Origin of the sequence: Niveibacterium sp. (genome assembly GCF_041909475.1) — a bacterium.
In the GTDB taxonomy this organism is placed as follows: Bacteria; Pseudomonadota; Gammaproteobacteria; order Burkholderiales; family Rhodocyclaceae; genus Niveibacterium.
Window position 1 is genome coordinate 223,657 of record NZ_JAYRDJ010000001.1, and the last position, 56,222, is coordinate 279,878.

Here is a 56,222-nt window from a genome sequence, read left to right on the forward strand (position 1 = left end):
TTCGGCGGCCACTCCCACTTCCCGGCGCGGGGCGCAGCGGGCAGGCGGGCCCGCGGCGCCCCTCAACCTTGTCCCGCCTTTCCGTCCTTGTGAGCTGCGTTGTTACGTGCAGCGCGTGGGCGGAAACCCTGCGCGTCGGCCCGGCCGAACGTATCCACACGATCGCTGAGGCCGCCCGCATGGCGCGCGACGGCGACGTCGTCGAGATTGCCTCGGGCGACTACAAAGCCGATGTCGCGGTCTGGACACAGCAAGATCTGACGATTCGCGGTGTTGGTGCAATGCCCAAACTGATTGCCATGGGCGCCGCGGCCGAGAGCAAGGCGATCTTCGTCGTGCGCGGGGATCGCATTCGGATCGAGAACCTTGAGTTCCGTGGCGCCAAGGTGCGTGATCACAACGGCGCCGGCATCCGCCATGAAGCGGGCAAGCTCACCGTGGTCGGCTGCCGCTTCCTTGAGAACGAAAACGGCATCCTGACCGCGAATGACGAGCGCCTGTCGCTTGAGATCGAGCGCAGCGAATTCGGTTACAACGGCTCGGGCGAGGGCCAGAGTCACAATCTGTATGTCGGCGCGATTGCCAGCCTGCAGGTCACCGGCAGCTACTTCCACCATGCCAACGTTGGCCATCTACTGAAGTCGCGCGCGCGCGACACCCGCATCCTTTATAACCGCCTGACGGACGAAATTGGCGGTCGCGCGAGCTATGAACTGGAATTCCCTTCCGGCGGCACCGCGCTTGTGGTGGGTAACCAGATCGAACAATCCAGCACCACCGAGAACAGCAAGATCATCAGCTTTGGCGCCGAAGGCCTGAAGTGGCCGAAGAATGCGCTCTACCTTGCGCACAACACGATCGTGAACGATCGCCCACAAGGTGCGCGGATGCTTGATGCGCTTGCCGGCGTAGCAGTTGTGGCGGTGAACAACATCTTGGTGGGGCAGGGCGCATCGCTCGATCTGCCAGCCGGGGCGGGGCAGGGCAACGTGGTAGGGGACTGGCCGGATTTCGTGCGCCCGCAGCGTGACGACTACCACCTGCGCAAGGATTCAAAACTCTTCGGCGCGGCCGCGAAGGCTGGCGTGGCAGCTGGCGGCGTCGATCTCACGCCGAGCGCCGAGTATGTTCATCCGCTACACACTCGCCCGGTCGCGCCGGCACGTTGGTCGCCCGGTGCATTTCAGACGCCCGGGACTTGAGCGGTACGCTGACGCGGTTCGCGGAGCTTAGTTCGATACCTTGCCTGCGCTTCCGCTGGCCGCAACGGCGGCGGCCCAGCGTTCCGCCTCTTTGAGCGCATCCCCGGTCGACCCTTTTGCGAGGTGCAGGTTGGAGCGTTGGAACGCCTCGTTCACCGTATCCAGCCCCGGCGAGTGGGGCTCCACCTCGATACGGGGCTTACGAGCCTGCCGCGGCGCACGCGTTTTCGGTGCTTCTGCGACTTCTTCCTCCGGAACGGGTTGGTCCGATTCAGCTTACGCGCTCGCGTGCTGCTGGCTCCATGCCAATTTGTTCTCGGATAGCCACGCTTGGTCCATGCGGGTAATCAGTTCTCCGTAGCGCTCGCGAAGCAAGCGGGTTGCAGCGCTGTGTTCGAAGCGCGTTTCTTCCTCAAAGCGGGGCTTCTCCCCAAGCGCCTCAAGCCTTTCCCGCAACGTCGGTTCCATCGCGCCATCGTCGCTCTTGGCCATCAAGGCACGGGCCAGTGAGCGCCGCACCTCCTGCGGCGTTGCCGCCTGAACGGCTAAACGTATGCCAGCATGGGGCAAATAGGTCGGCACCGCTTCAAAGTCAGCGCGTCGGCGATAGCCTGGCCAGAAAAACTCAGACAGCAGATGATCCTGTGTCGCGGCAAGCGATAGCGCCCTTGCAATCGACTCGGCGCCTGATTTCTCGGCCAGCATGCGATCAATCCGGAACACGGCTTGGCGCAAGGGCGGGATCATCGAAGCAAACTTGAGCCGCGCAGCTGCGTGGAAGTTGAAGTTAATCGGGCGGCTGGGGCGAGGCCGCCCCAGGTTACAGACGTCTGCGTAGACGGGGCTGGGGATCAGGCGGCTCGCGGCTGGCGCCGCTCGAACCGCATTTCCCGCAGGGTTTCCACGCGGCCGTCTTCGTGCTGGGTCTCCAGCCGAACGTTGAAGCCCCATAGCCGCGCGACATGGCGCAGCACTTCGTCCATGCCGTCACCGATTGGGCGGCGGTGGTAGGCATGGTGGCGCAGCGTCAACGAACGGTCGCCACGCAGATCGACATTCCAAACCTGGATGCTGGGTTCGCGGCTACCGATGTTGTACTGGTCCGACAACTTCTCGCGGATCGCGCGATAGCCGGCTTCGTCGTGGATCGCCGTGACATGTAGCTTCTGGTTGCGATCGTCGTCGAGCACCGCGAACAGCTTGAAGTCGCGAATCAGCTTCGGCGACAGGAACTGCGCGATGAAGCTCTCGTCCTTGAAGCTGCGCATCGCGAAGTCGAACACCTCGTGCCAGTTGCCGCCGGCGATATCGGGGAACCAGCGGTAGTCTTCTTCGGTGGGGTGCTCGCAGATGCGTCGGATGTCGCTCCACATCGCGAACCCCAGCGCATAAGGGTTGATGCCCGAATACCATTTGGAGTTGTACGGCGGTTGCATCACCACGTTGGTATGCGAGTGCAGGAACTCCATCATGAACGAGTCGCCCAGCAGGCCCTCGTCGTACAGCGTGTTGAGGAGCGTGTAGTGCCAGAAGGTGGCCCACCCCTCGTTCATCACCTGTGTTTGCCGCTGCGGGAAGAAGTACTGCGCGATCTTGCGCACGATGCGGACGACCTCACGCTGCCAGGGTTCGAGCAAAGGCGCATGCTTCTCGAAGAAGTACAGCACGTTCTCTTCCGGCTCGGGAGGAAAGCGCACCGCCTGCACTTCGCTCGGTTTCACGTCATGCGCGGGCAATGTGCGCCACAGATCGTTCACCTGGCTTTGCAGGTATTCCTCACGTTCATGCTGGCGCAGCTGTTCTTTTTCCAGCGAGAGCTTCGGCGGGCGCTTGTAGCGGTCGACGCCGATGTTCATTAGTGCGTGGCAGGAATCTAGCAACAACTCGACCTCTTCCTCACCGTAGCGCTCTTCGCACTGGGTGATGTAGCTGCGTGCAAACACCAGGTAATCGATGATCGCGTCGGCGTTTGTCCAAGTGCGGAACAGGTAGTTGCCCTTGAAGAAGGAGTTGTGGCCATAGGCAGCGTGGGCGATCACCAGTGCCTGCATCGTCATGGTGTTCTCTTCCATGAGATAGGCGATGCAGGGGTTGGAGTTGATGACGATTTCGTAGGCCAGCCCCATCTGGCCGCGCCGGTAGCCCTTCTCGGTGGACAGGAAATGCTTGCCGAAGCTCCAGTGGTGGTAGTTCACCGGCATACCGACCGAGGCGTAGGCGTCCATCATCTGCTCGGAGGTGATGACCTCGATCTGGTTGGGATAGGTATCCAGGCCATGCATTTCGGCGACGCGGGCGATCTCGCGGTGGTAGGTTTCGATCAGCTCGAAAGTCCATTCCGCGGGCGCGGGTAGCGGCTTGTTGCGGCGTTTTTTCATACGCTGCTCTTCTTGAAGAGTTCGCGGAAAACCGGGTAGATGTTCGCGAGCGCTTCGATTCGCTGCATCGCGAAGTTCGGGTGGCTGCCTTGCAGCTTTTCGTACTCTCGCCAAAGATTCTGTGGTTCGCCCGGTGTGATCTCGATGTAAGCGAAGTGCTGCACAAAGGGCAGGATGTTGTCCGCCAGCAATTCGCGGCAGCGCGGCGAGTCGTTCTCCCAGTTGTCGCCGTCGGAGGCCTGCGCGCCGTAGATGTTCCAAAGGTTGGTGGCGTAGCGCTCCTGGATGATGTCCTTCATCAGTTCCAACGCGCTGGACACCACCGTACCGCCGGATTCGCGCGAGTGGAAAAAGTCCTCTTCGTCGACTTCCTTCGCCACCGTGTGATGGCGGATGAACACCACTTCGATCTTCTCGTAGTTCCGCGTCAGGAACAGGTACAGCAGCATGAAGAAGCGCTTGGCCGTTGCCTTCTTCTCTTCATCCATCGAGCCCGAAACGTCCATCACGCAGAACATCACCGCGCGCGTGGAAGGCTTGGGCACGCGGATGCGATTGTTGTAGCGAAGGTCGACCTTGTCGATGAACGGGATGCCCTCGATCTTCGCGCGCAGCGTAGCGATTTCCTCCAGCAGTGCTTCCACCTCTGGGTCAGTGTCGGGAAGGGTCTTGCGTAGCGTGTCGAGCCTGTCGAGCGCTTCGCGCAACTGCGCGGAGTAGGGCGAGCCGAGTGCCAGCCTGCGGCCCAACGCGCCGCGTAGCGAGCGCACGATATTGATATTGGCTGGCGTGCCACTGGATGTGAAACCCGCGCGCTGCAGCTTGTATTCGGGAATCGCCGCGAGCTGCGTCTTCACCAGGTTCGGCAGCGCGAGGTCATCGAAGAACACATCGAGGAACTCTTCGCGCGAGAGCTGGAAGACGAAGTCGTCTTCACCTTCTCCTTCGTTGCTCGCCTTGCCCTTGCCGGAACCGCCGCTGCCGCCAATCGGGCGATCCACCTCGTCTCCGGCGTCGAACTGGTCGTTGCCCGAGAACACCGTTTCCCATTCGCCGCCACGCCCCAAACCGAATTGCGGCTCGGAAATGTCCTTGGTCGGAATCGACACGCTTTCGCCGTTATCGACGTCGCGGATCGAGCGGCCGTCGATCGCGTCGGCTACCGCTTTGCGAATCTGTTGCTTGAAGCGCCGAAAGAAGCGCTGGCGATTGACCGCGCTTTTGTTCTTGCTGTCGAACCGCCTGTCGATGATGCGGACCATCGTGGGCATCCCCGCGCCAGCGCGAGGCTGGCGCAACCGTTCAGAAAGACGCGGCGCTCAGGACGACTTGCGCACGCGCAAGTACCAGTCGCACAGCAGCCGTACCTGGTTCTCGGTGTAACCCTTGGTGATCATGCGATTGACGAAGTCCTGGTGCTTCTTCTGCTCCTCCTGGCTGCCCTTGGGCGTAAAGGAAATGACCGGCAGCAGGTCTTCCGTGTTCGAGAACATCTTCTTCTCGATCACCGCGCGCAGCTTCTCGTACGACGTCCAGCTCGGGTTCTTGCCGTTGTTCTTGGCGCGGGCCCGTAGCACGAAGTTCACGACCTCGTTGCGGAAGTCTTTCGGGTTGCTGATCCCGGCCGGCTTCTCGATCTTCTCCAGTTCGTCGTTGAGCGCGGAGCGGTCGAAGATCTCGCCGGTGTTCGGGTCGCGGTATTCCTGATCCTGGATCCAGAAGTCGGCGTAGATCACGTAGCGATCAAAGATGTTCTGCCCGTACTCCGAATAGCTCTCAAGGTAAGCGGTCTGGATCTCCTTGCCGATGAATTCAGCGTAGCGGGGCGCCAGAAACTCCTTGATGAAGGCGTTGTAGCGCTGCTCGACCTCAGGCGGGAATTGCTCCTGCTCGATCTGCTGTTCGAGCACGTACATCAGGTGCACCGGGTTGGCCGCGACTTCGCGATGGTCGAAGTTGAATACCCGCGACAGCACCTTGAACGCGAACCGGGTCGATAACCCGGCCATGCCCTCATCCACCCCGGCGTAGTCGCGGTATTCCTGATATGACTTGGCCTTCGGGTCGGTGTCCTTGAGGTTTTCACCGTCATAGACACGCATCTTTGAATAGATGCTGGAGTTCTCCGGCTCTTTCAGCCGCGACAGCGCAACGAACTGGGCGAGCATCTTCAGCGTGTCCGGCGCGCAAGGGGCTGCGGACAGCGAGCTGTTCTGCAGCAGCTTCTCGTAAATGCGGATCTCTTCCGATACCCGCAGGCAGTAGGGCACCTTTACGGTGTAGATGCGGTCCAGGAAGGCCTCGTTGTTGCGGTTATTCCGGAACTGGATCCATTCGGATTCGTTCGAGTGCGCGAGGATGATGCCGTCAAACGGAATCGCCCCGAATCCCTCCGTCCCCTTGTAATTGCCTTCTTGTGTGGCTGTCAGCAAGGGGTGCAGCACCTTGATCGGCGCCTTGAACATCTCGACGAATTCGAGCAGGCCGCGGTTTGCAAGGCACAGGCCACCCGAGTACGAGTAGGCGTCCGGGTCGCTTTGCGAATAGCGGTCGAGCATGCGGATATCGACCTTGCCGACGAGCGACGAGATGTCCTGGTTGTTCTCGTCGCCCGGTTCGGTCTTTGCCACCGCCGTCTGATGCAGTGCCGACGGACGCAGTTTGACGACGCGGAATTTAGTGATGTCGCCGTTGAACTCATGCAGGCGCTTGACCGCCCACGGCGACATGATCGTGTTGAGGTAGCGCGCAGGGATGCCGTAATCGTCCTGCAGGATCCGCCCGTCCTCCTTCAGATCGAACAGCCCGAGCGGCGATTCATGCACCGGCGAACCCTTGATCGCGTAGAACGGCATCTGTTCGATCAGGCTCTTCAGGCGCTCGGCCAGCGAGGACTTTCCGCCGCCGACCGGCCCCAGCAGATAGAGGATCTGCTTCTTTTCTTCCAGGCCCTGCGCCGCGTGGCGGAAGTACGAGACGATGTTCTCGATCGCCTCCTCCATGCCGTAGAACTCGCGGAAGGCGGGATAGATCTTGATGACCTTGTTCGAGAAGATCCGCGACATGCGTGGGTCAAGGCGCGTGTCGAGCATCTCGGGCTCGCCAATCGCCATCAGCATGCGTTCGGCTGCGGTGGCGTAAGCGAGCGGATCTGATCGGCAAAGTTCGAGGTACTCCTGGATTGAGAGCTCCTCTTCCTTCGTGGCGTCGAATCGGGCCTGGTAGCTTGCGAAGATACTCATGACCGAACCTCCTCCTCATGCCGTCCGATGGGCTCGGACTGGCGCCGCACATGACTTGCAATAACGGTTGTACTGCCGGAAAAGTTGAGATGCCCGATGCACACTCCAGTGCGAGGACAGGCGTTCATTGAGTCTGGTTCCCCACACGATAATCCGCCAGGCAGATTTTTGACGCCGCTGTTGTGGCGATCACGACGCGGCGCACGCCAGTTTTTGTCGGAAAGCGTCTCGAATGCCCACGTTTACTATCCAAAACAACGTTTTGAGCGCGCTTTTGGGCTTCGCAGGGAACCTTCCGGTCGTGCCGGTATGCTGTGGTAGCATTAAAGGTTTCGAGAACCACCGAAAATTACCGGTGGGCTCCCTGTCGTCCTGTGTCTCGCCTTGCCGGCGACGCCACGGAGAGGTGGCGGGGCGCCCTTCTGTCGTCATCCAAGGAATCAACTGAATGCAGACCAACGAAGTGACGCTTGGCGCACTCGAGCGCCGCATCGACATGTCCGTGACTGTCGCTGACGTCGAACGCGAAGTCGAAGCGCGCCTGAAGAAGCTCTCCCGCACCGTCAAGATGCCGGGTTTCCGTCCCGGCAAGGTGCCGTTCAAGATCGTCTCGCAGACGTATGGTCCGCAGGCGCGCTCCGAGGCGATCGGCGCCGCGGTGGAAAAGGCCTTTGGCGAAAAGGTGCGCGAGCAGAACCTGCGTGTCGCAGGCTATCCGCGCATCGAAGCGAAGCCGGGCAATGCGGCCGAAGTGCTTGAGTTCTCGGCGACCTTCGAGGTGTATCCGGAAATCGCGCTGGCCGACATCAGCGGCAAGTCGATCGAGCGCCCGGTACTGACCGTTGGCGAAGCAGAAGTCGATCGCACGATCGAAATCCTGCGCAAGCAGCGCACCACGTTTGAAGCCGCTGAGCGCGCTGCCGAAGACGGTGATCGCGTGACCGTTGATTTCGTCGGCAAGAAGGATGGCGAGCCGTTCCAGGGCGGTACCGCCGAAGATTTCCCGTTCGTGATCGGCGCCGGGAACATGCTGGCCGATTTCGAGTCGCAGGTTAAGGGCCTCAAGGCTGGCGACAACAAAACCTTCGACCTGACCTTCCCGGCCGACTACCAGGCGCAGGATCTGGCTGGCAAGACGGTGCAGTTCGAAGTCACGGTCAAGAAGGTTGAAGCGCCGAAGTTGCCGGAAGTTGACGGCGAATTCGCCAAAACGCTGGGCGTTGCCGATGGCGACGTGGCCAAGATGCGCGAAGAAGTGAAGGCCAATCTCGAGCGTGAAGTACGCCGTCGCATCCAGGCCCGCGTCAAGGAGCAGGCGATGAACCTGCTGCTGGAAGCGAATCCGGTCGATGTGCCGAAGGCGTTGGTTGAAACCGAGAGCGCGCAGTTGGCTGACAACGCACGTCAGGATTTCGCTCAGCGCGGCATGGATGTCTCCAAAATGCCGATTGAGCCGGCCTGGTTTGCTGACCAAGCAGTGCGCCGCGTGAAGCTGGGCCTTGTGCTCGCGGAAGTGGTGAAGAAGAATGAACTCCACGCCAAGCCGGAACAGATCCGTGCGATGGTCGACGACTACGCGTCGAGCTTCGAGGATCCGGCCGAAGTCGTGAAGTGGTACTACTCGCAACCGCAGCGCCTGGCGCAAGCGGAAGCAATCGTGATTGAAGACAACGTGGTCGAGTGGGTGCTCAAGACGGCGCAGGCGACGGATACTCCAGTCGCTTTCGACGAACTGATGGGCAACAACACCGGCCGCTAAGCGGAAGGGCTATATGAACCGTAACCGAACCAGCGCTTCGTGGCAGTCGGACTGGGAACCTCAGGGTCTTGGTCTGGTGCCGATGGTGGTAGAGCAGAGCGGTCGTGGCGAGCGCGCCTACGACATCTACTCGCGCCTGCTCAAGGAGCGCATCGTTTTCCTCGTCGGGCCGGTCAATGACGCGACCGCCAATCTGGTGGTCGCCCAGTTGCTGTTCCTTGAGGCAGACAATCCGGACAAGGATATCTACTTCTACATCAACTCCCCCGGGGGTTCGGTTACTGCCGGCATGGCGATCTTCGACACCATGCAGTTCATCAAACCCGACGTCAGCACGCTGTGCGTCGGGCAGGCGGCCAGCATGGGCGCGTTCCTGCTGGCCGCTGGCGCGAAGGGCAAGCGGATCTCGCTGCCCAACTCGCGCATCATGATTCACCAGCCTTTGGGTGGTTTCCAGGGGCAGGCGTCCGATATCGAGATCCATGCGCGCGAGATCCTGTCGCTGCGCGCAAAACTCAACGACATTCTTGCCCGCAACACCGGGCAGACGGTCGAACAGATCGAACGGGATACCGATCGCGACAACTTCATGTCGGCCGAAGACGCTGTGGCGTATGGTCTGGTCGACAAGGTGCTGTCCAGCCGGGTCCAGGTCGGCGAGTAACTGAAGACGTAATTTAGCGAGACGCGAGCATGGCTGAAAAAAAGACCGGCGGTGAAAAGCTGCTGTATTGCTCGTTCTGCGGCAAGAGCCAGCACGAGGTCCGCAAACTGATTGCGGGCCCGTCGGTGTTCATCTGCGACGAGTGTATCGAGCTGTGCAACGACATCATTCGTGATGAAGTCGGCGGCGATGCCACGGCCAAGGCCGATCGTGCGGATTTGCCGACCCCGAAGGAAATTGGCGCGATCCTCGATCAGTACGTGATCGGGCAAGATCCGGCCAAGCGGATTCTCTCGGTTGCCGTTTACAACCACTACAAGCGTTTGCGCCACCAGTCGCGCAGCGATGACGTGGAAATTTCGAAGAGCAACATCCTGCTGATCGGGCCCACAGGCTCCGGCAAGACCTTGCTCGCGCAAACGCTGGCTCGACTGCTGAACGTACCGTTCGTGATGGCCGATGCAACCACGCTGACTGAAGCGGGCTACGTTGGCGAAGACGTCGAGAACATCATCCAGAAGCTGCTGCAGAAGTGCGACTACGACGTCGAGAAGGCGCAGCAGGGCATCGTCTATATCGACGAGATCGACAAGATCTCCCGCAAGGCAGACAACCCTTCGATCACGCGCGATGTATCGGGCGAAGGCGTGCAGCAGGCGTTGCTGAAGCTGATCGAAGGCACGGTCGCGGCCGTGCCCCCGCAGGGCGGTCGTAAGCATCCGAACCAGGATTTCGTTCAGGTGGATACCACGAACATCCTGTTCATTTGCGGTGGTGCATTCGACGGGCTGGAGAAGGTCATCCGCAATCGTTCGGAGACAGTCGGCATTGGCTTCGGTGCTTCGGTCAAGAGTCGTGACTCGCGTAATGTCGGCGAGGCGCTGCGCGCGGTTGAGCCCGAAGACTTGATCAAGTACGGCCTGATCCCCGAATTCATCGGCCGCTTGCCGGTCGTTGCGACCCTGCAGGAACTCGACGAAACAGCACTGATTCAGATTCTGGTCGAGCCGAAGAATGCGCTCGTCAAGCAGTACCAGAAGCTGTTCTCGATGGAGGGCGTGGAGTTGGAAGTGCGCCCGACCGCGCTGCAGGCAATTGCCCGCAAGGCACTCAAACGCAAAACCGGTGCGCGCGGGCTTCGCTCGATCATCGAAGCGACGCTGCTCGACATCATGTATGAGCTGCCTGGTATGGAAAACGTGTCCAAGGTCGTCGTCGACGACAGCACGATCGAAGGTACCGGCCAGCCGATTCTCATCTACGCTGACCAGCCGAAGGTTTCCGGCTCCAACTGATCCGGCCCTCAACAGGTCGGCTTGAAACGCGCACCGGGGATCCCCATATCCCCGGTACTCGCCAAGAAGGAAACGGACATGTCAAGCTTGCCTGACCTCCCCCAGGAACAGATCGAACTCCCACTGCTGCCGCTGCGGGATGTCGTCGTGTTCCCCCACATGGTTATTCCGTTGTTCGTCGGGCGCCCGAAATCCATCAAGGCGCTCGAAAATGCAATGGAGGCCGGCAAGAGCATTTTGCTTGTTGCCCAGAAGTCTGCAGCCAAAGATGAGCCGAGCGCCGAGGATCTCTACGAGATCGGCTGTATCGCCAACATTCTTCAGATGCTCAAGCTCCCCGACGGCACCGTCAAAGTGCTGGTTGAGGGGACGCAGCGTGCGCAGCTGAACGCGGTCGAAGACCAGCGTACGGTATTCGTTGCGCAGGTCGTTCCGCTCAAGGGTGACGAGGTTCAGAACCACGAAGTCGAAGCAATGCGTCGGGCAATCCTGGCGCAGTTCGATCAGTACGTAAAACTGAACAAGAAGATCCCGCCGGAGATCCTGACTTCGCTGTCGGGCATCGACGAGCCGGGTCGCCTTGCGGACACCATTGCGGCACATCTGCCGCTCAAGCTTGAGCAGAAGCAGAGCATCCTCGAACTCGTCAGTGTCATCGAGCGGATGGAGCGTCTGCTGTCACAGCTCGAGACTGAACTCGACATCCTGCAGGTTGAAAAGCGCATCCGTGGCCGCGTGAAACGGCAGATGGAGAAGAGTCAGCGCGAGTACTACCTGAACGAGCAGGTCAAGGCGATTCAGAAGGAGCTTGGCGAAGGCGAAGAGGGCGCCGACCTCGAAGACCTTGAGAAGAAAATCAAGGCTTCCGGCATGAGCAAGGAGGCGACTGCAAAGGCTCAATCCGAACTCAAAAAGCTCAAGATGATGTCGCCAATGTCGGCCGAAGCGACGGTCGTTCGCAACTTCATTGAAACGCTGGTCGGGTTGCCGTGGAAGAAAAAATCACGGATCAGCAAGGATCTCGCCGAGGCGCAGAAGATCCTCGACAAGGATCACCATGGCCTTGAGAAGGTGAAGGAGCGGATCCTTGAGTACCTTGCCGTGCAGCAGCGCGTGGACAAACTGAAGGCGCCGATTCTTTGCCTCGTCGGACCTCCGGGTGTCGGCAAGACCTCGCTCGGTCAGTCGATCGCGAAGGCAACGAATCGCAAGTTTGTTCGCATGAGTCTCGGCGGTGTCCGCGACGAGGCGGAGATTCGTGGCCACCGCCGTACGTACATCGGGTCGATGCCCGGCAAGATCCTGCAGAACATGACCAAGGTTGCAGTGCGCAACCCGCTGTTCCTGTTGGACGAAGTCGACAAGATGGGAGCCGATTTCCGCGGCGATCCGAGTTCGGCCTTGCTGGAGGTGCTCGATCCGGAGCAGAACAGCACGTTTGTCGATCATTACGTTGAAGTCGAATACGACCTTTCGGACGTGATGTTCGTCGCGACGGCCAATAGCCTGAACATTCCTGCGCCCTTGTTGGATCGCATGGAGATCATCCGTCTGTCGGGTTATACCGAGGATGAGAAGGTCAGCATTGCGCAGCGCTATCTGCTTCCGAAGCAGATGAAGAACAACGGCATCAAGCGCGAAGAACTTTCGGTTACCGAAGATGCGATCCGCGACATCGTTCGTTTCTATACACGTGAAGCCGGCGTTCGCAGCCTCGAGCGCGAAATTTCGAAGATCTGCCGCAAGGTGGTGAAGTCCATCGTCCTGCGAGCACGCAGCAGTAAGGTCGTCGTCAACGCAAAAACGCTCGACAAATATCTGGGTGTCCGGCGCTACACGTTTGGTGTTGCGGAGAAGGAAAACCAGGTGGGTCAGGTCACGGGGCTGGCCTGGACGGAAGTCGGTGGTGAGTTGCTGACGATCGAATCGGTCGTCTTGCCTGGCAAAGGCAAGGTGTTGACGACCGGCAAGCTCGGCGAAGTGATGCAGGAGTCGATTCAGGCTGCGCTCTCTGTTGTTCGCAAGCGAGCCAAGCAACTTGGCATCGCCGACGACTTCTATCAGAAGAGCGATATCCACATTCACTTGCCTGAGGGCGCGACGCCTAAGGATGGCCCGTCTGCCGGTATAGCAATTGCGACGGCGCTGGTATCGGTGCTGACGGGCATTCCTGTCCGGGCTGATGTGGCGATGACGGGCGAAATCACCCTGCGGGGCGAGGTGCTGGCGATTGGTGGCCTGAAAGAGAAGCTCTTCGCAGCAGTCCGTGGTGGTATCCGTACTGCCTTGATTCCGGAAGAGAACGTCAAGGATCTGCAGGACCTGCCGCCCGAGATTCGGGATCGCCTTGAAATTGTCCCCGTCAAGTGGATCGACAAGGTGCTCGAACTCGCACTCGAGCGGAAGCCCGAGCCGCTGTCTGACGTTGCCGCAGAGGAAACGGCTGCGCCACCTCAGACGGATGGCGAGCCGACTTCGGTGTTGGTGAAGCACTGATCAAGGCAATCATCGAGCAAGGGCCGGGCACTTTTTAAGTGCCCGGCCCTTTGTTTTTAAGGCTTCTGACGGGGCTCAGTTGCGCCGCAAAGCGGCTTGACACCGCGCTTTGCGCTCGTTTATAAAGCCCTGACAGGCTTGTGGATGCGTGGGGTGCTGAAACCCGCGCCAGCATTGGCTTGCAGGACTCCATTTCCCACTACCGAAGAATTGAGGGGGCTTTTGTGAACAAATCCGAGTTGATCGAGGTCATCGCAAAGCAGGCCGAAATTTCCAAGGCAGCAGCAGGGCGCGCGCTGGATGCGACGATCGCTGCCGTCAAGCAGTCGCTCAAGAAGGGCAACGACGTGACGCTGGTCGGTTTTGGTACGTTCTCTGTCGGCAAGCGCGCCGCTCGCACCGGGCGCAATCCGAGAACTGGCGCGACGATCAAGATCAAGGCGGCGAAGGTTCCGAAGTTCCGCCCTGGCAAAGCGCTCAAGGATGCGGTAAACTAATGTGCTTTACTGATTGCCGCGGATTCACGGCGGCGCTCAGCAGAGCGGGTGCTTAGCTCAGTTGGTAGAGCGTCGCCCTTACAAGGCGAATGTCGGCGGTTCGAGCCCGTCAGCACCCACCAGCCCTCAGGCTGGACAATCAGGCGCGGAGTGGTAGTTCAGTCGGTTAGAATACCGGCCTGTCACGCCGGGGGTCGCGGGTTCGAGTCCCGTCCACTCCGCCACAACGAGGCGAACGTGAGTTCGCCTTTTTTGTATCTACAACTTTTCTTGGTCCCCCGATCGCAGCATGTTCGACGCAGTCCGCAACAATAAGCGTATTGTCCAGGTGCTCCTGGCGCTCATCGCGATTACTTTCGCGTTTTTCGGCATCGAGTCCTATCTGCAGAATATCGGGCGCGATGATTTTGTAGCCAAGGTAGGTCGCAGCAAGGTGACCCAGCAGGAACTCGATCAAGCGCTTCGCGAAGAGCAGGATCGCCTCCGCGGCCAGATGGGCGAAGCTTTTGATCCGGCGATGCTGCAGCGCCCTGAGCTGAAGCGGTCGGTGGTCGAAGGGCTCGTCAATCAGCGCTTGCTTCACCTTCAGCTGGACGCCAACTCGATGCGTGCGGCGCCTGACGCGCTACGTCAAACCATTGCTGGTATTCCTGCTTTCCAGGAGAACGGTAAGTTTTCACCGAAGCGCTACGAGCAGATGTTGGCTGCGCGTGGTTACTCGGTTGAGCGCTTCGAATCCGGTCTCGCACAGGATCTGGCGCAGCAGCAGTTGATCGGCGGCCTCGCCCGCTCGGCGATCGTGCCTTCTGCAACGATTGATCGTTGGCTCGAGCTTCAGGACGAAAGCCGCGAAGTTGCGATGTGGGCGCTCTCGGCAGCGACCTATGTTCCGCAGGTCAAGCTTGCGGACGGTGCGGCCAAGAAGGAATACGAAGCCAACCGCTCGCGTTTCGAAACACCTGAGCAGATCAAGGTTGAATACGTGCTGCTGTCGCAGGACGAGTTGGCCGCACAGTCGACCGTCACGGACGACGAAATCCGCAAGCAATACGACGCCAACAAGGATCGCTACTCGGCGCCAGAAGAGCGTCGTGCGCGTCATATTCTGATCGAGGCTGCGAAAGACGCCGGATCATCCAAGCGTGCTGCAGCTAAGGAGAAGGCCGAAGCTCTGTTGAAGCAGCTTCAGCAGAAGCCGGATAGTTTTGCTGCATTGGCGAAGGCGAACTCGCAGGATCCGGGCTCGGCCGCCAACGGTGGTGACCTTGGGTTCTTCGGCCGCGGCGCGATGGTCAAACCTTTTGAGGATGCCGCGTATTCGCTCAAACCGGGTCAGTTGAGCGGCGTTGTCGAAACCGACTATGGCTATCACATCATCCGCCTGGAAGAAGTGCGCGGTGGCGGCACCAAGTCTTTCGACCAGGCCAAGGCTGAGATTGCTCAGGAGCTGAAGCGTACGGCGGCAGCTAAACGCTACGCCGAAATTGCCGACAGCTTTGGCAATACGGTCTATGAGCAGCCGGATAGCCTGAAGCCGGCGGCTGACAAGTACAAGCTTGCGCTGCGCCAGAGTGACTGGATCATCAAGGGCAGCAAGGGAGCGGTACCGTTTGACAACGAGAAAGTCATGACTGCGCTGTTTGCGGCCGACGCATTGAAGAACCGCCGCAATACTGAGGCGATCGATCTCGGCAATAACACCCTGGTTTCGCTTCGGGTGACTGAGCATAAGCCTGCGGCGGTGCGCCCGTTCGACGAGGTGCGCGCGGCGATCGAGCAGAAGCTCACGACGGAAGAGGCGATCAAACTTGCAGCCAAAGATGGCGAGGCGCAGATCGCCAAGCTGAGCAAAGGCGAGACGGTCGATGCCAAGTGGGGACCGAGCGGTGCTGTTTCCCGTGGTAAGCCGGGCCCGTTGCCGCTTGAAGCTTTGAAGGCAGTTTTCCGCGCTCCGGTGGACAAGCTTCCGGCATACGTCGGCGTAGCGGTGCCGAACCAAGGGTACGCAGTGTTCCGTATCAGCCAGGTGACGAAGCCACAGCTTGCTGCCAATGATCCGCGTCGTGCCGCCCTCGCAGGCCAATATGGTCGCCTGCTTGCTGAGGAAGATCTGCGCGCCTATGTGCAGGCGCTCAAGGATCGCTACTCTGTGAAGTTCAGTGCGAAGGCTTTTGACGCAAAAGAGTAATGGCGTCGGTCAGCCATCAAATAGAAACGGGCCCTTCGGGGCCCGTTTCTATTTCACTTGTTGCTGCCAGTGCTACAGCAGCGACATGGCGCCTAGTCCGCGGCGGCCAGGGCGGTGGTGTTGAAGCCGCCATCGACGTACATGATCTCGCCGGTGATCCCGGAGGCAAGGTCAGAACAAAGGAACGCAGCGGCGTTGCCGACCTCTTCGATCGTTACGTTGCGGCGGAGCGGGGCGTTTCGTTCGTTGAACGCCAGAAGCTTGCCAAAACTGCCGATGCCGGACGCCGCCAGTGTCTTGATCGGACCGGCAGAGATCGCGTTGACGCGCGTCCCCTCAGGACCAACGCACGTCGCCATGTAGCGTACCGATGCCTCAAGGCTCGCTTTGGCGAGGCCCATGACGTTGTAGTTCGGCAGCGAACGGACCGCACCTAGATACGACATCGTCAACATACAGCCGTTACGCCCTTTCATCAGCGGGCGGGCTGCTTTCGCGAGCGCTGGGAAGCTGTAGGCGGATACTTCCTGAGCAGTGCGGAACGCGTCGCGCGAAAAGCCGTCAAGGAAGTCGCCCTCGAGCGCCTCGCTCGGAGCGAAGGCGATTGAATGCACGAGACTGTCGAGGCCGTCCCACCGCTGAGCGATTGCTTCGAACAGGCTCGTGATCTGCGCGTCGTCGGCGACGTCGCATGGGAAGATCATGTCGGAATCGAATTCCGCCGCGAACTTGCTGATCCGCTCGTGGAAACGGTCGTTCTGGTAGGTGAAGGCAAGTTGTGCGCCCTCACGATGCATGGCCTTGGCAATGCCGTAAGCAATCGACCGATTGCTGAGCAGGCCGCAAATGAGGATGCGCTTGCCGGCGAGAAAACCCATATACAGTCTCCTTGTTGCAGACCCGGGATTATATCGGAGGTCTGTGCTTAACCCTTAACCCTGTCACGGCCGCAATGAAGGGCGGTTGATGCAGGTATATGAATTGCTGGAAGCCTTGGTGAAAGCTCTTTCGAACGAAGCAATTGCGCTTCGGCACGATCTTCTTGAGTCGGTGTTGCTGGCATCTCAGCCCTTTTGGCGCGAAATGCCGTTCCGCGTTGAGCGCCCGCAATGGGTGAATGACTATCCGGATTTGGACGACGCGCTGCAACGTATGCCTGCGGAGAGGCTTGGCGCGTTGCTCGATGATAACCGGGCCCTGGTCGAGTGGTTGGGGGATCGCGTGGCGGTTCCCGGCTACGGCGCTGATTTGCTCGACGTGCCGGCTCTTCCGCGAGAGACCGTGGGGTCGTCACTGCGTTCCGCGTGGGGCGTGCCAGGCAGGAAGCGGGCGCAGATCGAAGCCTTTGCCGCGGCGACCGCGAGTCTGAAAGACCCCGTCCTCGAGTGGTGCGCCGGCAAGGGGCATCTGGGGCGCTTGTTCAGCTTGACGCACGGTGTGTCGGTGACATCGCTGGAGATTGACGCAGAGCTATGTCGTGCAGGTGAAGCGCTTGCGTCCCGCGCTGGCGCGAGCACGCAAGCGTTTGTCGTGGCCGATGCCTTCTCCCGCGATGCTGCGAAACTGGTGTCCGGGCGTCACGTGATGGCCTTGCATGCCTGCGGTGATCTGCATCGCGACCTAGTCGTCGCTGCGACGACGCAAGGCTCTGCGGGACTCGCTGTTTCGCCCTGCTGTTATTACCGCCTACGTGAGGCGCGATACCAACCCTTTTGCACATCCTCACGTTTGGAGTTGTCGCGCGATGACTTGCACCTTGCGGTCACAGAAACCGTGACAGCACCGGGGCGAGGTGTGCGAGAACGCGACCGTGCAGCCCAATGGAAGCTCGCGTTTGTGGCGTGGCGTGAGACGCAGACGGCGGCGGGCTATCAGACTTTCAAGCCAGTGCCTTCAGCCTGGCTGTCGCAGCCGTTCGCTGAATTCATTTCGCGGCTCTGCGAACGAGAAGGTTTCGCGAGTCCTCCGTCTCGAGCCTTGGCGGATTTGCTACAACAAGGCGAGCGTCGATTTGAACTGATGATGCGGCGCTCGGTGGTGCGGCTTGCGTTCCGTCGTCTGCTTGAACTTTGGTTGGTGTGCGATCTCGCGGAGCCGCTGATTTCGCACGGTTTTGACGTGTCGCTTGGTGTGTTCTGCGACCGCAAGCTGACGCCGCGCAATCTGATGTTGAGGGCGACGGCGCCCGCATGAGTTGGCGGGGTAACTGATGGGCGTGCGCAGTCAGCGCCGCGGGGCAGTGCTTTCACTCTTGCTTACAATGTCGCGCTGTCGATAGGCGAGCCAGCGCGAGCGCCAGAAGTACGCCGAGAGGGCAGCCAAAGCGACGCTGGCGAGTAACCAGTACGTGACGTTCTCCCAGAACACCAGCGGGTCGCTGGCGATACTGAAGTGATGCTCGATCGGCTGGCGGATCGTGATGCTACCGGTGATCAGTGCCCGAGCGGCCTTCGATGCTGGCCATGCTGCGGGGAGCAAGCTGGCGAGTACCGCCGCACAGGCACTGACGATGTCGGCTGTATTGGCAGGCCGTTGGCGACCCGGACGGATGTTGCTTTCGACGCGCCAGTACAGCGCACTGACGAAACAGATCAAAGCGCCAAGTGGCAGGACGATGAGCCCAAGCCCGAAGGCTGTTGCAGCGCCGAGAAAAGTCGCGCCATCAAGCGCTGCGATATGCGACCACAGCGGTGCGAGTTGCCAGGCAAGCAGCGCAGAAGGTGTCGCAAAGATCAGCGTTAGCAGGAATAAACGTTTGCTACGGGCAAGCAATTGCTCGCCGCTAACGATTGCAATAGGGGCTTGCACGGTGAGATATCAATGAACGCCGTTGCGGATCAGTCCCACAACAATGCCTTCAAGTTCGAATTCGTCGGGATGGGGATCGATTGGCGCGAAGTCAGGGTTTTCGGCCAGCAAGCGAATTTTGCCGCCGCGACGCTCCAGTCGTTTCACGGTGACGTCGTCACCGAGCCGCGCAACGACAATCTGGCCGTTGCGCGCGTCAGGGGTGCGATGCACAGCGATCAGATCGCCATCCAGAATGCCCGCATCACGCATCGAAAGGCCTTTGACCCTCAGGAGGTAGTCTGCTGCCGGGGCGAACATTGCCGGGTCCATGTCGAGGCGCTTCTCGAGATTCTCGCTGGCGAGAATCGGACTACCGGCGGCGACTCGGCCGACGACCGGTAGGCCGGTTTCCTCGAGCAGGCGGATGCCGCGCGCGCGTCCTTCTTCCATAGCGATCGCGCCTTTCCGGGCGAGCGCTTTCAGATGTTCCTCTGCGGCATTTGGCGAACGGAATCCGAATGCCTCACAGATTTCGATGCGCGTCGGCGGTCGGCCTTCGGTGCGAACGGTGCGCCGGATGAGGTCGAGGATTTCAGCTTGGCGTGGGGTGAGGTCGGATGCGTGCGTCATGACTGTATTTTTGTACAGAACGCGGTGTAGTGCAAGCGCACTCACGGGATCAGCACAGCGGCGCCTTGCAGGCTACCGGCGCGCAGTTGCGCCAGTGCATGGTTCGCGCGCGCAAGCGGGAAGCGGGTGACTTCGGTGTGCACCGGATGTTGGCGCACCAGCTCAAGGAATGCCGTGCCGTCGTTGCGCGTGAGGTTGGCGACCGAGCGGATCTGGCGTTCGCCCCAGAGCGCGGCATAGGGGAAGCCGGGAATGTCGCTCATGTGGATGCCCGCGCAAACCACAACCCCGCCTTTGCGCAGCGCGCCAAGCGCTGTGGGGACCAATGCGCCAACCGGGGCGAAGATGAGTGCAGCGTCGAGCGGCTCGGGTGGCGTGTCGTCCGAACCGCCCGCCCATGTGGCGCCCAGCGAGCGGGCGAACTGCTGGCTATCGAGGTCGGTCGGCCGTGTGAATGCATAGACCTCGCGCCCCTGTTGGCGGACGACCTGAGCAACGATGTGTGCGGCGGCGCCGAAACCGTAAAGCCCGATGCGTGATCCGTTTCCGGCCATGCTCAGCGCGCGATATCCGATCAGGCCGGCACACAGCAGCGGGGCGAGCGATGCGGCCTCGACTCCATCCGGGAGCGCGAAGCAGTAGCGGGCGTCGGCGACGCAGTGCTCGGCGTAGCCGCCGTCGATCTGGCAACCGGTGAAGCGCGCCTGGTCGCACAGATTCTCGCGGCCGCTCACGCAATACGCACAGCGGCCGCAGGTCCAGCCAAGCCACGGTACGCCCACGCGCTGGCCGCGGCTGAAGTCACCAACGCCTGCTCCGACAGCCTCCACTCGCGCGACGATCTCGTGTCCCGGTACGATGGGCGTGTGCGCGTGCGGCAGTTCGCCGTCGACCAGATGAAGGTCGGTGCGGCAAACGCCACAGGCTTCGACGCGAAGGAGCAGTTGGCCGTATGCTGGCTGCGGCAGCGCGCGCTCGATTTCGACGAGCGGCTGATTCGGGTGTTGCAGTTGCATTGCGCGGGACGTGCGAACCATGAGATCTCCTGGTGGCGGATGCTTGTGGTGCAGCGTGGCTTGATCTAATCCTAGTGGACTTGCGGGCGCATGGCGCAGGAGGTGCGGCATGGAGTGCGGCGTCGGGGCAGATCGACTTCCGGTAGAATCCGGCCCACACCCGGGAGGCACAGCATTGGCTCCGGGCTGCGTTGCGCCGCACTTCGTGCTGCCCGACGCGGACATGGAGACTTTCGACCTGCGTGACGCGATGCAGCGTGGCGTGGTCGTGCTGTGCTTCTACCCTCGTGATGGAACACCTGCCTGTACGCGGCAGGCGATTGAATTCAGCGACCACGAAGACGACTTCCTCCGCGAAGGGGCCGCCGTCATCGGGATCAGCCCGGACGATTGCCTGACGCATGCCGCGTTTCGCGATGAGCATGGGATTTCGATCCGCCTGCTGTCCGATCCCGACCTGGAAGTGTGCCGACTCTATGGGGTGCTGCACCGACGTGAAGGTTGTGAGCGCGATACCGTGCGTCGCACGACCGTCCTGATCGATCGCGCCGGTGTTGTGCGTCACCTCATCGATGACGTTCAGCTACGTGGGCACGCAGCCGAAGTACTCAAGCTTGTTAAAGAAATCGCAAGGAACAACTAATGGAAATCGTAAAGAACGCCGTCGTTACCCTGAACTACACCGTACATGATCCGGATGGCAACATGATCGACGACGGCAAGAACCCGCTGGTCTACCTGCATGGTGGTTACGACGCCATCTTCCCGCACCTGGAAGAAGCGCTTCACGGCAAGTCGGTCGGCGAGCAGGTCGTCGTCAAGCTGCAGCCCGAAGATGCGTTTGGCGATTACGACGAGAGCCTGGTCATGATCGAGCCGGCGGACCTGTTCCCGGACAACATCGAGGTTGGCATGGCGTTCGAGCGCGTCGGTGAAGATGGCGAAGAGGACATGCTCTTCCGCGTGACCGACATCGCCGAAGGCAAGGTGGTGGTTGATGGAAATCACCCGCTGGCCGGCACCGCGCTGGTGTTCGACGTGACGGTGGCGGAAGTGCGCATGGCGACGGCGGAAGAGATTTCGCATGGCCATGTGCACGGTGCGGGCGGTCACCAGCACTGATCGCTGACGTGCCCGGCATGCCGGGCGCGCTGCATAGAGAAAAACGGCATTCGGGCCAGCGCCCGGATGCCGTTTTCTTTTGTGCCGCCAGCAGGAAAGTTTCGGACGCCTGGCAACAAGTGCACTGCGCGGCGGCCCGGTAAGGTCCGCCGCGCAGTGCCGAGAGGTGGGGTGGACTGCACCGCGCTGGTGCTTAACCGCCCAAGCGGGGCGGATACGAAGGCCCGCGTTGGGCAGGCTCCGCTTGCGAACGGGCCTGTGTTTGTGGTCATCGATGGGCGGAATATTGCGTCATCTCAGCCTCCTTTTTCGATGTGTTGCGCGAGACGTGGATGGCTTGGCGTGTCCGGATCGATGGGTGCCTGCTTTGGCATGAATACTGCTCAACCCGATACTTTTACTGGATTCGTGTCTGATGCTTGAACCGATGCTGGATGCCGTGGTGCGGAACCGCGCGATTCGGATACCTGTTGATGCCGGGGCGGCACCGCGATGGACTGCGTCGTCATGATTACGAAGAAGCTTGGGTGCCTCGCCGCGTTGTTGGCGAGCGCGGTGCTGATGCTGGGCGGCTGTGATGCGGTGTGGAACAGCCCGTATCCGGCCGATGAGCGAGACAAGCTTTTCCTGCACGAGGAATTCAACTCGCGGCCCAAGCATTTCGACCCTGTGCAGTCGTATGTCGAAGACGAGGCGTGGTTCACCTATTCGATCTACGAAACGCTGTTCGAATTCCACTACCTGAAACGCCCGTTCGAACTGCAGCCGGGCCTCGCGGCCGCGATGCCGAAGGTCAGCTATCTGGACAAACAGGGGCAGCCGCTACCGGCCGATGCCCCTGCGGCTCAAATCGCGCAAAGCGTCTATGAAATTCCGCTGAAAGCAGGGGTGCGCTTTCAGCCCCATCCGGCCTTGGCGCGCGACGGAGCAGGCAGGTTGCGTTACGAAGGGCTGGACGATGCCAAGCTGGGTGGGCGTACGCAGATCACGGACTTCGAGTTCACTGGTACGCGCGAACTCGTGTCGGAGGATTTTGCCTACGGCATCAAGCGAATTGCGCGCCCGAAGCTGGAATCCCCCTCGCTTGAGCTATTCAAGCAGATCCTTGGTTTTGATGAGCTGATTGCGCAGCTGGAAGCCGATGTGAAGGCCGGAAAGGCGGACCCGGATGGCTGGATCGATCTGCGCAAATACCCTTTGGCTGGCGTTGAGACGCCTGATCCGCACACGCTGAGGATTCGCCTGAAGGGCAAGTATCCGCAGTTTATCTACTGGCTTGCGATGCCGTTCTCGGCGCCGATGCCGTGGGAGGCCGAGAAGTTCTACGCTCAGCCGGGCATGGCCAAGCGTGAACTGACGCTCGACATGTGGCCGATAGGCACCGGGCCGTTCATGCTCACGCGAAACCGCCCGTTGCGCGAGATCCTGATGGAGCGGAACCCGAATTTCCGCGAACAGACCTACCCCTGTGAGGGCGCGCCCGGCGACAAGGAGCGTGGCCTGCTCGATGACTGCGGGAAGCGCCTGCCGATGATCGACGGCGTGAAGTTCGTCTACGAGAAAGAGGCGACGCCGTTCTGGAACAAGTTCTTGCAGGGCTATTACGACTTCTATGCGTCGACCCGCTTCAAGACGATGGCGAGTTTTGATACGGCGCTGCAGATGCAGGGCGGCGGCCTTTCGCTATCCGATGCGATGAAGAAGCAGGGCATTGCGCTGAAGACCGAGATTGAGCCGGCCACCGAATACTTCTTCGTGAACATGCTCGATCCCCTCATCGGCGATGGCGGGGCGACGCCCAAGGCGCGTGAGCGCGCGCGCAAGGTGCGCCAGGCGATGGCGATTGCGTTCGACATGGAGGAATACCTGTCGATCATGAAGAACGGCCTTGGCATTCCGATGCAAGGGCCGATTCCGCCTGGGATCGCGGGCTACAAGACGGGCGAGGCGGGGATCAACCCGTACGCTTTCACCTGGAAGAACGGGCGCCCGAAACTGCGATCGATTGACGAGGCGAAGCGTTTGCTTGCTGAGGCTGGTTATCCCAATGGGCGCGACGTGGAAACCGGCGAGCCGCTGGTCATCAACCTCGATGTTTACGACGTATTCAAGCGCGAGCAACTGGAGATCGTCATCAAGCAGATGAAGCGCATCGACATCCAGTTGGTGCCTCGCCTGACGGAGTGGAACCGGTGGCAGGAAATGCATCGCAAAGGCGCGGCGCAGCTTTCGTTCTGGGGCTGGAACGCCGACTACCCTGATCCGGAGAACTTCCTCTTCCTCTTCTACAGCAAGAACAGCAAGGCGAAGTTCCAGGGCGAGAACGTCACGAACTACAACAACCCGGAGTTCGACAAACTGTTCGAGCAGTTCCGTGGCATGGACGTTACCGCTGACCGCCAGCCGATCATCGACAAGATGGCCGATCTGGTGCGGCGCGATGCGCCGGTGCTGGCTGGCTGGCACAACGAGGCCTTCGAGCTGTCGCACAGCTGGCTGCGCAATTCGATGCCGGTTCGCATGCTGCACACCAACCGCAAGTACCTCTCGCTCGATGTCGCGAAGCGCAACGCGCTCTCGGCGCAGTGGAACCGCCCGCAATTGTGGCCGCTGGTGCTGGCGCTCGCAGCCATTGCAGCGCTCGCGGCACTGGGCGTGCGCCACTACCGGCGGCATGAAACCCAAACAGCCCGCTCGGAGGCTGCCCAATGATCGCCTACCTGATCCGGCGCCTGCTGTGGGCATTGCCCACACTGCTGGGTGTCAATCTGCTGGTGTTTGCGTTGTTCTTTGTCGTCAGCAGCCCTGACGACATGGCGCGTGCGCAGCTGGGCGCGAAACGCGTGACGCAGGAAGCGATCGAACGCTGGAAGGCCGATCACGGCTACGACAAGCCCTTGTTCTACAACGACAACGCGCAGGGTTCCAAGCAATTCACCGACACGATCTTCGTGCAGAAGTCGGCCCGCATGTTCCTGCTCGACTTCGGCAAGAGCGATCTGGGCCGGGACATCAACCATGAGCTGTATGCCCGCATGTGGCCGTCGCTCGCGCTCGCCTTGCCGGTGTTCATCGTCGGGCTGTTTGTGGCGATCGTGGCGGCGATGGTGCTGGCGTTCTTCCGCGGCACCTGGCTCGACTACTCGGGGGTGATCGCTTGCGTGGTGCTGATGTCGATCTCCAGCCTGTTCTACATCATCGCGGGGCAGTTCATCGTCGCCCGGACCTGGAACCTGGTGCCGATTTCGGGCTACGAAGGCGGGCTTGATTCAATCCGCTTCCTCGCACTGCCAGTGCTGGTGGGGGTCATTGCGGGTCTTGGCTCCAACGTGCGCTGGTACCGCGCGATTTTTCTCGAGGAGATCGGTAAGGACTACGTACGCACTGCACGCGCCAAGGGCTTGTCGGAGGGCGCGGTGCTGTTCCGTCATGTGTTGAAGAACGCGATGATCCCGATTCTCACCGGTACCGTGGTGGTGATCCCGTCACTCTTCCTCGGCAGCCTGATCAGCGAGTCCTTCTTCGGCATTCCGGGCTTGGGGAGCTTCACCATAGAGGCCATCCTGATGCAGGACTTCGCCATCGTCCGCGCCATGGTGTTCATCGGTGCCTTGCTCTACATCCTGGGCCTGATCCTCACCGACCTTTCCTACACCCTGGTTGATCCGCGGGTACGACTGCAATGAGAGATTTCCAGATCGTTGTCCTCTGGTCGGACGTGCTGTTCGCGGTTCTGCTCGCGGCACTCGCCGCTGGCGTCGCATACGCCTTTCGCCATGCGCATCTGCGCCGGGCCTGGCACACCGTGTTTGCCAACCGCAGCGCGATGGCGGCTTTGGTCATCCTGCTTGCATACCTGCTGGTGACCGTGCTCGATTCCTTCCACTACCGCCCGGCGCTCGACCAACCGGATGGTGTGCCGCAGACCAAAGTTCAGTACTCGGTAGAGGTGCTGTCGCTGCTCGATGTCGCGCTCACCACCCTGCGCGATACCCGCGAGAAAACCTACTCGGCCCCGTTCGCGACGCACTTCTTCGAAAAGCAGATGCTCGAAGCGCCGGACGGCAAGCAATACCGCGACTACCCGCGGCTCAAATTCGGCGGCGCGCACCTCAAAGACCCGGCGGAGCGCGCCGGCGACATTGCAGTGCGTGCAGCCGGTGGCGCGGCGCTCGGCGGCATGTTGTGGCTCTTAGCAATGCTGCCCATCGTGCGTGGCGTAGCGCATAGCCATCAATGGACGCTGACAAAGGCGGCCCGCGAAGTGCTGCGCGGCGGCACCCAGATCGCGTGGGACGGCTTCGCCTGGGCTTTGCTGTTCGTGCTGGTCTTGGCTGGTGTGCTTGGCACGCTGTCCGGCCACTACCATGTGTTCGGTACCGATGCGACCGGCAACGACGTGCTCTACCAGACCCTCAAGGCGATGCGCGTCGCGCTGATGATCGGCACGCTCGCGACCTTGGTTGTGCTGCCGCTCGGTATCGGTCTTGGCCTTGCCGCTGGCTACTACCGCGGGTGGGTCGATGACACGATCCAGTATGTCTACACGGTGATCAGCTCGATCCCCTACGTGCTGTTGATTGCGGCCGCCTCGCTGATGATGACGATGCTGATCGAACGCAACGGCGCGCTGTTTGCGACCGCCGCTTCGCGTGCGGATGCCAAGCTCGTCGCGCTGTGCGCGATCATCGGCGCGATCTCCTGGACCACGCTGTGCCGCTTGATTCGCGCCGAAACGCTGAAGCTGCGCGAGCTTGATTATGTGCAGGCGGCGCGCTGCTTCGGGGTGTCGAGTCTGCGCATCATGCTGCGCCACATCCTGCCGAATGCTTTTCACATCGTGCTGATCACCGTGGTGCTGGACTTCTCGGGCCTGGTGTTGGCCGAGGCCGTGCTGTCGTTTGTCGGCGTGGGGGTCGATCCGACCTCGATCAGCTTCGGCATGATGATCAACAAGGCGCGCGGCGAACTCGCGCGTGATCCGCTCATCTGGTGGTCGATCAGCGCCGCCTTCGTCTTTATGGTGAGCCTCGTGCTGGCCGCCAACCTGTTTGCCGACGCAGTGCGCGAGGCATTCGATCCGCGCGCGCTACCGTCGCGCCGCCGCCTTCGCTTGGGAGCCGCAAAATGAATCAGGCCCCCGCAGAAACCGTGCTCGCGCTGCGCGAGCTTTCGATGCACATCGACAGCGAGCGTGGTGTCGTGCGCGCGCTCGACCGCGTTTCCTTCGAGATTCGCGCAGGCGAAACCTTCGCCCTGCTTGGCGAATCCGGCTGCGGCAAGTCGATGACGGCGCTGTCGCTGATGCGCCTTTTGCCACCTGCCGGGCGCGTTGCAGGCGGCGAGGTGCGCATGGGTGGCCGCGACCTTTGCAGCCTCACCGAAGCGCAGATGCGGCGTGTTCGCGGTGGCGATCTGGCGATGATCTTCCAGGAGCCCGGCACCAGCCTCAATGCAGTGCTGACGGTTGGCCAGCAGTTGGGCGAGGTGCTGGCGATCCACCGCGGCGTGAAAGGCGAGGCTGCGCGCGCCGAGGCCGTGGCGCTGATGAAACAGGTCGGCATCCCCGATCCCGAGCGCCGTTTGAACGAATACCCCTTCCAGTTCTCCGGCGGCATGAAGCAGCGCGTGATGATCGCGATGGCGCTTGCCGGTAAGCCGAAGCTGCTGATCGCCGATGAGCCGACCACCGCGCTGGATGTGACGATCCAGGCCCAGGTGCTCGACCTGATGGCTACGCTGCAGCGCGAGCAGCGTATGGCGATGATGCTGATCACGCACGATCTGGGCGTAGTCGCAAAGATGGCGCACCGCATCGGCGTGATGTACGCAGGCCACCTTATTGAAGAGGCGCCGCGCGAGCGCTTCTTCACCAAGCCGGCACACCCCTATTCGGTGAAGCTGTTCGAAGCGCTGCCGGAAGGGCATCGCCAAGCCGGCAAGCTTGCGACGATTCCTGGATCTGTACCGCCGCTGACCACCGACTTCATCGGTTGTCGTTTTGCCGAGCGCTGCCCTCATGCCTGGGACCGCTGCCGTGGTGAGGCACCTTCATGGCATGAGCTCGGCGAGGGGCAGCGCGTGCGTTGCCACCTGTACGACGCAATTGAGACCGGGCGGCTGGCATCGCGTTCCGGCGCCGCCGAGCAAGCGGCGAAGCCGGCGACACGCAGCGGCGAGACACTGCTTGAGGTTGAGCAGTTGCAGGTGCATTTCCCGATCAAGCGCGGCGTGTTCCAGCGCACCGTGGGCCACGTCAAGGCGGTGGATGGTGTGAGCCTGAGTTTGCGTGCCGGGCGCACGCTGGCACTCGTGGGTGAATCGGGCTGCGGCAAGACCACCGTGGGCAAGGCGATCCTGCGCCTGATCGAACCGACCGGTGGCGGCGCACGCCTTGGTGGCGCCGATCTGGGTGCTTTGGATGCCAAGTCGTTGCGCGCGATCCGCTCGAAGATGCAGATGGTGTTTCAGGATCCGTTCGGCTCGCTGAATCCGCGCTTGCGCGTGGCCGAGATCATCGACGAGGGCATGGATGCCCTGGGAATTGGTGGTGATGTGGCGGCGCGGCGCGAGCGCATCCTCGAGATCATGCGTCTGGTGGGCCTGCGGCCCGAGATGGCGGATCGCTACCCGCATGAGTTCTCTGGCGGGCAGCGCCAGCGGATTGCCGTGGCACGTGCGCTGGCGGTATCGCCACAGCTGATCGTGTGTGACGAACCCACCTCTGCACTGGATGTGTCGGTGCAGGCGCAGATTCTCAATCTCTTGCAGGAATTGCAGGCGGAGCTCGGGCTCGCGTACTTGTTCATCACGCACAACATCGGCGTCGTCGAATATCTCGCGCATGAGGTGGCGGTGATGTATCTGGGGCGCATCGTGGAGCAGGGCAGCGCAGAGGAAGTGCTCAAGTCGCCGCGACACCCCTACACCCAGGCGCTGCTGGCGGCGGTACCGCGGGCTGATCTGAGCGCTTCGCAGGCAAATGGGCTGCCGCCGCTGAAGGGCGATCTGCCGTCGCCGTCGAATCCGCCACAGGGCTGTCATTTCCACCCACGCTGCCCGAAAGCTGCTGATGCGTGCCGACAGGCTTACCCCGAGCGCGTCGCGCTTTCGTTGACGCATACGGTGGCCTGCCACTTCGCGCGTTGAGTCGCGATCGCTTTGAAGCAGGGCCTCTTTGAGTGCCTTGCTTCTTCCGCGCTCGCGCCAAGAATTTGCGGCAGTCGGCGAATTTGACAATTTGCGTCGCACTCGTGCGACTTGCATAGAAAAGCGACCGTTATTCAGCGGGTTGGCGCTTGGGTACGCCTGATGCTTGGTACATGGCAAACGCCTTTGGGTGTCAAAGGAGGGTGTCATGAGACGTCTGAACCAAGCGATCGCGGCCCTTGCCGCTGCGGGTTTTGGCCTCGCCGCAGCGCCGGCTCAGTCCGCCGCGATTTCGGAATGGGGCTTCACGATTGACTCAGGCTTCATCGCCTACACCGATACCAACGGCGGCACGGCGGGCATCACCGGCAGCGCGGCGAACGCGCGCCTGAGTGCCGAGAACGGCATCATCGGTTTGCAGGGCGGCGGCGGGTTCGATTTCTCGACCGTTGGCAACGTTTATTCGAAGCTTGCGTGGGGGATTCCGGCGAGCGCGGGCGGACAGTCCTCGCTGTCGGTTGGTGCCGCGACGAACGGGCGTGAAACCGGCTCGCTGATGACCAACGGCGGTGAAGTGGCGACCGTGAAGGTGGTGCACAACAACTTCCCGGTGTATGCACCGTCGCTGCGCAGCGCAACGCTGTTCGACATGGTGAACCTCGATCCGCTGGTACCGGATCTGCCGGGTTTCGATGCGCCGGCGCTGCTGTTCGCGATTCACTTCCTTGAAACCGACAACGACGGTTCATGCGAAGTGGCCAGCCCGATCCCGTGTAACGACATCTTCGTGATCGACGTAGCAGGTGCGGGCTTTAACCCGGTCGACAAAACCTTCAACCAGACCTTTGCGTACGGCGCCGATCTCTACAACGCCAAGGTGCGGGTGGACGGGGTTGATGTGCTGACGAACGCCGCATGTGGCGCGGTGGGCGTGGCGAATGGTTGCCTCGGCTTCACGACGGTGGAAGGCCTCAGCAACGAGTTCCAAGTGTACTTCGAGATCACCGACAGACCTTACGAAACGCCGGAACCGGCCGCGCTCGGCTTGCTGGGTGCCGCGCTGGCGCTGCTTGCCTGGCGGCAACATCGCAACGGGAGCTGACCGGCAACGGTGGAAGAAAACGGCGGGGCAACCCGCCGTTTTTCATTCCGGCAAGACTTTGCCTGGGTTGAGCAGATTCATCGGGTCGAGCGCCTGCTTGATCGCACGCATCACCGATACCGCCGTGTTGCCGTGTTCCAGCGCCAGAAACTGGGCCTTGCCGAAACCGATGCCGTGCTCACCGGTGCAGGTGCCTTCAAAGTCCAGCGCACGGCGCACGAGACGATCATGAAAGGCTTCGGCGCGTGCGTTCGCGGCGGGGTCGGCAGGGTCGGTCAGCACCAGCACATGGAAGTTGCCATCGCCGACATGGCCCAGGATCGGCGCGATCAGCCCGTTCGCCTCGATATCGTTGCGCGTCGCGGCGATGCAGTCCGCAAGGCGCGAGATCGGTACGCAGACGTCGGTCGTCAGTGATCGCCAGCCGGGCTTCAGATTGATGCAGGCGAAGTAGGCGTCGTGGCGGGCCTGCCATAGCCGGGTACGGTCTTCCGGCCGATTCGCCCATGAAAATTCGGTGCCACCGAATTCTTTCGATACCTCCTGCACGATGTGCGCCTGCTCGTCGACACCCGCCGTGCTGCCGTGGAATTCGAAAAACAAGGTTGGCGCTTCGTGCAGCGTGGTCTTGCTGTAGGCATTGATCGCCTTGACCGACAGCGTGTCGACCAGTTCGATGCGGGCAACCGGCACACCGAGCTGGATCGTCTGGATCACGCAGCGCACCGCGTCATGCACGCTGGGGAAGCAGCACACCGCGGCGGCGATCGCTTCCGGCACCGGGTAGAGCTTCAGCGTGAGTTCGGTGATGATGGCCAGCGTGCCCTCGGAGCCGACCAGCAGGCGCGCAAGGTCGTAACCGGCCGCACTCTTTCGCGCGCGGCTGCCGGTGCGCAGCACGCGCCCGTCGGCCAGCACGGCGGTGGCGCCGAGCAGGTTCTCACGCATCGTGCCGTAGCGCACCGCGTTCGTGCCCGAAGCGCGCGTTGCAGCCATACCGCCGAGCGTGGCGTCGGCGCCCGGATCGACCGGGAAGAACAGCCCGCTGTCGCGGATCTCGGCGTTGAGCTGCTTGCGGGTGACGCCGGGTTGCACGGTGACATCGAAGTCCTCTGCGTGCAGGGCGACGATACGGTTCATCTGTGTGAGATCGATGGATACCCCGCCCCGCACCGCGAGCACATGACCTTCCAGCGAGGAGCCGGCGCCAAACGGAATCATCGGCACGCCGGCCGCATGGCAGGCGCGCGCAATCGCGGCAACTTCCTCGGTGCTGTGTGGAAACACCACGGCGTCCGGTAGCGCTGGCGGAAAGTGCGATTCATCGCGGCCGTGGTGCTCGCGCACCGCATGCGCAACGCTGATGCGACCCGGCAACAGGTGCTCAAGCGTTTCGATCAGCGCAGCGGGGAGTTGGCTCATGGTTGTCGAGTCCTGCAAGCGCGGGCTGCGTTCAGCCAAGCGTTTCGAAGTCGCTGTCGGTGAGTTCCCGCCAGAGGCCGTCGACGCGTCCTTCGAGCGGGCGGAATCGCGACTTGTAGTTCATCTTTCGACTGTCCCGGATCCAGTAGCCAAGGTATAGATAGGGCAGGCCCGAGCGGCGGCATGCATCGATCTGCCACAGGATCGCGAAGGTGCCGAGGCTCGCGGATTCGAGGTCCGTGTCGTAGAAGGTGTAGACGCTGGAGAGCCCGTCGGTTAGGCAGTCGACGATGCTGACCATGCGCAGCACGCCGTTCTCGCGGAACTCGATCAGCCGTGTATCGATGTGGCTTTGCAACAGGAAGTGCGAGTACTGCTCGCGGCTGTCCTGGTCCATGCCGCCACCGGCATGCCTGCTGGCCTGGTAGCGCTGGTAGAGCTCGTAGTGTTCTTCGTTGAACACCAGTGGATGCTCGGCGGCGACGAGCCCCGTATTGCGCTGCGCTGCGCGGCGCTGGCTGCGCGCCGGCAGGAAACGATCCACCGGTACACGCACCGGTACGCAGGCGCGGCAAGTGTCGCAGTGCGGCCGGTAGGTAAATACGCCGCTGCGGCGAAAGCCGTTGCGCAGCAGATCGCTGTAGAGCGGGGTGTCGATCATGTGGCCCGGTGTCGCGACCTGCGAGCGCGCAATGCGGTCCGGCAGGTAGGAGCAGGCGTAAGGCGCCGTGGCGTAGAACTGCAGAAACGCGTAGGGCAGGTCTTTCAGCAAAGTCATGCTTGCATGTCCCCCCAGTCAATGTCCTGCATTTGTGTGCGCTGCCAGCGGGCGGGTTGCGCACTGGCAGCGTGGGTTGCCAGCAGCGCTGCGAAGTCCGAGCGCGGAACCTCTCTCCCCCCGAGCGAGGCCAAGTGTGCAGTGTTCATCTGGCAATCTATCACCTTGAAATCGCGCCGTTCAAGGTCGCGCACCAGATGGGCGAGGGCGGCTTTCGATGCGTCGGTGCGGCGCGCGAACATCGATTCGCCGAAAAAAACCTTGCCGATGGCCATGCCGTAGAGGCCGCCGACCAGTTCGCCGTCCTGCCAGCTCTCGACGCTGTGCGCCCACCCGAGCTCGTGCATGTCGCAATAGGCAGCCTGCATCGCGTCGGTGATCCAGGTGCCGCCGCCCGGTTCACGCGGTGCGGCGCAGGCGGCGATCACGTCGGCAAACGCAGTATCGCAGCGGATTTCAAACTCGCCGCGGCGCAAGGTCCTGCGCAGCGAGCGTGAGCATTTGAATTCGCGTGGCAACAACACCATGCGTGGATCGGGGCTCCACCAGAGGATCGGATCGCCGGGCGAAAACCACGGAAAGATGCCGCAGCGGTATGCGGCGAGCAGCCAGTCCGGTGCGAGTTGCCCGCCGGCCGCGAGCAGCCCGTTGGGCTCGCGCAGCGCGCGTGTCAGCGGCGGGAAGTCGGGGCGATGCGGGTCTAGCCAATCGATCATGGGGCGCGCGTGGCGATGGATATCGGCACGAGTATAGGCCGCGTGCCGCGCTGGCAACGCCAGTGCGCCGGCGCGTCGCCAATTCGCATGCGGCTGCCGCGCTCGCGAACGCTGGTGCGGCGGGGCAACGGCATGATCAGGAACTTTGACACCTTGTTGCAGCTGCAATGCCGGGCTGCGCCGAACCTGGAGCATGCAATGCGAAAGAGTCTTGCCTGTGTGAGTCTGTTGTTGGGTGCGAGTGCGATGTTGCCGGCCTACGCGGCAGCGGTGCCGGCCATGCAGGGGATGATCAGCATCCCGAGCGCCGAGCAGATTCCGCAGCGCTGTGACGAGGCCGTGTCGTCGCTGCGTGCGCAGGTGAAGGCGCTGGAAGCCATCCCTCCGGGCAAGCTTTCCGCCGCAACCGTGTTGAACGGCTGGAATCGGCTAGCGCTCGACGAGTACGCGCTGGTTGGCCCACTGTCGCTCGCGGCGGAGACGCATCCCGAGGCGGCGGTACGCACCGCATCCGAGGCCTGCACGCTGAAGCTGGCCGCGTTCGACAACGAATACCTGCAGAGCGAGGCGTTGTTCCGAGTGATCAAGGCAGCGCAGGGGCAGGATGCGGTCGAACGCAACGCGCTCAGCCGTATCCTCGAGGACTTCGAAGATCGCGGTATCGGGCTCGATCCCGCGCGCCGCGAGCGCCTGCGCACGATCTTCGAACGGATCGAATTGCTGGCGCAGGAGTACAACCGCAATGTGCGCGATGTGACGACGCGCGTCAGCTTCACGGCTGCCGAGCTCGACGGCGTGCCCGCGGCCTACCTCGAATTGGCCAAGAAGAACGAGCAGGGCGCTTATCAGATCGGGCTCGACTACCCGGATCGCGACGCGATCCTGCAGAACGCGAAGAACGAGACGACACGCCAGCGTTTCTACGTTGAGTTCTTCCGCCGTGGCGGTGAGCGCAACCTCGCGATCCTCAACGAAGTGGATGGCTTGCGCACCGAGATCGCAGGGCTCTTCGGCCTGCCCAGTTACGCCGCATGGCAGTTGCGCACCCGCATGGCCGGCACCCCGGAGACCGTGGAACGCTTCCTTGCCGAGATGCAGGCAGCGGTGGCGCCGGTGGAGCGGTCCGATATCGCCGTGCTGCGCGACGCCAAGCGTAAATTCACTGGCCAGGCGGACGCTGAACTGAAGCGTTGGGACGTCGATTTCTACGACAACCTCGTCAAACGCGAGCGCTTCAGCGTCGACCCGCAGCAGGTTCGTGCGCAATTTCCGACCGAGCCGACCGTTGCCTGGCTGCTTGACGTGAGCAGCCGCCTCTACGGCCTGCGCTTCAAGGCCAACAGCACACTGCCGGTTTGGCACAACGATGTGCGCCCCTACGACGTGATCGACGCGAAGACCGGGCGTTACCTGTCGAGCTTCTACCTCGACCTGTTCCCGCGCGAGGGCAAGTACAAGCACGCGGCGGCGTTCCCGGTGCGCCAGGTGAGCACCGCGGCGGGCTCGACGCCGGTGTCGGTGATGGTGGCCAACTTCTCGCGTGAGGGATTCAGTCAGGACGAAGTGGAGACGCTGTTCCACGAGTTCGGCCACATCCTGCACGGCGTGCTGTCGCAGACCCGCTACGCGATGGATGCCGGCACCTCAGTGCGGCGCGATTTCGTCGAAGCGCCGTCGATGATGTTCCAGGAATGGCCGTGGCGGCCCGAAGTCACACGCCGCTTCAGTGCGGTGTGCCCGACTTGCAAGCCGCTGGATGCCAAGCTGATCGCACGGCTTGAGGCTGCCAGCCGCTTCGGCAAAGGCATCTGGTTCGCGCGGCAGAACTTCTACTCGCGCTACGACATGGCATTGGCCGGTGCGAAGCCGGGCGAGGCCCTTTCGGTGTGGCGTGCGATGGAGGCGGAGACGCCGCTTGGCACCGTCGACGGCACGCTGCAACCGGCCAATTTTGGCCACCTGCTGGGTGGTTATGCGGCCGGCTACTACGGCTACATGTGGGCGATGGCGCTGGGGCTCGACATGCTGACCGCCTTCGGCAAGGACGCAATGGACGTCAAGGTTGGCGCCCGTTATCGCAGCACCATCCTGGAGCGCGGTGGTGAGGTCCCGCCGACCGAACTGGTCACGCAGTTCCTCGGCCGCAAGCCCGACAACCGGGCCTTCTTCAATCGCATCAACGGCAAGCCCTGAGGACGTTGCGCATGAGTGTGCATCAAGATATCCGCTACACCATCACGCCGGCAGACCCGGCTGCGCACCTGTTCGAGGTGACGCTGGAGGCGGACGCCCCGGAAACCGGCATGCAGTTCGTGCTGCCGGCCTGGATTCCGGGGAGCTACATGGTGCGCGAGTTCGCCCGCAACGTCGTGTGGTTGAAGGCGGAGATCGACGGCGAGCCTGTTGCGATCGAGAAGCGTGACAAGCACACCTGGGTAGTCGGGCGGGTGCCGGGCGGCGCGAAAACCGTGCGCCTGCAGTACGCGGTTTATGCGTGGGATCTGTCGGTGCGCTGTGCGCACCTCGACCAGAGCCACGGATTCTTCAATGGCACGCAGGTGTTTCTGCGTGTGGTCGGTCGCGAGGCGCTGCCGCATCGCGTTCGGATCGACGCGCCGGCCGGTGTGCGCGATTGGACGGTCGCCACCACGCTGCCAGAGGCGAGCGGACGAGGCGGCGCGAAACGTCGGGGTTTCGGCTGGTATGTGGCAGCCGATTACGATGCTCTGATCGACCACCCGGTCGAAATGGGGCGCCTGACTTGGGCGAGTTTTGATGTGCGCGGCGTGACGCACGACTTTGCCATCAACGGCCGCCACGACTGCGACCTCGAACGGCTAACGGCTGATCTTGCCAAGGCTTGCGAGGCGCAATGCGCCTTGTTTGGCGACGAGCCACCGCCTTTCGCCCGGTATTTGTTCATGCTGACCGTCGTAGGTGAGGGCTATGGCGGCCTGGAGCACCGGGATTCGACGGCCTTGCTGGCGTCGCGGAACGATCTGCCTTTCGTTGGCATGAAGGAGACGACCGAGGCCTACCGCGGCTTCCTAGGCCTGTGCAGCCACGAGTACTTCCATGCCTGGAACGTCAAGCGCATCAAGCCGGCTGCCTTTGCGCCCTATGACCTTCAGCAGGAGAACTACACCCGGCTGCTGTGGCTGTTTGAAGGTTTTACCTCGTACTACGACGATCTCGCACTGGTACGTGCGGGTCTGATCACTCGCGACGAATACCTCGGCATGCTGGCGAAGACAATTTCCGCCGTTCAGCGTGGCGCGGGCCGTACGCTGCAATCGGTGGCTGAGTCCTCGTTCGATGCCTGGATCAAGTATTACCGTCAGGATGAGAACGCGCCGAATGCGATCGTCAGCTACTACGCGAAGGGCTCGCTGGTGGCGCTGGCGCTCGATCTCGCCCTGCGCGCCAAGAGTGGCGGGGCGAAGTCGCTGGATGATTTGATGCGCTTGCTTTGGTCGCGCTACGGCGACGGTTCCGGGGTGCCAGAGTCCGCGTTGCCTGCTTTGATGCGTGAGGCGACCTGCATTGATGTCTCCCGCTTACTGCGGCAGGCGACCGAGGGCTGCGAGGATCTGCCGCTTGCGAAACTGCTGCGGCCGCTCGGGGTGTCACTCAGTTGGGAGGCGGATGGTGACCTGCCCTCGATTGGCGCCAAGCTATCGAACGAGGGCGAATCGATCAAGCTCGCGCAGGTGTTCGCTGGTGGTCCGGCCCATGCGGCTGGTCTATCGGCAGGGGATCTGCTCGTTGCGCTGGACGGTTTGCGCGTGAAGGCCGGCGGTCTCGATGCGCGTCTCGCCCGCATGCAGCCCGGTGCGGCCGTATCGGTACATGCCTTCCGTCGCGATGAGTTGTTTGAAACGAGGCTACAGTTGGCAGCGCCGTCTCCTACAAAGGCAAAGCTCGTCGAGGATACGCGCGTCGCAAAATCGGTGGCGAGTTTGCGTGAGGCCTGGATCGGCCGACGTTAAGGGCTGTCAGGCCTGCGACGTAGGGCTCGGATTGAAATGGAATCGGGCGGCCACCTCGGCTGCCTGAATCGGATGAACGGGTACGGTCCGCTCGCCGAGCGCGAGCGTGCCGTGTCGAAGGTCGTCTCCCAGCTGTAGCTGGTCTGACAGAGCGACCAGATCCTGGCTTGCGAGCAGCCCGACACCAAGATCGGTGTCAATCAGCAGTGCGCCGTGTTCGTCGACAAATGCCGCACGCGCGTTTGCTGTTCGGCCGCTATGACTGATCAGAAGGTTGGGCGTCGCCGCGTTCCAGCCGAACACCCATGGCGTGTAATCGAGCGTCACGTAGACGCGCTGCGGCCCGTTCTGGAAGAACCACTGGCCGGCGTCGTCATGCAGGTAGTTGCGGCAGATGAATTCGGCCAAGCCGCGATGGCGCACCACTTCGCCCTGCAGGCGCCAGCGGCCGGCACGATCCAGCGAGAGCCAGCCGTAGCAGGCCGGTACATCAGGCCAACGAACGAGGGACCGCAGGACCGCCTCGTCCATGAGATCAGGTGCTTACCAGATCTTCCACCACGGCCGCGCATCAGGATTTACATCCTTGTTGTAGCGGCTTTGCGGATAGTTGAGCGCCAGCACGCGGCGAGTGTCCGCTGCCAAGTCTTTCATGCCCAGCTTGTCGTAGCTGAAGATCATGATGGCAAGCGCTTCTTCCACCGAGGGGGAGTTCGGGAAGTTCTTGATTGTTGTTTGCGCTCTGTTCGCGGCAGCGAGGAAGGCGTTGCGGTTCTGGTAATAGCGCGCGACGCTGATCTCATGCTTTGCCAGCGCATTCACCAGATACGCCATGCGGATCTTGGCATCTTCTGCGTAGCGACTGTCCGGGAAGCGCGTCGCGAGCTCCTTGAAGGCTTGGAACGAATCAAGCGCGGCTTTCGGGTCCCGTTCGGTCAGGTCTTGCTGACCAATCGCGCCAACGAAGCCTTGATCTTCATTGAAGGTGATCAGGCCCTTCAGATAGTAGGCGTAATCGACGTTCGGATGATTCGGGTGCAGCTTGATGAAGCGCTCGATTGCCGCCGAGGCCTGCGCTGGATCCTGTGCCTTGTAGTACGCGTAGGCGATTTCCAGCTGCGCCTGCTGGGCATAGCGGCCATACGGGTACTTGGCTTCCAGTTGCTCGAACAGCTTGACCGCGCGCTCGTAGGTACCTGCTTCGAGGTTGTCCTTGGCGTCGGCGTAAATCTCTTCGGCAGGGCGCTGGTCGATCTTGCCGCCTTTGTCCGATTCGAACCAGGAGCTCATTGTGGAGCAACCGGCGATCGAAACCGAAAGCAGCAGGCTTGCGGCTACACTACGCGCTCGCAAAAACGGCATCAAAGCACCCGTGAGTGAACAAAGCGACGATTATAACGGATGCGACGAGCTAGACCCCGACGCGTCAACGGTTCGACAGCTCTGCGTGCCCGATACGGAAGCCGGCAGCCGGCTCGATCAAACACTAGCGCGTCTCGTTCCGGAGCATTCCCGCAACCGGCTCCAGGCCTGGATCCGCGATGGCCGCCTTACGGTTGATGGGGCACTCGTCGCGGACCCTAAGCGCAAGCTTCGTGGGTCGGAACGGCTCGAATTGACTGAGCCGCCGCCGCTCGATGTGGTGGCGGCAAGTCCGGAGAATATTCCGTTATCAATTGTGTTCGAGGATGCCGACATCCTCGTCATCGACAAGCCCGCCGGTCTGGTGGTCCATCCGGGGAGCGGGAACTGGAGCGGCACGATGCTCAACGCGCTGCTATACCGCGTTCCCGACGCGGCCCAGTTGCCGCGTGCCGGTATCGTGCATCGGCTGGACAAGGACACGAGCGGCCTGATGGTGGTTGCGCGCAATGTGCTCGCGCAGACCGACCTCGTCCGCCAGCTGCAGGCGCGAACGGTCAAGCGGCAGTATCTCGCGCTGGCGCGCGGTGTCGTGCCGCGCAACACGCTGGTCGACGCGCCGATCGGCCGTCACCCGACGCAACGTACGCGTATGGCGGTGGTGCAGGGCGCGCGCGAGGCGCGCACGCATGTCGCAGTGCGCGAACGCTTTGATCGCTGCACCCTGGTCGAATGCAGCCTTGAGACTGGGCGCACACATCAGATTCGCGTGCACATGGCCCATCTCGGGCACCCATTGGTGGGTGACACCCTCTACGGTGGCGGGCGCGGATTGCCGGAGTTCCATCGACAGGCCCTGCACGCATGGAAGCTCGGATTGATTCATCCCAAGACAGGCGAAGCGATGTCGTGGGAATCCGCCTTGCCGGCCGACTTCCAAAGTTTGATGGAAACCTTGCGTGCGGAGCGTGGGGATGAGTGACTGGATTGTCCCGGATTGGCCAGCGCCGCCCTCGGTGCATGCAGTTTTTACCACTCGCAAGGGAGGCGTCAGCCTCGCCCCCTACGCTGAACTGAACTTGGGGACGCATGTCGGGGACGATCCGGCGGCCGTCAGCACGAATCGCGCACGCCTGCGCGCCATGCTGCCGGGGGAGCCCTGTTGGCTCGATCAGGTGCATGGTGTGACGGTGGTTGATGCGGCGGCGACGCCTGAGCGCAAGGCTGACGCAGCGTTCACGGTCGTGGCCAATACGCCTTGCGTGGTGATGGTCGCGGATTGTCTCCCGGTTCTGTTCTGCGACCGAACCGGGACAGTGGTGGCTGCGGCGCACGCGGGGTGGCGTGGTCTGCTCGACGGTGTATTGGAAGCAACGCTGACGAAAATGGGTACGCCGAGCTCTGCCGTCATCGCATGGCTGGGGCCAGCCATCGGGCCCGATCGCTTTGAGGTCGGGCCTGAAGTTCGCGACGCGTTCGTAGCGAAGGCACCGCACGATGCGGTGTGCTTCCGGCAGGGCGAGGGCGATCGCTGGTTTGCCGATATCTTCGGGCTCGCGCGTGCGCGCTTGGTCCGTGCGGGTTTGGGGGCGGATGCGATCTTCGGCGGCGGCGTCTGCACGGTGACCGATCCGACGCGGTTCTTTTCCTATCGGCGAGACGGCGTATGCGGCAGGATGGGGGCGTTCATCTGGATTGCGGGGGATCTTGCGGGGGGGTGAGCGCTTCCTTTGCTTCGCGCTCCGCCCGTCTGCGGCGCCGTGCGCCGGTGCCCGCAAGCCAGAGCACCAACGCGAGCGGGAGCGTGAAGCCGAGAAAGGTCATTACCCCGCCGACGACCGATTGGGCGCCGACTGCGGCCATCAGCGCGACGTAAATCCAGGCAATTGCGGCGATATACATGCTTGTATTGTGCGTTTAAGTGGGGCGGCGCTGTGCGCTGCTTGACCAGAAGTTTTGTGCAGTGCAAAAATCCGCCGAAACCCGCGCCAAATCTGGCTGCTTGGGCTGTTATAAGCCTCGGCGTGCGGTGAGCGGCGAGTATTTTGACGTGGAGAACACAATGTCAGTGTCCAGTGAGCAGCCCGCTTTCGATGCCTCCGTCTGGCTCAAGGCCGGTCAGGGCATGATGCAAGGCCTGTTCGATTTTGCCTCGCGTCAGCAGGAAATGCTGAAACAGGCTGGAATCAACATTGCGCCGCTTGAGGCCGCCGCGGCCGATTCACAGCCACTCACGAAGCTCCAGCAAGAAATTGCGGAACAGCACGCGCGGCTGTGGGCCGGGCTCGTACAACGCAAGCCCGACGAACCTTACACGCCGGTGGTGCCGCATGATGCCGACCGCCGCTTTGCCGCCCCCGCCTGGGTTGGCAGCCCGCTGTTCGACTACATGCGTCAAGCCTACTTGTTGAATGCCGCGTTTCTGACCCGTGCGGCCGACGTGTTGCCGGTGGCGGACAAGCAGGCGAAGAGCCGGATGCAGTTTCTCATTCGCCAGTATGTGGATGCGATGAGCCCGGCGAACTTTGCGGCGACCAATCCTGAATTTGTCGAGAAGGCAATCGCCAGCAAGGGCGAGAGCATCACGCGCGGCATCCTCAACATGATTGCGGATCTCGAAAAGGGTCGCATCGCGATGACCGACGAGAGCGCATTCGAGGTGGGGCGAAACCTTGCAGTAACGCCGGGCGCGGTGATCTTTGAAAACGAAGTGATGCAGTTGATCCAGTATGCACCGCAGACGGGCGAGGTCTGCGAGCGCCCGCTGCTGATCGTGCCGCCCTGTATCAACAAGTACTACATCCTCGATCTGCAGCCGGAAAACTCCTTCGTACAGTACGCAGTGTCGCAGGGCGTCACGACCTTCCTGGTTTCGTGGCGCAATCCGCAGCAGGCACAAGGGCGCCTCGGCTGGGACGACTACATTGAGGACGGCGTGCTGCGCGCGCTCGAAGTGGTGCAGGCCGTCAGCAAATGCGAGAAACCGAACATCCTCGGTTTCTGCGTCGGCGGCACGCTGACCAGTAGCGCACTGGCGGTGGCCGCTGCGCGTGGCGAATTGCCGGTCGAGAGTCTGACGCTGCTGACGACGCTGCTGGATTTCGAGGATTCCGGCGATCTGGCCTGCTTTGTTGACGAGGCGAGCGTGGCCACGCGCGAGAACACGATCGGGCAGGGCGGATTGCTGGCCGGGCGAGAGCTTTCCAGCGTGTTCTCGGCGTTGCGGCCGAACGATCTGATCTGGAACTACGTCGTCGACAAATACCTCAAGGGCAACGTACCGCCGGCTTTCGATCTGCTGTACTGGAATTCCGACAGTACAAATCTGCCCGGCCCCTTCGCGGCCTGGTATCTGCGCAACATGTACCTCGAAAACAATCTGCGCGTGCCGGGGCGTTTGTCGATGTGTGGTGTGCCGGTGGATCTTGGGCGTGTTACCTGCCCAGTCTATGTTTTTGCGACACGGGAAGACCACATCGTGCCGTGGCGTTCGTCCTATCTCGGACGCCGCTTGCTCGGCGGGGATACCACTTTCGTGCTGGGTGCGAGTGGGCACATTGCCGGCGTCATCAACCCTGCGGCTAAGAACCGCCGCAGCTACTGGGTCGGCACCAACAACACGGCGATCGCGGAAGATTGGCTGGCGACGGCATCCGAGCAGCGCGGCAGCTGGTGGCCGCACTGGATCGATTGGCTCAAGGCGCGCAGCGGTGCGCTGGTTGGCGCGCCCAAGCGTGCCGGGGACCGGAAATACAAGGAAATCGAACCGGCCCCCGGCCGGTACGTTAAAGAGCCCGCCTGACAAGGGCCTTTGCAGCAAGTGCCGCATGCGCATCGCGGGGCGCATCGGTCATGCAGGACTGAGCCCGCAGCAGGCAGCCACGGAAATCCGTGCCCGGCCGCACCATCCGGTGCCGAAGCGATCGCGTCACTTCGGCATTGTTGTGGGTGCGGTGCAGGGCGCGCGACGATGTGTCGCCCCAATAACGAGAGGAGAGGAAGCACATGGTTCGAGTTGCACTGATTACCGGCGGCATGGGCGGGCTGGGCGAGGCGATCTGCATCAAGATGGCGGCGCTGGGCTACCACGTTGTCACCACCTATTCGCCGAACAACACCAAGGCGCATGACTGGCTGCAGACCATGAACAACATGGGCTACGGCTTCAAGGCCTACCCCTGCGACGTAACGGACTTCGAGTCAGCGAAGGCCTGCATTGCCGCAGTCACCAAGGACATCGGTCCGGTTGACGTGCTGGTGAACAACGCCGGCATCACGCGCGACATGACCTTCAAGAAAATGACGAAGGCCGATTGGGATGCGGTGATTCATACCAACCTCGACAGCGTCTTCAACATGACCAAACAGGTCATGGACGGCATGGTTGAACGCAAGTGGGGGCGCGTCATCAACGTGTCGTCGGTCAACGGCCAGAAAGGTGCTTTCGGTCAGACCAACTATTCGGCCGCCAAGGCCGGCATGCATGGCTTTACCAAGGCGCTCGCACTTGAAGTTGCGAAGAGCGGTGTCACCGTCAATACGATCAGCCCGGGCTACATCGGCACGAAGATGGTGACGGCGATCCCGCAAGAGATTCTGGATTCGAAGATCCTGCCGCAGATTCCCGTCAGCCGGCTCGGCAAGCCCGAAGAAATCGCCGGCCTTGTGGCCTATCTGGCCTCGGACGAGGCGGCATTCCTGACTGGCGCGAACATCTCGATCAACGGCGGCCAGCACATGTTCTGACCGCGCTGCAGCGGTGCAGCCTCCTGCACGGCGTCGGGCCTCGGCGCTGTGCGGGTGACAACCGTTTTTATAACCGAGGCAAAGGAAGCAATCATGTCGAGGAAAGTCGCCCTGGTGACCGGGGGTATGGGCGGGCTGGGCACCGCCATCTGCAAGTCGCTCCACAAAGCCGGCTACAAGGTTGTCGCGAACTGCTTGCCGGGCTTACCGGGCAAGGATGAATGGCTCGCCAGCATGCGCGCCGAGGGCTTCGACGTGGAGCCCGCGGACGCAGACGTGACCGACTACGAGCAGTGCGCGGCGATGGTCCGCAAGATCGAGTCGGAAATCGGCCCGGTCGATGTACTGGTCAATAACGCGGGGATTACCCGCGATGCGATGTTCCGGAAGATGGACAAGGGGCAGTGGGATGCCGTGATGTCCACCAACCTCGACAGCATTTTCAATGTCACCCACCAAGTGCTGGCGGGCATGGCAGAGCGCGGCTGGGGACGCGTGATCAACATTTCGTCGGTCAATGGCGTCAAGGGTCAGTTCGGCCAGGCCAACTACTCTGCGGCCAAGGCGGGCATTCTTGGTTTCACCAAGGCGATCGCGCAGGAAGTCGCGAAGAAGGGCGTTACTGTGAACGCGGTGGCGCCGGGCTATGTGGGCACCGACATGGTCATGGCGATCAAGCAGGAAGTGCGTGACCAGATCGTTGCGACGATCCCCGTCGGACGCCTTGGCAAGCCGGAAGAGATTGGTGATCTGTGCGCCTTCCTTGCCTCGGAGAGCGCCGGTTACATCACCGGCGCCACCATCAATATCAACGGCGGTCTGCACATGGGCTGATGCGCTGCACAGCGCTGCAATGGGGCTCCGCGAAAGGCGGAGCCCTTTTTATTTGTGCAGTGCTATACACTACGCCGCACAACAAAAACACCTATTCGAATTCGAGGGAGGAGACCGTCAATGGCACAGCTCAGACTGATCAAGAAGTACCCGAATCGACGGCTGTACGACACGCGCACGAGTTCTTACATCACGCTCACCGACGTGAAGGAACTGGTCGTCAATCAAGAGGAATTCCAGGTCGTCGACGCGAAGACCGGTGAAGACCTGACGCGCGCGATCCTGCTGCAGATCATCCTGGAAGAAGAGTCGGGCGGAGCCCCGATGTTCACCGTCGATCTGCTGTCGCAAATGATCCGCTTCTACGGCAATGCGATGCAGGGGATGATGGGCAAGTACCTCGAGAACAACATCCACGCCTTCACCGACCTGCAGTCCAAGTTGCAGGAGCATGCGAAGTCGATCTACGGCGAAAACAACCCGATGAGCCGCGATCTGTGGGCGCAGTTCCTGAACTTTCAGGGCCCCGCGCTGCACAGCATGATGGGCGCCTACATCGACCAGTCGAAGAAGATGTTCAGCCAGATGCAGGAGCAGGTCGAGAGCCAGACGCGTAACCTGTTCTCCGGCTTCCAGTTTCCGAACATGACCCCGCCGGGCGCCGCTGCGGACGACAAGGACAAGACGCCGCCGAAACGGTAAACTGCCGGCCTTTCGCGAGTCGCCAGACGGCCTCTCGGTGTGTGAACGCAAGTTCTCGCACGGGAGGCCGTAGTCATTCCGGCGACGCTCCGCGCGCAGATTTCAGCAAGGCCAGACCATGAACAGCACATCCCGCACCCCGACCGTCGGTTTCGTCTCACTCGGTTGCCCGAAGGCAACGTCCGACTCGGAGAACATCCTCACGCGCCTGCGTGCCGAGGGCTATGACATCTCCGGCACCTACGACGGTGCCGACCTGGTGATCGTCAACACCTGCGGTTTCATCGACGCCGCGGTGGAGGAATCACTCGACGCGATCGGCGAGGCGCTCAACGAAAACGGCCGCGTGATTGTCACCGGCTGTCTGGGCGCGAAGAAAGACGCATCAGGGCAGGGCATCGTCGAGCAAGTGCATCCGAAGGTGTTGGCTGTGACCGGCCCGCACGCCACCGAAGAAGTGATGGGCGTGGTGCATCAGCATCTGCCGAAGCCGCACGACCCGTTCATCGATCTGGTGCCACCGCAGGGCATTCGTCTCACGCCGCCGCACTATGCCTACCTGAAGATCTCGGAGGGCTGCAACCACCGCTGCAGTTTCTGCATCATCCCGTCGATGCGCGGCGATCTCGTTTCGCGCCCGATCGGTGATGTGATGAAAGAGGCTGAGGCGCTGGTGGACGCCGGTGTGAAGGAGATCCTCGTCGTCTCGCAGGACACCAGTGCCTACGGTGTCGACGTCAAGTACCGCACCGGCTTCTGGGGCGGCCGCCCGGTCAAGACCAAGATGTACGACCTGTGCAAGGCGCTCGGCGAACTGGGCATCTGGATTCGCCTGCACTACGTTTATCCGTACCCTCACGTCGACGACATCATCCCGCTGATGGCCGAAGGCAAGATCCTGCCCTACCTGGATATCCCGTTCCAACACGCGAGCACCCGAGTGCTCAAGGCGATGAAGCGCCCGGCCGCAGCCGAGAACACGCTTGAACGCATCCGCCGCTGGCGTGAGATTTGCCCGGATCTGACGATTCGCAGCACCTTCATCGCGGGCTTCCCCGGCGAGACCGAGGACGATTTCAACCAGTTGCTCGACTGGCTGTCCGAAGCGCAGTTGGATCGCGTTGGCTGTTTCTCGTATTCGCCGGTCGAAGGTGCTACGGCGAACGAACTGGAAGGGCAGTTGCCGGACGAAGTGCGCGAAGAACGTCGCGACCGCCTGATGGCGCATCAGGAGGACATCTCCACGCAGCGCCTCGAGCGCATGCTCGACCGCGAGATCACGGTGCTGGTCGATGAAGTGGATGAAGATGGTGCGGTCGCGCGCTCGATGGGCGACGCCCCGGAAATCGACGGCCTCGTGATCATCCCGGACGGTACCGAGCTCGAAGTGGGCGAGTTTGCCCGGGTCAGGGTCTCCGACGTCGATGTGCATGACCTGTATGCACAGCTGATCGAAAACTGAACAACGATCCGACGCCCCGAAAGGGGCGTCGCGCTATGAACATGACGAAACTGCTTACCGAACTGGCCGGCATCGTTGGCGGCCACAACGTCATCACCGATCCGCTCGATCAGGCGCCCTACCTTCGCGACTGGCGCGGCCGCTACGAAGGCAAGGCGCAGGCGATCGTGCGTCCTGGCTCCGTCGAAGAGGTCGCTGCGGTAGTGCGCCTATGCGCGGAGCGGGGCGTTCCGCTTGTGCCGCAAGGTGGCAACACCAGCCATTGCGGCGCCGCGACCCCTGATGAAGTTGGCCACGCGGTCGTCGTCTCGCTGCAACAGCTCAATCGGATCCGCCATGTCGATGTCGACAACGACACCCTGACGGTCGAGGCGGGTTGCACGCTTGCCGACGTGCAGGCTGCAGCGGCGGCATCGGATCGCCTGTTCCCCTTGTCGCTCGCCTCTGAAGGCACCTGCCGCATTGGCGGAAACTTGTCGACCAACGCGGGCGGTGTTCATGTTCTGCGCTACGGCAACGCACGCGATCTCGTCCTCGGACTCGAAGTGGTATTGCCGGACGGGCAGATCTGGCACGGTCTGCGCGCGCTGCGCAAGGACAACACCGGCTACGACCTCAAGCAACTCTTCCTTGGTGCCGAGGGTACGCTGGGGATCATCACCGCGGCGGTGCTGAAGCTTTCTCCGCGGCCCCGCAGCATCTGCACCGCGTGGCTTGCCGTGCCGAGCCCGGAAGCGGCAGTGGCCTTGCTGCGCCGCTTCCGTTCCGAATGCGGCGAGCGCCTCAGTGCCTTTGAGTTGATGAGCCAGCCGACGCTTGCGCTGGTGTTACGTCACATTCCGGGTGCGCAGTGTCCGCTGGCCGAGGTGCCGCCGTGGTCGGTGCTGATCGAGTTGGGCGATACACGTGCGGATGCAGGGCTGGAAGAAATGGCGGAGTCAATCCTCGCGCCAGCGATTGAATCGGGCCTCGTGCTTGACGCGGCGGTTGCGCGTAGCGAGGCGCAGCGTATTGCGCTGTGGGCGCTGCGTGAAAACGCGTCCGAGGCGCAGCGCCATGAGGGCGTCAGCGTGAAGCATGACGTGTCGGTGCCGGTCAGTCGTATTCCCGAATTCCTGCGCCGTGCGGATGCTGCGCTGCTTGCAGTCTTTCCGGGGCTGCGCATCGTCGCTTTCGGGCATGTCGGCGACGGCAATCTGCACTACAACTGCTCGAAGCCGGATGCGGACGCCAACGCTGCGCTGATCGGCGAGCGCCGTGACGTCAATCGTATCGTGCATGACCTCGTGCATGAGCTGGGCGGTTCGATTTCCGCCGAGCACGGTCTGGGGCAACTCAAGCGCGACGAGATCCGCCGCTACAAGTCGGCATTGGAAATGGACCTGATGCAACGGATCAAATCGGCCTTCGACCCTAAAGGCCTGATGAACCCTGGCAAGGTGCTGTGAGTGGCGTCGAGAGAGCGCTCCGCAAGGGGCGACAATTTGCACGGAAACTGCGCCTATTCTCAAAAATAGGGTTGACGTACCCCCATTCGTAGTCTAAGATCTCATCTCTTTCGCGGCGGGGGTATAGCTCAGCTGGGAGAGCGCTTGCATGGCATGCAAGAGGTCAGCGGTTCGATCCCGCTTACCTCCACCAAACAAGCTGCGAAAGAAAAAGTTGTACCGGGTCCCCATCGTCTAGAGGCCTAGGACACCGCCCTTTCACGGCGATAACCGGGGTTCGAATCCCCGTGGGGACGCCAAGTTTTGGCGAAGGCAGCGAAAGCTGCCTTTGATTTCGGAGCAGGCTGAACACTGCACCGAAAGAGCAGTTCAAGCGCGGAGTGGTAGTTCAGTCGGTTAGAATACCGGCCTGTCACGCCGGGGGTCGCGGGTTCGAGTCCCGTCCACTCCGCCACCCAATACAAAGGGCTGTTCAGACGACAGCCTTTTTGTTGGAAGTAGTTTGGTAGTTCCTCTTTCGTGCTGGGGGTATAGCTCAGCTGGGAGAGCGCTTGCATGGCATGCAAGAGGTCAGCGGTTCGATCCCGCTTACCTCCACCAAGCAGCGAAAGAGAAGTAGTTCCGGGTCCCCATCGTCTAGAGGCCTAGGACACCGCCCTTTCACGGCGATAACCGGGGTTCGAATCCCCGTGGGGACGCCACCTTTTAGAAGGTGTGCAACACAGTGTGCGCACTGGCAGTTCAAGCGCGGAGTGGTAGTTCAGTCGGTTAGAATACCGGCCTGTCACGCCGGGGGTCGCGGGTTCGAGTCCCGTCCACTCCGCCACCTACCGAGAAGGGCCAACCGAAAGGTTGGCCCTTTTCTTTTTGTTTTTGCCTGGCTAGCTGGTCTTCCCGCTGCTGCGCCCTTCGATGATCTGCCGCACCAGTGCGATGTGTTCGCGCAGGATGTAGAGCTCGTTCGCATACGACAGCGGTACCTTCTTGCGAAGTGCACGCGCCTCGATCTGATCCAGCTGGGCCTTCCATCGACTGACGTCGCTCTCCTTGCCGTGCCGCGCTTCCTCTTCGAGGAACTTGAGTTCGCCGTACCAGCGATAGATGCGCGAGCGAACACGCCAGCGCAGCAGCGCGGGTGCGAGTCGCATCGTGGGCACCAGCAAGGCCATCAGCGGGACCAACGTCCATAGCAGTCGATCGACCATGACGGCGGCCCAGAATGGCAGCACGCGCTGCAGCAGCGGCGGCCCGGAACGGTAGAAGCGGGTTGCCTCAGGGCTGGGCGGTAGTTCGTGGTCGCGCGCAGCGGGGAATTCATTGCCCTTTTCAAACAGGCCCGGGGAGCGGTGGATCTCGCTTGCTGCTTGCATCAACAGCGCGACCAGGGCGGGGTGTAGGTCGTGTCGCACGACGAGGTTGGCGGTCGGTGCGACGAGATGCAGATCCTCCGGCGGCTGGTCGGCGACGAGATCGATCGTGCCACGCGGAAGCGTAAGGTCGGTGAGCTGTGGCATCAGGCGCGCATAGGCTGCCGACTGTTCGAAACCGAGCAGACGTACCCCGTTGAGGTGTAGCAGCGTCTGCACCATAGGCGCTTGCGCGCCGTTCACCGTCACGAGTGCGTCGATTTCGCGCCGTTGCAGCGCAGCGATGGCGGCGTCGCCGCCCAGCGGCACGAGGTTCGGGTCGTCGGTCGCAATACCGTTGCGGTTGGCGATTTCCAATGCGAGGAGTTGCGCACCGCCGCCTGATACACCAATAGCGACGCGTCGGCCGCGCAGGTCGGCGATGCGCTCGATGTTGAGGTCGTCACGAACGAATACCCAGACCGGCTCGTAGTACATCGCGCCAAGGGTGACGAGGTCTTCGGACTCGGGTTCGTGCAGCACGCCACCTTGCAGGAAGCCCACATCCGCGGTGCCGTCCACGCCTTTCAGTCGCCGCAGGTTCTCGATTGTGCCGCTGGAAGGTTTGAGCACGAGCTTTACGCCCTGCCGCGCGAGGATCTCGCGGTAGCGTTCGGCGTACAGCGCGTAGGCACCCCCCGCTGCGCCGGTCGTCATGGTCAGGGTCCGTGGCGGCAGCGGCGCGAGAAAGTGCAGCAGCAACAGGATGGCGGTGAGGCTCGCGAGGGTGCCGCCGATCAACCACAGCGCGAGTTCGCGATGGGGATGCGGGTCGTCGTGTTTTTCCATGCGTGTGAGCCTAAGCGGCCCGCTTGCAAGATGTCCAGCCCGCGCGGGTGGCCTCCGGTAGAATGCGCGGCCCCTTGCAATACCGTTTTCTTCAGAGATTCATGATCCGCCTGCTCTTGGCCCCGATGGAGGGGATGGTCGACGATGTGATGCGTGATGTGCTGACGCGTCCGGGCGGCTACGACCATTGCGTAACCGAGTTCGTGCGGATTTCCGGTTCGCTGCTGCCTGCGCGTTGCTATACCCGGATCAGCCCTGAACTCGAAAACGGTGGCCGCACCTACGCTGGCACGCCGGTGCGGGTGCAGTTGCTGGGATCGGACCCAGCCTGCATGGCCGACAACGCTGCGCGGCTCGCCAGCCTGGCGCCACCCGGTATCGACCTGAACTTCGGTTGCCCGGCGCCCACCGTGAATCGCCATCGTGGCGGGGCGGCCTTGCTCGACGAGCCGGAGCTGTTGTTTCAGATTGCTAGCGCTGTCCGCGCGGCGGTGCCGAAGACCATTCCCTTCACGGCCAAGATGCGCCTCGGCATTCACGATGCGTCGCGTGCTGAGGAATGCGCACGTGCACTTGCGGAAGGTGGCGTCGATGAACTCGTGATTCACGCGCGAACCAAGCTCGACCGCTACAAACCGCCCGCGTACTGGAGCGAGATTGCCCGCATTGCGGAGCGGGTGTCGGTGCCGATCGTGGCCAACGGCGAGGTTTGGACCGTTGACGATTGGGCGCGCTGCCGGGCGGAGAGTGGTTGCGTTGATGTGATGCTGGGTCGTGGCGCGGTGGCGGACCCTTTTCTCGCGCGGCGTATCCGCGGTGAGGCGCCGGCAACGCTCGATGCCTGTTGGGGCGAGGTGCTTGAACTGCTTGCTGCCTACTGGCGACGGGTGCTGATCAAACTGGAGTCGCGCCACGCGCCCGGGCGAATCAAGCAATGGCTGCATCTACTTGAGCGCAACTACCCGCAGGCCGCGCGCCTGCTGGCCGAAATCCGCGCTTTGCGTGATGCGGACAGCGTGGCCGAGGTGATGAAGCGGCATGGCGTGCCCGTTTCGGCCGGAGTGGCGGCCTGATGTACGGCAATTCTCGTGACATTCGCTCTGCTCAGGATGGCGTTCACCCGAGCCTTGAACGTTTGCTCGCACGACACTTGAGCTCGCCCTTCACGCGCCCGGTTTCGCCGGCGACGCGGGCAGCCTACACAACGGCGATGGCCGCGTGGGATGGCAAGCAACCGCTGCTGCTGGATGCAGGTTGCGGCGTGGGCTGGAGTACGCTTGCGCTGGCGCGTGAGTATGCCGGGCACTTTGTCATCGGCGTGGACCAGTCATCGGACCGGATCGAGCGCGGCAAGCCTGGCGAGATGCCGGCCAATGCGGTCTTTGCGTGTGCGGATCTCGTCGACTTCTGGCGGCTGCTGCTGGCGGATGGACTTCGGCTCGATCGCCACTTTCTGCTCTATCCGAACCCTTGGCCGAAGATCGGCCATCTTTCGCGTCGCTGGCATGGGCATGCGGTGTTCCCTGACATTCTGGCGCTCGGCGGCACGCTGGAATTGCGCACCAACTGGCAGATCTACGCGGATGAATTCGCTTGGGCGGTGGCGCGTGTGAGCGGTCGCGTCGCGCCGGTGATGGCTTATGAGACGGATGCGCCACTGACACCCTTTGAGCGCAAGTACGGCGATTCCGGGCAGACCCTGTGGCGCTATGTCGTCGATCTGAATTCGCGAGTGCAGGGAGGCTGAATGGATGTTTGTCAGCGCTGTGGCGCGTGTTGTGCAGCGTTCCGCGTCAGCTTCCACATATCCGAGCGGGCAGATCAACCCGGCGGCATGGTGCCTGAGGGGCTTGCCGACGAAGAGACGGCGACGAGCTGCCGCATGCGCGGCACCGACCGGTCACCACCGCGCTGCGTAGCCTTGGTGGGCAAGGTAGGCGAAGCGGTGCGGTGCGGCATCTATGAATACCGCCCCGGACCGTGCCGGGAATTCGCGCCGCATGGCGTGTTTGGTGTGCTCAACGCGGCCTGTAATCAAGCGCGCGCGCGTCACGGCCTGGCGCCCTTGCCGGATCCAGTATTCCGGGTCTGATGCAGTCAGTCGAGCTTGAATAGCGACGGCTGCGCAACGCCTAACGAACGGAAGATCGTGCGCGCGGCTTGAAGCCCGGAGCGCACCGCGCCTTCGAGCGTGGCGGGGTAATCCGAAGCTACGTAGTCACCGGCAAGGTAGAGCTGCTTCACGGGCGTCATTGTGATCGGCCGGAACACGCCAGGTTCGCAAGCGAAGGTGGCGCGCTTCTCTGTAATCACTTGCGCCCACTTCGGTGAAGGCAGGCGGGCGGAATCGGCGGCGAAGAGGCGCTCGATATCCTGGTGTGCGCGCAGCGCGATTTCTTCGCGGCTCAATTCGGTGCCCGCGGCGCTGACTACACCTGCGAGCAGACCTTCGGGCCCGCCAAGCTGGCCGCGATCGAACACCCATTGCAGTAGCCCGTTGTCGAGTCCGATCATCGGGCGCGGCAGGCGCAGTGGTGGGTCGTAGGCGAGGTAGGCGGTCGTGATGGCCTCGTGGTGCATCGCGTCGAGTTGGCTACGCAACCGCTCCATCTCAGCGAATTCGGCGGTCAGCCCGGACACCTGCCACGGTGCCGTTGCCAGCACTACGTGGCTGTAGCGGCCGTCGAAGGGGTCGCCCTCGAGGCCGAAGCCATGCTCGGTGCGAGTGACGCCGCGGATCTTCGTCATCGTATGCACCGATTGCCCTTTGCGCGACAGGTAGAGCACGGCTGGTACCGGTAACAGCTCAGTCAGATCGACGCGCGGGATCAGTACTTCGGACGCGCTGGCCGAGGCCGCGACGCTGTCGCGCAAGACGTTGGCGAAGACCTGGGCCGACGCGCGATCGGCCGGGGTATTCAGCGCCGCGACGCAGAGCGGTTCCCACACCAGCCGGCGCAGGTTCGCCGTCTGTGCCGTGCGATCGAGCAGGGTGCTGACGGTCACGTCTTCGCTCAGCACAAAGCGCAGGCGCTTGAGATGCGAAAGCAGCCGCGCTGCAGCGCGACGATCTGCCCAGCTGAGGCCCTTCGCCCTCAGCAGACCGATTGCGAGGTGGAGTGGGGCCGGCAGGTCGGCCGCCTGCAAATCCAGAACGCCCGGAATGTGGATGAAGAAAGGACTCGAAAACAGACGCTTCGGGCTGACGCCAAGCAGGCGCAACATCCGGAGCGTTTCGGCGTAGGCGCCGATCAGGATGTGCTGGCCGTTGTCGACGCGCCAACCGTCCTTCTCCACCACGCGGGCACGGCCACCCAAGGTGGCGCTGCCTTCGAAGACTGAAACGCGGATGTCGGCACGCGCAAGCTCCACCGCGCACGACAGGCCGGCCCAGCCGCCACCGATGACTGCAACTTGCGGGCTCATGCGGTGATCGCGGGAGCCGGGATATCGGCGACGTGAAAGCGGAATTGCCCCTTGCGGCGATCCTCGAAATAGAGGCGCAAGGTCATCGCGACCGAGCGGAAGGCGAGTTCGTCCCAAGGAATTTCGTGCTCCGCGAACAGGCGGGTTTCGAGCGATTCCTCACCCGGCCGGAAATCCAGATCCAGCAGGCGCGCGCGGTAAAGGATATGAACCTGGCTGATGTGCGCGACATTGATCAGTGAGTACATGTCGCCCACGTCAATGCGCGCGCAGGCTTCCTCGGCCGTTTCCCGTGCTGCGGCTTGTGCGGTGGTCTCGTCGTTTTCCATGAAGCCGGCCGGCAAGGTCCACTTTCCGTAGCGCGGTTCGATGGCGCGGCGGCACAGCAGGATGCGGTCTTCCCATTCGGGGATCGCGCCGACGACCATTTTCGGATTGCTGTAATGGATCGTGCCGCAGGCATCGCAAACATGCCGGGGCAGGGTGTCGCCGGGAGGGATCCGGTGCGCGACCGGCGCGCCACATTGGGAGCAGAAGTTCATGGCCAAGTATCGGGAGGGCGCGAGCAGCGCGGATTGTAAACCAGCGCTGCGACTGGGCGGCAGCGTGAGACGCATGTCGCGCTAAAGTTTTTCTCGCGACGGACGTTAGCAAAACGAATGCAGCAAAAAGACGCTTACATGAACGGCAGCGACCTTGCTTCCCCGCACGCACTTTCCAAGCTCGAGCGTCTTCGTGCGACCGGCAATCTGCCGTCGCCCAAAGGTGTCGCGCTCGCCATCATGCGGGCCACGCATGGTGACGATGTCTCGATCGCCGAACTTGGCCGGATCATCAAAACGGACCCGGCCTTCGTCGGGCGATTGATCAAGGCTGCGAACGGCCAACTCGGTTACGGCCGCCACCCGATTGCGTCGGTGCAGGATGCGCTGATGGTGCTCGGCTTGCCGGCCGTGCGTGCCCTGGCGCTTGGCTTCTCACTGCTGGCGAGCCACCGTGCCGGGCCGTGCGAGGCTTTCGACTATGAGGGCTTCTGGGCCTCTTCCCTGATGCGCGCCACCGCAATGCAGACGATCGCGTTGCGTACCCGCGCTGCGCCCGCGGATGAGGCCTACTGCATCGGGCTGCTGTCGCGAATTGGCGAACTGGCATTGGCGACGCTCTATCCGGCGCAGTACAGCGATCTGCTCCGTTCGAACGCAGCCGAATCCGACGATCTCGTTGCCCGTGAGCGCGAGGCGTTTGCGCTCGATCACCGCGAACTGGCCGGTCTGATGTTGGCCGACTGGGGTGTTCCACGCGCCTTTTCAAATGTCGTAGCGCTGCATGCGTGTGCAGAGTCCACCTGGCCTGCCGAGGGGACGCGTGAGGCAACGCTGTGCCGATCTTTGGCTTTGGCCGCCGAGCTTGGCCGTTTGTGCGAGACAGAATCCGCCGGCCAAGTGCAGCGCGTGCCCGCGATCCGTGCGCAGGCGGCAGCGTTGCGGATTGAGGGCGCGGATCTGAACGAAACCTGCGACGCAGCGATTCGCGACTGGACGGAATGGTCGTCCTTGTTGCAACTGGCGCCCCGCAAGATCGCGGCGTTTTCCAGTCTTGTGGCTGCGGGTGAAGCGGCGGTGGCTGTATCGGCACCTGTGGTGGCAGAACCGCCAGTTGCCGCACGAAGCGTTGTCGCTAAGCCCAACGGCCGGTATTTGCGGGTGCTGCTGGTCGAGGCCGATGCCGCGGTGCGCGCGGCCGTTCGTGCGTTGCTCGATGAGGCCGGGCACGAAGTGCATGAGGTGGCGACGGTCGAGCAGGCGGCCGAAGCGGCGATCCTGATGCAGCCGCACCTGATGATTGTCGAATGGTCGCTGCCGGATGGCAGTGGCCTGAAGCTCGTCGAACGCCTGCGGCAGACGCGGGTCGGGCGCAGCATCTATGTGCTGGTGCTGACGAGTCATGAAAACGAACAACGCCTTGTCGAGGCCTTCGAGTGTGGCGTAGACGATTTCATCACCAAGCCGATCAATGGCCGCGTGTTGCTGGCGCGCATGCGAGCCGGCATGCGTGTGGTGAAGCTGCACGAAGAGATCGAGCGCGACCGTGAAGAGATCCGGCAATTCGCGTCCGAACTGGCGGTGTCTAACCGCCGCTTGCAGGACGTGGCGCTGACTGATCCGCTGACGGTGCTGCCGAACCAGCGCTACTTCATGGATCGCGTGGAGCAGGAATGGTCGGCTGCTTCACGCAGCCAGCGGCCCACGGTGTGCATGGCGGTTGCGATCGATGGTTTTTCTCAGCTTGCCGGCACTTATGGCCAGGCGGTTGGCGAGGCCTTGATCAAGCATGTCGGGATGGTGCTGAAGCAGGCCTTGCGTGGGCATGATGTTTTGGCTCGGTCGGCCAGCGATGGTTTTTTGGTGTTGTGTCCTGATACCGATGAAACGGGGGCGGGGCTGCTCGCAGAGCGGCTGCGTCGGCATGTGGGCGAGGCGACGTTCAAACTTGACCGGCTTCAGCTTCGAATCGCGGTTCATGTTGGCTTTGCGCAGCGGAACGCGTCGACGAGCTCGCCCGAAACGCTCGTCAAACAGGCCTCAAGTGAACTTTCTGCCGCAAAGGGCGCTGTTCCCGGCTTTGGGTCTGCGGCGGTTTTGGCTCGTTCAGCGATCGGCGAGGGTGCTGTAACGCGTTGATTGTTTGAGGTTTATTGGCAATAACTCGGTCGTGTAGGTGAAATTCCTACATGGCTGTGTTTGCTTTTGCCTACGCGATTATCCGAAATCGCCCGACTCAAGTTTCCTGAGTGCCATTGGTACTGTTGCTTCCACACGATAAGTCGCCAAAAAGGCGACGGACTGAGGAGGTCACCATGCGCACTGCAAACCTGGCGGAAGAGATCCGCGAACTGAATCTGTCCTACCTGATGTTGGCCCAGCGACTGCTGCTGGAAGACCGTCAGGCTGGCATGTTCCGCCTTGGCGTGGGTGAAGATGCCGCGGATGTGATCGAGTCGCTGTCGCCTGCGCAGATCCTGCGTATGTCGAGCTCGGGCATGATGCTGTGTCAGGTCCGCTTCGACGAGCGCCTGCTGCTTGAGTTGCTCGCCAACCACGAGCGCGAGCCTGCGGTCGCCAGCATTCATGCCGCGATCCTGGCGGCCAGCCGCCCGGTCGAAAACCTCGCCTGAGGATGGCGCCATGGCTACCCGGAGCGTGGTGCAGGACGCCATCGACACCCAGAGCGCGATCGAGATGATCCGCATGGGTGCCCGCATGCAGATGTTGGAGGCAGAGACTTCGCTGTCGCGCGAGCGGCTGCTGCGCCTTTACAAGGAAGTGCGCGGCGAGTCACCGCCGAAGGGCATGTTGCCGTTCTCGACCGATTGGTTCATGACGTGGCAGCAGAACATTCATGCGTCGCTGTTCATGGGCTTTCACCGCTTTCTGCAGGAACACGGCGGACAGCGTGGGTTGGAGTCGGTGCTCTCTGCCTATCGCCTGTACATCGCCCACTGTGAAGAACACGATCTGGAGCGGGTGCTGAGCCTGACCCGCGCGTGGACACTGATCCGTTTTTTTGATGCACACATGCTGCAACTCGCCGGCTGCACTCGCTGCGGTGGCC

The 56,222-nt window shown here is 62.1% G+C and carries 48 protein-coding genes and 8 tRNA genes (1 of these 56 running past the window's edge); 39 read left to right on the top strand and 17 right to left on the bottom strand.

The features are described from left to right. Positions 1-68 precede the first annotated feature (68 nt). Complete coding sequence (locus ACE3P0_RS01015) at positions 69-1,202, top strand: hypothetical protein (protein WP_374398949.1); 1,134 nt, start codon at positions 69-71, stop codon at positions 1,200-1,202. Between the two features lie 276 nt (positions 1,203-1,478). On the opposite strand, the gene ACE3P0_RS01020 is transcribed toward ACE3P0_RS01015, so the two are convergent. From ACE3P0_RS01020 to ACE3P0_RS01035, 4 genes are all read right to left on the bottom strand, one after another. Next, positions 1,479-1,907, bottom strand: a complete 429-nt coding sequence (locus ACE3P0_RS01020; protein WP_374398951.1) for a hypothetical protein — start codon at positions 1,905-1,907, stop codon at positions 1,479-1,481. Between the two features lie 146 nt (positions 1,908-2,053). Then, positions 2,054-3,580 (bottom strand): SpoVR family protein, encoded by a 1,527-nt coding sequence (locus ACE3P0_RS01025; protein ID WP_374398952.1) that lies wholly within the window; start codon positions 3,578-3,580, stop codon positions 2,054-2,056. Continuing rightward, on the bottom strand, positions 3,577-4,842 hold the full coding sequence (locus ACE3P0_RS01030) for a YeaH/YhbH family protein (RefSeq protein ID WP_374399360.1): 1,266 nt from the start codon (positions 4,840-4,842) through the stop codon (positions 3,577-3,579). The genes ACE3P0_RS01025 and ACE3P0_RS01030 overlap by 4 nt, the downstream gene beginning before the upstream one ends. A gap of 57 nt (positions 4,843-4,899) precedes the next feature. Beyond that, the gene (locus ACE3P0_RS01035) at positions 4,900-6,822 is read right to left on the bottom strand and encodes a PrkA family serine protein kinase (RefSeq protein ID WP_374398954.1); all 1,923 of its coding nucleotides are present in this window, start codon (positions 6,820-6,822) and stop codon (positions 4,900-4,902) included. 448 nt (positions 6,823-7,270) lie between these two features. Between ACE3P0_RS01035 and tig the strand changes: the two genes are divergently transcribed. The 8 genes from tig to ACE3P0_RS01075 all read left to right on the top strand — a co-directional run bounded on the left by tig (position 7,271) and on the right by ACE3P0_RS01075 (position 15,721). Continuing rightward, positions 7,271-8,581, top strand: coding sequence for a trigger factor (tig, locus tag ACE3P0_RS01040; RefSeq protein ID WP_374398956.1), 1,311 nt, complete (start codon positions 7,271-7,273; stop codon positions 8,579-8,581). 13 nt (positions 8,582-8,594) lie between these two features. Continuing rightward, a complete protein-coding gene (gene clpP / locus ACE3P0_RS01045; protein ID WP_374398958.1) occupies positions 8,595-9,245 on the top strand; it encodes an ATP-dependent Clp endopeptidase proteolytic subunit ClpP in 651 nt (216 codons plus the stop codon). A 29-nt stretch (positions 9,246-9,274) separates the two neighbouring features. Further along, entirely contained in the window at positions 9,275-10,540 is a 1,266-nt protein-coding gene (gene clpX, locus ACE3P0_RS01050; RefSeq protein ID WP_374398960.1) for an ATP-dependent Clp protease ATP-binding subunit ClpX, read from the top strand. A gap of 78 nt (positions 10,541-10,618) precedes the next feature. Beyond that, on the top strand, positions 10,619-13,036 hold the full coding sequence (lon, locus tag ACE3P0_RS01055; RefSeq protein ID WP_374398962.1) for an endopeptidase La: 2,418 nt from the start codon (positions 10,619-10,621) through the stop codon (positions 13,034-13,036). 224 nt (positions 13,037-13,260) lie between these two features. Next, entirely contained in the window at positions 13,261-13,533 is a 273-nt protein-coding gene (locus tag ACE3P0_RS01060) for an HU family DNA-binding protein (RefSeq protein WP_172200722.1), read from the top strand. 46 nt (positions 13,534-13,579) lie between these two features. Beyond that, positions 13,580-13,655, top strand: a tRNA-Val gene (locus ACE3P0_RS01065). Between the two features lie 25 nt (positions 13,656-13,680). Next, positions 13,681-13,757, top strand: a tRNA-Asp gene (locus ACE3P0_RS01070). A gap of 65 nt (positions 13,758-13,822) precedes the next feature. Then, positions 13,823-15,721 (top strand): SurA N-terminal domain-containing protein, encoded by a 1,899-nt coding sequence (locus ACE3P0_RS01075; protein ID WP_374398965.1) that lies wholly within the window; start codon positions 13,823-13,825, stop codon positions 15,719-15,721. 92 nt (positions 15,722-15,813) lie between these two features. Here ACE3P0_RS01075 and fabI read toward each other — a convergent pair whose 3' ends face one another. After that, positions 15,814-16,599 (bottom strand): enoyl-ACP reductase FabI, encoded by a 786-nt coding sequence (gene fabI, locus ACE3P0_RS01080; RefSeq protein ID WP_374398967.1) that lies wholly within the window; start codon positions 16,597-16,599, stop codon positions 15,814-15,816. Positions 16,600-16,687: 88 nt separating this feature from the next. On the opposite strand from fabI, the gene ACE3P0_RS01085 reads away from it, so the two are divergent. Then, a complete protein-coding gene (locus ACE3P0_RS01085) occupies positions 16,688-17,914 on the top strand; it encodes a methyltransferase (protein ID WP_374398968.1) in 1,227 nt (408 codons plus the stop codon). A 30-nt stretch (positions 17,915-17,944) separates the two neighbouring features. Here ACE3P0_RS01085 and ACE3P0_RS01090 read toward each other — a convergent pair whose 3' ends face one another. The 3 genes from ACE3P0_RS01090 to ACE3P0_RS01100 are packed head-to-tail and all read right to left on the bottom strand — an operon-like array spanning position 17,945 to position 20,178. After that, on the bottom strand, positions 17,945-18,529 hold the full coding sequence (locus ACE3P0_RS01090) for a hypothetical protein (protein WP_374398970.1): 585 nt from the start codon (positions 18,527-18,529) through the stop codon (positions 17,945-17,947). 9 nt (positions 18,530-18,538) lie between these two features. Beyond that, complete coding sequence (gene lexA / locus ACE3P0_RS01095) at positions 18,539-19,141, bottom strand: transcriptional repressor LexA (protein WP_374398972.1); 603 nt, start codon at positions 19,139-19,141, stop codon at positions 18,539-18,541. Positions 19,142-19,182: 41 nt separating this feature from the next. Next, entirely contained in the window at positions 19,183-20,178 is a 996-nt protein-coding gene (locus ACE3P0_RS01100) for a zinc-dependent alcohol dehydrogenase family protein (RefSeq protein WP_374398974.1), read from the bottom strand. Between the two features lie 202 nt (positions 20,179-20,380). Between ACE3P0_RS01100 and ACE3P0_RS01105 the strand changes: the two genes are divergently transcribed. The 7 genes from ACE3P0_RS01105 (at position 20,381) to ACE3P0_RS01135 (ending at position 29,530) form a co-directional block, all read left to right on the top strand. Further along, a complete protein-coding gene (locus ACE3P0_RS01105; protein WP_374398975.1) occupies positions 20,381-20,800 on the top strand; it encodes a peroxiredoxin in 420 nt (139 codons plus the stop codon). Next, on the top strand, positions 20,800-21,279 hold the full coding sequence (locus ACE3P0_RS01110) for a peptidylprolyl isomerase (RefSeq protein ID WP_374398977.1): 480 nt from the start codon (positions 20,800-20,802) through the stop codon (positions 21,277-21,279). Before ACE3P0_RS01105 ends, ACE3P0_RS01110 begins: the two co-directional genes overlap by 1 nt. Positions 21,280-21,786: 507 nt before the next feature. Beyond that, on the top strand, positions 21,787-23,991 hold the full coding sequence (locus tag ACE3P0_RS01115) for an ABC transporter substrate-binding protein (protein WP_374398979.1): 2,205 nt from the start codon (positions 21,787-21,789) through the stop codon (positions 23,989-23,991). Further along, positions 23,988-24,965, top strand: a complete 978-nt coding sequence (locus ACE3P0_RS01120; protein ID WP_374398981.1) for an ABC transporter permease — start codon at positions 23,988-23,990, stop codon at positions 24,963-24,965. The genes ACE3P0_RS01115 and ACE3P0_RS01120 overlap by 4 nt, the downstream gene beginning before the upstream one ends. After that, on the top strand, positions 24,962-26,410 hold the full coding sequence (locus tag ACE3P0_RS01125) for an ABC transporter permease (protein WP_374398983.1): 1,449 nt from the start codon (positions 24,962-24,964) through the stop codon (positions 26,408-26,410). The genes ACE3P0_RS01120 and ACE3P0_RS01125 overlap by 4 nt, the downstream gene beginning before the upstream one ends. Further along, positions 26,407-28,428 (top strand): dipeptide ABC transporter ATP-binding protein, encoded by a 2,022-nt coding sequence (locus ACE3P0_RS01130; RefSeq protein ID WP_374398985.1) that lies wholly within the window; start codon positions 26,407-26,409, stop codon positions 28,426-28,428. The genes ACE3P0_RS01125 and ACE3P0_RS01130 overlap by 4 nt, the downstream gene beginning before the upstream one ends. Positions 28,429-28,636: 208 nt before the next feature. Then, complete coding sequence (locus ACE3P0_RS01135) at positions 28,637-29,530, top strand: THxN family PEP-CTERM protein (RefSeq protein WP_374398987.1); 894 nt, start codon at positions 28,637-28,639, stop codon at positions 29,528-29,530. Positions 29,531-29,572: 42 nt separating this feature from the next. Here ACE3P0_RS01135 and ACE3P0_RS01140 read toward each other — a convergent pair whose 3' ends face one another. From ACE3P0_RS01140 to aat, 3 genes are read right to left on the bottom strand one after another with little or no spacing between them, the layout of a single operon-like run. After that, positions 29,573-30,952, bottom strand: a complete 1,380-nt coding sequence (locus ACE3P0_RS01140; RefSeq protein ID WP_374398989.1) for an FAD-binding oxidoreductase — start codon at positions 30,950-30,952, stop codon at positions 29,573-29,575. 31 nt (positions 30,953-30,983) lie between these two features. Beyond that, complete coding sequence (locus ACE3P0_RS01145) at positions 30,984-31,730, bottom strand: arginyltransferase (RefSeq protein ID WP_374398991.1); 747 nt, start codon at positions 31,728-31,730, stop codon at positions 30,984-30,986. Beyond that, on the bottom strand, positions 31,727-32,446 hold the full coding sequence (gene aat / locus ACE3P0_RS01150; RefSeq protein WP_374398993.1) for a leucyl/phenylalanyl-tRNA--protein transferase: 720 nt from the start codon (positions 32,444-32,446) through the stop codon (positions 31,727-31,729). Before aat ends, ACE3P0_RS01145 begins: the two co-directional genes overlap by 4 nt. Before the next feature lie 198 nt (positions 32,447-32,644). Here aat and ACE3P0_RS01155 point away from each other — a divergent pair, with 198 nt between their 5' ends. Both ACE3P0_RS01155 and ACE3P0_RS01160 read left to right on the top strand, forming a co-directional pair. Then, positions 32,645-34,639 carry a M3 family metallopeptidase gene (locus tag ACE3P0_RS01155; RefSeq protein ID WP_374398994.1) on the top strand — a complete coding sequence of 665 codons (1,995 nt, stop codon included), beginning with the start codon at positions 32,645-32,647 and terminating at the stop codon, positions 34,637-34,639. Between the two features lie 11 nt (positions 34,640-34,650). Then, complete coding sequence (locus ACE3P0_RS01160) at positions 34,651-36,435, top strand: M61 family metallopeptidase (RefSeq protein ID WP_374398996.1); 1,785 nt, start codon at positions 34,651-34,653, stop codon at positions 36,433-36,435. 6 nt (positions 36,436-36,441) lie between these two features. Here ACE3P0_RS01160 and ACE3P0_RS01165 read toward each other — a convergent pair whose 3' ends face one another. Both ACE3P0_RS01165 and ACE3P0_RS01170 read right to left on the bottom strand, forming a co-directional pair. After that, on the bottom strand, positions 36,442-36,966 hold the full coding sequence (locus ACE3P0_RS01165) for a DUF2946 family protein (protein ID WP_374398998.1): 525 nt from the start codon (positions 36,964-36,966) through the stop codon (positions 36,442-36,444). Between the two features lie 12 nt (positions 36,967-36,978). Next, on the bottom strand, positions 36,979-37,725 hold the full coding sequence (locus ACE3P0_RS01170) for an outer membrane protein assembly factor BamD (protein ID WP_374399000.1): 747 nt from the start codon (positions 37,723-37,725) through the stop codon (positions 36,979-36,981). Positions 37,726-37,807: 82 nt separating this feature from the next. Here ACE3P0_RS01170 and rluD point away from each other — a divergent pair, with 82 nt between their 5' ends. Continuing rightward, a complete protein-coding gene (rluD, locus tag ACE3P0_RS01175; RefSeq protein WP_374399362.1) occupies positions 37,808-38,779 on the top strand; it encodes a 23S rRNA pseudouridine(1911/1915/1917) synthase RluD in 972 nt (323 codons plus the stop codon). Next, positions 38,772-39,518 (top strand): peptidoglycan editing factor PgeF, encoded by a 747-nt coding sequence (gene pgeF, locus ACE3P0_RS01180; RefSeq protein ID WP_374399002.1) that lies wholly within the window; start codon positions 38,772-38,774, stop codon positions 39,516-39,518. Before rluD ends, pgeF begins: the two co-directional genes overlap by 8 nt. Here the strand turns inward: pgeF and ACE3P0_RS01185 are convergent. Further along, positions 39,484-39,699 (bottom strand): hypothetical protein, encoded by a 216-nt coding sequence (locus ACE3P0_RS01185; RefSeq protein WP_374399004.1) that lies wholly within the window; start codon positions 39,697-39,699, stop codon positions 39,484-39,486. The two genes, pgeF and ACE3P0_RS01185, sit on opposite strands and share 35 nt — an antisense overlap. Positions 39,700-39,859: 160 nt before the next feature. Here ACE3P0_RS01185 and ACE3P0_RS01190 point away from each other — a divergent pair, with 160 nt between their 5' ends. The 12 genes from ACE3P0_RS01190 (at position 39,860) to ACE3P0_RS01245 (ending at position 47,815) form a co-directional block, all read left to right on the top strand. Beyond that, complete coding sequence (locus ACE3P0_RS01190; protein WP_374399006.1) at positions 39,860-41,599, top strand: PHA/PHB synthase family protein; 1,740 nt, start codon at positions 39,860-39,862, stop codon at positions 41,597-41,599. A gap of 203 nt (positions 41,600-41,802) precedes the next feature. Continuing rightward, on the top strand, positions 41,803-42,543 hold the full coding sequence (gene phbB, locus ACE3P0_RS01195; RefSeq protein ID WP_374399008.1) for an acetoacetyl-CoA reductase: 741 nt from the start codon (positions 41,803-41,805) through the stop codon (positions 42,541-42,543). Positions 42,544-42,636: 93 nt separating this feature from the next. Further along, positions 42,637-43,377 carry a beta-ketoacyl-ACP reductase gene (locus tag ACE3P0_RS01200; protein WP_374399010.1) on the top strand — a complete coding sequence of 247 codons (741 nt, stop codon included), beginning with the start codon at positions 42,637-42,639 and terminating at the stop codon, positions 43,375-43,377. Between the two features lie 120 nt (positions 43,378-43,497). Continuing rightward, positions 43,498-44,079, top strand: coding sequence for a polyhydroxyalkanoate synthesis repressor PhaR (gene phaR / locus ACE3P0_RS01205; protein WP_374399012.1), 582 nt, complete (start codon positions 43,498-43,500; stop codon positions 44,077-44,079). 118 nt (positions 44,080-44,197) lie between these two features. Beyond that, on the top strand, positions 44,198-45,541 hold the full coding sequence (gene rimO / locus ACE3P0_RS01210) for a 30S ribosomal protein S12 methylthiotransferase RimO (protein ID WP_374399014.1): 1,344 nt from the start codon (positions 44,198-44,200) through the stop codon (positions 45,539-45,541). A 41-nt stretch (positions 45,542-45,582) separates the two neighbouring features. Then, positions 45,583-46,989, top strand: a complete 1,407-nt coding sequence (locus ACE3P0_RS01215; RefSeq protein ID WP_374399016.1) for an FAD-binding oxidoreductase — start codon at positions 45,583-45,585, stop codon at positions 46,987-46,989. Positions 46,990-47,106: 117 nt separating this feature from the next. Next, a tRNA-Ala gene (locus ACE3P0_RS01220) sits at positions 47,107-47,182 on the top strand. Between the two features lie 30 nt (positions 47,183-47,212). Next, positions 47,213-47,288: transfer RNA gene (locus tag ACE3P0_RS01225), tRNA-Glu, on the top strand. A gap of 78 nt (positions 47,289-47,366) precedes the next feature. After that, positions 47,367-47,443, top strand: a tRNA-Asp gene (locus tag ACE3P0_RS01230). A gap of 70 nt (positions 47,444-47,513) precedes the next feature. After that, positions 47,514-47,589 (top strand) — tRNA-Ala (locus ACE3P0_RS01235). A 25-nt stretch (positions 47,590-47,614) separates the two neighbouring features. Then, positions 47,615-47,690 (top strand) — tRNA-Glu (locus ACE3P0_RS01240). A gap of 48 nt (positions 47,691-47,738) precedes the next feature. Continuing rightward, a tRNA-Asp gene (locus tag ACE3P0_RS01245) sits at positions 47,739-47,815 on the top strand. Positions 47,816-47,870: 55 nt separating this feature from the next. Here ACE3P0_RS01245 and ACE3P0_RS01250 read toward each other — a convergent pair. After that, complete coding sequence (locus tag ACE3P0_RS01250; RefSeq protein WP_374399017.1) at positions 47,871-49,184, bottom strand: TAXI family TRAP transporter solute-binding subunit; 1,314 nt, start codon at positions 49,182-49,184, stop codon at positions 47,871-47,873. A 101-nt stretch (positions 49,185-49,285) separates the two neighbouring features. On the opposite strand from ACE3P0_RS01250, the gene ACE3P0_RS01255 reads away from it, so the two are divergent. From ACE3P0_RS01255 to ACE3P0_RS01265, 3 genes are read left to right on the top strand one after another with little or no spacing between them, the layout of a single operon-like run. Continuing rightward, positions 49,286-50,257: a tRNA dihydrouridine synthase gene (locus tag ACE3P0_RS01255; RefSeq protein ID WP_374399019.1), complete on the top strand. Its 972-nt coding sequence runs from the start codon at positions 49,286-49,288 to the stop codon at positions 50,255-50,257. After that, entirely contained in the window at positions 50,254-50,931 is a 678-nt protein-coding gene (locus ACE3P0_RS01260; RefSeq protein ID WP_374399364.1) for a tRNA (guanosine(46)-N(7))-methyltransferase TrmB, read from the top strand. Before ACE3P0_RS01255 ends, ACE3P0_RS01260 begins: the two co-directional genes overlap by 4 nt. Continuing rightward, complete coding sequence (locus ACE3P0_RS01265) at positions 50,932-51,276, top strand: YkgJ family cysteine cluster protein (protein ID WP_374399021.1); 345 nt, start codon at positions 50,932-50,934, stop codon at positions 51,274-51,276. A 5-nt stretch (positions 51,277-51,281) separates the two neighbouring features. Here the strand turns inward: ACE3P0_RS01265 and hpnE are convergent, their stop codons facing one another. Together hpnE and ACE3P0_RS01275 are read right to left on the bottom strand one after the other, a co-directional pair. Continuing rightward, positions 51,282-52,610 carry a hydroxysqualene dehydroxylase HpnE gene (gene hpnE / locus ACE3P0_RS01270; protein WP_374399023.1) on the bottom strand — a complete coding sequence of 443 codons (1,329 nt, stop codon included), beginning with the start codon at positions 52,608-52,610 and terminating at the stop codon, positions 51,282-51,284. After that, complete coding sequence (locus tag ACE3P0_RS01275; protein ID WP_374399025.1) at positions 52,607-53,152, bottom strand: NUDIX hydrolase; 546 nt, start codon at positions 53,150-53,152, stop codon at positions 52,607-52,609. Before ACE3P0_RS01275 ends, hpnE begins: the two co-directional genes overlap by 4 nt. A gap of 117 nt (positions 53,153-53,269) precedes the next feature. Between ACE3P0_RS01275 and ACE3P0_RS01280 the strand changes: the two genes are divergently transcribed. The 3 genes from ACE3P0_RS01280 to flhC form a co-directional block, all read left to right on the top strand. Next, complete coding sequence (locus ACE3P0_RS01280; RefSeq protein WP_374399027.1) at positions 53,270-55,291, top strand: HDOD domain-containing protein; 2,022 nt, start codon at positions 53,270-53,272, stop codon at positions 55,289-55,291. A 176-nt stretch (positions 55,292-55,467) separates the two neighbouring features. Further along, entirely contained in the window at positions 55,468-55,785 is a 318-nt protein-coding gene (gene flhD, locus ACE3P0_RS01285) for a flagellar transcriptional regulator FlhD (RefSeq protein WP_172198791.1), read from the top strand. A gap of 10 nt (positions 55,786-55,795) precedes the next feature. Beyond that, on the top strand, positions 55,796-56,222 hold the 5' portion of the coding sequence (gene flhC / locus ACE3P0_RS01290; protein WP_374399030.1) for a flagellar transcriptional regulator FlhC. Its footprint extends 122 nt past the window's final position; only the first 427 of its 549 coding nucleotides appear in the window; its start codon is at positions 55,796-55,798; its stop codon lies off the right edge, out of view.

Excerpts from the sequence above, each read along its gene's own strand:
- ACE3P0_RS01020 (WP_374398951.1), bottom strand. The coding sequence starts at position 1,907 with ATGCTGGCCGAGAAATCAGGCGCCGAGTCGATTGCAAGGGCGCTATCG.
- ACE3P0_RS01025 (WP_374398952.1), bottom strand. The coding sequence starts at position 3,580 with ATGAAAAAACGCCGCAACAAGCCGCTACCCGCGCCCGCGGAATGGACT.
- ACE3P0_RS01030 (WP_374399360.1), bottom strand. The coding sequence starts at position 4,842 with ATGGTCCGCATCATCGACAGGCGGTTCGACAGCAAGAACAAAAGCGCG.
- ACE3P0_RS01035 (WP_374398954.1), bottom strand. The coding sequence starts at position 6,822 with ATGAGTATCTTCGCAAGCTACCAGGCCCGATTCGACGCCACGAAGGAA.
- tig (WP_374398956.1), top strand. The coding sequence starts at position 7,271 with ATGCAGACCAACGAAGTGACGCTTGGCGCACTCGAGCGCCGCATCGAC.
- clpP (WP_374398958.1), top strand. The coding sequence starts at position 8,595 with ATGAACCGTAACCGAACCAGCGCTTCGTGGCAGTCGGACTGGGAACCT.
- clpX (WP_374398960.1), top strand. The coding sequence starts at position 9,275 with ATGGCTGAAAAAAAGACCGGCGGTGAAAAGCTGCTGTATTGCTCGTTC.
- lon (WP_374398962.1), top strand. The coding sequence starts at position 10,619 with ATGTCAAGCTTGCCTGACCTCCCCCAGGAACAGATCGAACTCCCACTG.
- ACE3P0_RS01075 (WP_374398965.1), top strand. The coding sequence starts at position 13,823 with ATGTTCGACGCAGTCCGCAACAATAAGCGTATTGTCCAGGTGCTCCTG.
- fabI (WP_374398967.1), bottom strand. The coding sequence starts at position 16,599 with ATGGGTTTTCTCGCCGGCAAGCGCATCCTCATTTGCGGCCTGCTCAGC.
- ACE3P0_RS01085 (WP_374398968.1), top strand. The coding sequence starts at position 16,688 with ATGCAGGTATATGAATTGCTGGAAGCCTTGGTGAAAGCTCTTTCGAAC.
- lexA (WP_374398972.1), bottom strand. The coding sequence starts at position 19,141 with ATGACGCACGCATCCGACCTCACCCCACGCCAAGCTGAAATCCTCGAC.
- ACE3P0_RS01100 (WP_374398974.1), bottom strand. The coding sequence starts at position 20,178 with ATGGTTCGCACGTCCCGCGCAATGCAACTGCAACACCCGAATCAGCCG.
- ACE3P0_RS01105 (WP_374398975.1), top strand. The coding sequence starts at position 20,381 with ATGGAGACTTTCGACCTGCGTGACGCGATGCAGCGTGGCGTGGTCGTG.
- ACE3P0_RS01110 (WP_374398977.1), top strand. The coding sequence starts at position 20,800 with ATGGAAATCGTAAAGAACGCCGTCGTTACCCTGAACTACACCGTACAT.
- ACE3P0_RS01115 (WP_374398979.1), top strand. The coding sequence starts at position 21,787 with ATGATTACGAAGAAGCTTGGGTGCCTCGCCGCGTTGTTGGCGAGCGCG.
- ACE3P0_RS01120 (WP_374398981.1), top strand. The coding sequence starts at position 23,988 with ATGATCGCCTACCTGATCCGGCGCCTGCTGTGGGCATTGCCCACACTG.
- ACE3P0_RS01125 (WP_374398983.1), top strand. The coding sequence starts at position 24,962 with ATGAGAGATTTCCAGATCGTTGTCCTCTGGTCGGACGTGCTGTTCGCG.
- ACE3P0_RS01130 (WP_374398985.1), top strand. The coding sequence starts at position 26,407 with ATGAATCAGGCCCCCGCAGAAACCGTGCTCGCGCTGCGCGAGCTTTCG.
- ACE3P0_RS01135 (WP_374398987.1), top strand. The coding sequence starts at position 28,637 with ATGAGACGTCTGAACCAAGCGATCGCGGCCCTTGCCGCTGCGGGTTTT.
- ACE3P0_RS01140 (WP_374398989.1), bottom strand. The coding sequence starts at position 30,952 with ATGAGCCAACTCCCCGCTGCGCTGATCGAAACGCTTGAGCACCTGTTG.
- ACE3P0_RS01145 (WP_374398991.1), bottom strand. The coding sequence starts at position 31,730 with ATGACTTTGCTGAAAGACCTGCCCTACGCGTTTCTGCAGTTCTACGCC.
- aat (WP_374398993.1), bottom strand. The coding sequence starts at position 32,446 with ATGATCGATTGGCTAGACCCGCATCGCCCCGACTTCCCGCCGCTGACA.
- ACE3P0_RS01155 (WP_374398994.1), top strand. The coding sequence starts at position 32,645 with ATGCGAAAGAGTCTTGCCTGTGTGAGTCTGTTGTTGGGTGCGAGTGCG.
- ACE3P0_RS01160 (WP_374398996.1), top strand. The coding sequence starts at position 34,651 with ATGAGTGTGCATCAAGATATCCGCTACACCATCACGCCGGCAGACCCG.
- ACE3P0_RS01165 (WP_374398998.1), bottom strand. The coding sequence starts at position 36,966 with ATGGACGAGGCGGTCCTGCGGTCCCTCGTTCGTTGGCCTGATGTACCG.
- ACE3P0_RS01170 (WP_374399000.1), bottom strand. The coding sequence starts at position 37,725 with ATGAGCTCCTGGTTCGAATCGGACAAAGGCGGCAAGATCGACCAGCGC.
- pgeF (WP_374399002.1), top strand. The coding sequence starts at position 38,772 with ATGAGTGACTGGATTGTCCCGGATTGGCCAGCGCCGCCCTCGGTGCAT.
- ACE3P0_RS01185 (WP_374399004.1), bottom strand. The coding sequence starts at position 39,699 with ATGTATATCGCCGCAATTGCCTGGATTTACGTCGCGCTGATGGCCGCA.
- ACE3P0_RS01190 (WP_374399006.1), top strand. The coding sequence starts at position 39,860 with ATGTCAGTGTCCAGTGAGCAGCCCGCTTTCGATGCCTCCGTCTGGCTC.
- phbB (WP_374399008.1), top strand. The coding sequence starts at position 41,803 with ATGGTTCGAGTTGCACTGATTACCGGCGGCATGGGCGGGCTGGGCGAG.
- ACE3P0_RS01200 (WP_374399010.1), top strand. The coding sequence starts at position 42,637 with ATGTCGAGGAAAGTCGCCCTGGTGACCGGGGGTATGGGCGGGCTGGGC.
- phaR (WP_374399012.1), top strand. The coding sequence starts at position 43,498 with ATGGCACAGCTCAGACTGATCAAGAAGTACCCGAATCGACGGCTGTAC.
- rimO (WP_374399014.1), top strand. The coding sequence starts at position 44,198 with ATGAACAGCACATCCCGCACCCCGACCGTCGGTTTCGTCTCACTCGGT.
- ACE3P0_RS01215 (WP_374399016.1), top strand. The coding sequence starts at position 45,583 with ATGACGAAACTGCTTACCGAACTGGCCGGCATCGTTGGCGGCCACAAC.
- ACE3P0_RS01250 (WP_374399017.1), bottom strand. The coding sequence starts at position 49,184 with ATGGAAAAACACGACGACCCGCATCCCCATCGCGAACTCGCGCTGTGG.
- ACE3P0_RS01255 (WP_374399019.1), top strand. The coding sequence starts at position 49,286 with ATGATCCGCCTGCTCTTGGCCCCGATGGAGGGGATGGTCGACGATGTG.
- ACE3P0_RS01265 (WP_374399021.1), top strand. The coding sequence starts at position 50,932 with ATGGATGTTTGTCAGCGCTGTGGCGCGTGTTGTGCAGCGTTCCGCGTC.
- hpnE (WP_374399023.1), bottom strand. The coding sequence starts at position 52,610 with ATGAGCCCGCAAGTTGCAGTCATCGGTGGCGGCTGGGCCGGCCTGTCG.
- ACE3P0_RS01275 (WP_374399025.1), bottom strand. The coding sequence starts at position 53,152 with ATGAACTTCTGCTCCCAATGTGGCGCGCCGGTCGCGCACCGGATCCCT.
- ACE3P0_RS01280 (WP_374399027.1), top strand. The coding sequence starts at position 53,270 with ATGCAGCAAAAAGACGCTTACATGAACGGCAGCGACCTTGCTTCCCCG.
- flhD (WP_172198791.1), top strand. The coding sequence starts at position 55,468 with ATGCGCACTGCAAACCTGGCGGAAGAGATCCGCGAACTGAATCTGTCC.